This window comes from Fontibacillus panacisegetis, from assembly GCF_900102215.1.
GTDB lineage: Bacteria > Bacillota > Bacilli > Paenibacillales > Paenibacillaceae > Fontibacillus > Fontibacillus panacisegetis.
The window spans coordinates 57672-115342 of sequence record NZ_FNBG01000010.1; the positions used below are offsets into that span (position 1 = coordinate 57672).

50 protein-coding genes and 1 pseudogene (2 of these 51 cut by a window edge) are annotated in these 57671 nt (G+C 43.7%); 14 read left to right on the plus strand and 37 right to left on the minus strand.

The window, feature by feature from the left end:
- Nucleotides 1-242 carry the end of a GerAB/ArcD/ProY family transporter gene (locus BLS49_RS10440; RefSeq protein ID WP_091229440.1) on the plus strand. It extends 871 nt beyond the left edge of the window, so only the last 242 of its 1113 coding nucleotides appear in the window; its start codon lies beyond the left edge, outside the window; its stop codon occupies nucleotides 240-242.
- Between the two features lie 55 nt (nucleotides 243-297).
- Here the strand turns inward: BLS49_RS10440 and BLS49_RS10445 are convergent, their stop codons facing one another.
- Together BLS49_RS10445 and BLS49_RS10450 are read right to left on the minus strand one after the other, a co-directional pair.
- Nucleotides 298-1140, minus strand: coding sequence for a prohibitin family protein (locus BLS49_RS10445; RefSeq protein ID WP_091229443.1), 843 nt, complete (start codon nucleotides 1138-1140; stop codon nucleotides 298-300).
- A 98-nt stretch (nucleotides 1141-1238) separates the two neighbouring features.
- Nucleotides 1239-2018, minus strand: a complete 780-nt coding sequence (locus BLS49_RS10450; RefSeq protein WP_091229445.1) for an ABC transporter ATP-binding protein — start codon at nucleotides 2016-2018, stop codon at nucleotides 1239-1241.
- Between the two features lie 150 nt (nucleotides 2019-2168).
- Here BLS49_RS10450 and BLS49_RS10455 point away from each other — a divergent pair, with 150 nt between their 5' ends.
- Complete coding sequence (locus BLS49_RS10455) at nucleotides 2169-3014, plus strand: GNAT family N-acetyltransferase (protein ID WP_091229447.1); 846 nt, start codon at nucleotides 2169-2171, stop codon at nucleotides 3012-3014.
- Nucleotides 3015-3018: 4 nt separating this feature from the next.
- Here BLS49_RS10455 and BLS49_RS10460 read toward each other — a convergent pair whose 3' ends face one another.
- The gene (locus BLS49_RS10460) at nucleotides 3019-4737 is read right to left on the minus strand and encodes an ABC transporter ATP-binding protein (protein ID WP_091229452.1); all 1719 of its coding nucleotides are present in this window, start codon (nucleotides 4735-4737) and stop codon (nucleotides 3019-3021) included.
- A 159-nt stretch (nucleotides 4738-4896) separates the two neighbouring features.
- Here BLS49_RS10460 and BLS49_RS10465 point away from each other — a divergent pair, with 159 nt between their 5' ends.
- Nucleotides 4897-5763 (plus strand): class I SAM-dependent methyltransferase, encoded by an 867-nt coding sequence (locus BLS49_RS10465; protein ID WP_091229455.1) that lies wholly within the window; start codon nucleotides 4897-4899, stop codon nucleotides 5761-5763.
- A 3-nt stretch (nucleotides 5764-5766) separates the two neighbouring features.
- The gene (locus BLS49_RS10470) at nucleotides 5767-6525 is read left to right on the plus strand and encodes an RluA family pseudouridine synthase (protein WP_091229460.1); all 759 of its coding nucleotides are present in this window, start codon (nucleotides 5767-5769) and stop codon (nucleotides 6523-6525) included.
- Nucleotides 6526-6606: 81 nt separating this feature from the next.
- On the opposite strand, the gene BLS49_RS10475 is transcribed toward BLS49_RS10470, so the two are convergent.
- The gene (locus BLS49_RS10475; protein ID WP_091229463.1) at nucleotides 6607-7035 is read right to left on the minus strand and encodes a MarR family winged helix-turn-helix transcriptional regulator; all 429 of its coding nucleotides are present in this window, start codon (nucleotides 7033-7035) and stop codon (nucleotides 6607-6609) included.
- A 282-nt stretch (nucleotides 7036-7317) separates the two neighbouring features.
- Between BLS49_RS10475 and BLS49_RS10480 the strand changes: the two genes are divergently transcribed.
- On the plus strand, nucleotides 7318-9486 hold the full coding sequence (locus BLS49_RS10480; RefSeq protein ID WP_245742334.1) for a basic secretory protein-like protein: 2169 nt from the start codon (nucleotides 7318-7320) through the stop codon (nucleotides 9484-9486).
- Nucleotides 9487-9600: 114 nt separating this feature from the next.
- Here BLS49_RS10480 and BLS49_RS10485 read toward each other — a convergent pair whose 3' ends face one another.
- On the minus strand, nucleotides 9601-10674 hold the full coding sequence (locus BLS49_RS10485; RefSeq protein ID WP_091229467.1) for a branched-chain amino acid aminotransferase: 1074 nt from the start codon (nucleotides 10672-10674) through the stop codon (nucleotides 9601-9603).
- A 1088-nt stretch (nucleotides 10675-11762) separates the two neighbouring features.
- Between BLS49_RS10485 and BLS49_RS10490 the strand changes: the two genes are divergently transcribed.
- Nucleotides 11763-12629 (plus strand): LysR family transcriptional regulator, encoded by an 867-nt coding sequence (locus tag BLS49_RS10490; RefSeq protein ID WP_091229471.1) that lies wholly within the window; start codon nucleotides 11763-11765, stop codon nucleotides 12627-12629.
- Nucleotides 12630-12693: 64 nt separating this feature from the next.
- Here BLS49_RS10490 and gyrA read toward each other — a convergent pair whose 3' ends face one another.
- The 14 genes from gyrA to BLS49_RS10560 form a co-directional block, all read right to left on the minus strand.
- Nucleotides 12694-15129, minus strand: a complete 2436-nt coding sequence (gene gyrA / locus BLS49_RS10495) for a DNA gyrase subunit A (RefSeq protein ID WP_091229474.1) — start codon at nucleotides 15127-15129, stop codon at nucleotides 12694-12696.
- A gap of 13 nt (nucleotides 15130-15142) precedes the next feature.
- Nucleotides 15143-17128 carry a DNA topoisomerase IV subunit B gene (gene parE / locus BLS49_RS10500; RefSeq protein WP_091229478.1) on the minus strand — a complete coding sequence of 662 codons (1986 nt, stop codon included), beginning with the start codon at nucleotides 17126-17128 and terminating at the stop codon, nucleotides 15143-15145.
- Between the two features lie 79 nt (nucleotides 17129-17207).
- Nucleotides 17208-18188 carry an ABC transporter permease gene (locus BLS49_RS10505; RefSeq protein WP_425432141.1) on the minus strand — a complete coding sequence of 327 codons (981 nt, stop codon included), beginning with the start codon at nucleotides 18186-18188 and terminating at the stop codon, nucleotides 17208-17210.
- A gap of 1 nt (nucleotide 18189) precedes the next feature.
- Complete coding sequence (locus BLS49_RS10510; RefSeq protein WP_091229483.1) at nucleotides 18190-19173, minus strand: ABC transporter ATP-binding protein; 984 nt, start codon at nucleotides 19171-19173, stop codon at nucleotides 18190-18192.
- Nucleotides 19174-19195: 22 nt separating this feature from the next.
- Complete coding sequence (locus BLS49_RS10515; protein WP_091229485.1) at nucleotides 19196-20008, minus strand: GDSL-type esterase/lipase family protein; 813 nt, start codon at nucleotides 20006-20008, stop codon at nucleotides 19196-19198.
- Nucleotides 20009-20131: 123 nt separating this feature from the next.
- Entirely contained in the window at nucleotides 20132-20893 is a 762-nt protein-coding gene (locus tag BLS49_RS10520) for a DUF4247 domain-containing protein (protein WP_091229487.1), read from the minus strand.
- Nucleotides 20894-20904: 11 nt separating this feature from the next.
- Nucleotides 20905-21414: a DUF4178 domain-containing protein gene (locus BLS49_RS10525; protein WP_091229489.1), complete on the minus strand. Its 510-nt coding sequence runs from the start codon at nucleotides 21412-21414 to the stop codon at nucleotides 20905-20907.
- A 49-nt stretch (nucleotides 21415-21463) separates the two neighbouring features.
- Nucleotides 21464-21868 carry a DUF350 domain-containing protein gene (locus BLS49_RS10530; protein ID WP_091229491.1) on the minus strand — a complete coding sequence of 135 codons (405 nt, stop codon included), beginning with the start codon at nucleotides 21866-21868 and terminating at the stop codon, nucleotides 21464-21466.
- Nucleotides 21869-21966: 98 nt separating this feature from the next.
- Nucleotides 21967-22638 carry a PspA/IM30 family protein gene (locus tag BLS49_RS10535; RefSeq protein ID WP_091229492.1) on the minus strand — a complete coding sequence of 224 codons (672 nt, stop codon included), beginning with the start codon at nucleotides 22636-22638 and terminating at the stop codon, nucleotides 21967-21969.
- A gap of 161 nt (nucleotides 22639-22799) precedes the next feature.
- Nucleotides 22800-23312, minus strand: coding sequence for a CAP domain-containing protein (locus BLS49_RS10540; protein ID WP_091229494.1), 513 nt, complete (start codon nucleotides 23310-23312; stop codon nucleotides 22800-22802).
- 116 nt (nucleotides 23313-23428) lie between these two features.
- Nucleotides 23429-24463, minus strand: coding sequence for a galactose ABC transporter substrate-binding protein (locus tag BLS49_RS10545; protein ID WP_091229495.1), 1035 nt, complete (start codon nucleotides 24461-24463; stop codon nucleotides 23429-23431).
- 136 nt (nucleotides 24464-24599) lie between these two features.
- Nucleotides 24600-25586, minus strand: coding sequence for a substrate-binding domain-containing protein (locus BLS49_RS10550; RefSeq protein WP_091229497.1), 987 nt, complete (start codon nucleotides 25584-25586; stop codon nucleotides 24600-24602).
- A gap of 3 nt (nucleotides 25587-25589) precedes the next feature.
- Nucleotides 25590-27371, minus strand: a complete 1782-nt coding sequence (locus BLS49_RS10555) for a sensor histidine kinase (protein WP_091229499.1) — start codon at nucleotides 27369-27371, stop codon at nucleotides 25590-25592.
- Nucleotides 27368-29035, minus strand: coding sequence for a response regulator (locus BLS49_RS10560; RefSeq protein WP_091229501.1), 1668 nt, complete (start codon nucleotides 29033-29035; stop codon nucleotides 27368-27370). Before BLS49_RS10560 ends, BLS49_RS10555 begins: the two co-directional genes overlap by 4 nt.
- A gap of 245 nt (nucleotides 29036-29280) precedes the next feature.
- On the opposite strand from BLS49_RS10560, the gene BLS49_RS10565 reads away from it, so the two are divergent.
- Complete coding sequence (locus BLS49_RS10565) at nucleotides 29281-29871, plus strand: C40 family peptidase (RefSeq protein WP_091229503.1); 591 nt, start codon at nucleotides 29281-29283, stop codon at nucleotides 29869-29871.
- A gap of 161 nt (nucleotides 29872-30032) precedes the next feature.
- On the opposite strand, the gene BLS49_RS10570 is transcribed toward BLS49_RS10565, so the two are convergent.
- The 14 genes from BLS49_RS10570 to lepB all read right to left on the minus strand — a co-directional run bounded on the left by BLS49_RS10570 (nucleotide 30033) and on the right by lepB (nucleotide 47969).
- Nucleotides 30033-30491: a GNAT family N-acetyltransferase gene (locus BLS49_RS10570; RefSeq protein WP_091229505.1), complete on the minus strand. Its 459-nt coding sequence runs from the start codon at nucleotides 30489-30491 to the stop codon at nucleotides 30033-30035.
- Nucleotides 30488-31669 carry a formate-dependent phosphoribosylglycinamide formyltransferase gene (gene purT, locus BLS49_RS10575; RefSeq protein ID WP_091229508.1) on the minus strand — a complete coding sequence of 394 codons (1182 nt, stop codon included), beginning with the start codon at nucleotides 31667-31669 and terminating at the stop codon, nucleotides 30488-30490. The genes BLS49_RS10570 and purT overlap by 4 nt, the downstream gene beginning before the upstream one ends.
- Before the next feature lie 504 nt (nucleotides 31670-32173).
- Nucleotides 32174-35860, minus strand: a complete 3687-nt coding sequence (locus BLS49_RS10580) for a dynamin family protein (RefSeq protein WP_175471375.1) — start codon at nucleotides 35858-35860, stop codon at nucleotides 32174-32176.
- 339 nt (nucleotides 35861-36199) lie between these two features.
- Nucleotides 36200-36496: an NAD/NADP transhydrogenase alpha subunit gene (locus BLS49_RS10585; protein WP_091229517.1), complete on the minus strand. Its 297-nt coding sequence runs from the start codon at nucleotides 36494-36496 to the stop codon at nucleotides 36200-36202.
- A gap of 47 nt (nucleotides 36497-36543) precedes the next feature.
- A complete protein-coding gene (nth, locus tag BLS49_RS10590; protein WP_091229521.1) occupies nucleotides 36544-37209 on the minus strand; it encodes an endonuclease III in 666 nt (221 codons plus the stop codon).
- Nucleotides 37210-37403: 194 nt separating this feature from the next.
- Entirely contained in the window at nucleotides 37404-40133 is a 2730-nt protein-coding gene (locus BLS49_RS10595; RefSeq protein WP_091229525.1) for an S-layer homology domain-containing protein, read from the minus strand.
- A gap of 74 nt (nucleotides 40134-40207) precedes the next feature.
- Complete coding sequence (locus BLS49_RS10600; RefSeq protein WP_091229528.1) at nucleotides 40208-40828, minus strand: GerMN domain-containing protein; 621 nt, start codon at nucleotides 40826-40828, stop codon at nucleotides 40208-40210.
- 53 nt (nucleotides 40829-40881) lie between these two features.
- Nucleotides 40882-42300 (minus strand): N-acetylmuramoyl-L-alanine amidase family protein, encoded by a 1419-nt coding sequence (locus BLS49_RS10605; RefSeq protein ID WP_091229531.1) that lies wholly within the window; start codon nucleotides 42298-42300, stop codon nucleotides 40882-40884.
- Nucleotides 42301-42515: 215 nt separating this feature from the next.
- Nucleotides 42516-43115, minus strand: a complete 600-nt coding sequence (locus BLS49_RS10610; protein WP_091229534.1) for a GerMN domain-containing protein — start codon at nucleotides 43113-43115, stop codon at nucleotides 42516-42518.
- 40 nt (nucleotides 43116-43155) lie between these two features.
- Entirely contained in the window at nucleotides 43156-44634 is a 1479-nt protein-coding gene (locus BLS49_RS10615) for an N-acetylmuramoyl-L-alanine amidase family protein (RefSeq protein ID WP_245742335.1), read from the minus strand.
- 251 nt (nucleotides 44635-44885) lie between these two features.
- The gene (gene leuD, locus BLS49_RS10620) at nucleotides 44886-45476 is read right to left on the minus strand and encodes a 3-isopropylmalate dehydratase small subunit (protein ID WP_091229538.1); all 591 of its coding nucleotides are present in this window, start codon (nucleotides 45474-45476) and stop codon (nucleotides 44886-44888) included.
- 25 nt (nucleotides 45477-45501) lie between these two features.
- A complete protein-coding gene (leuC, locus tag BLS49_RS10625) occupies nucleotides 45502-46914 on the minus strand; it encodes a 3-isopropylmalate dehydratase large subunit (protein WP_091229540.1) in 1413 nt (470 codons plus the stop codon).
- 214 nt (nucleotides 46915-47128) lie between these two features.
- Complete coding sequence (locus tag BLS49_RS10630; protein WP_091229543.1) at nucleotides 47129-47365, minus strand: hypothetical protein; 237 nt, start codon at nucleotides 47363-47365, stop codon at nucleotides 47129-47131.
- A gap of 43 nt (nucleotides 47366-47408) precedes the next feature.
- Nucleotides 47409-47969, minus strand: coding sequence for a signal peptidase I (gene lepB, locus BLS49_RS10635; protein ID WP_091229546.1), 561 nt, complete (start codon nucleotides 47967-47969; stop codon nucleotides 47409-47411).
- A 118-nt stretch (nucleotides 47970-48087) separates the two neighbouring features.
- On the opposite strand from lepB, the gene BLS49_RS10640 reads away from it, so the two are divergent.
- Complete coding sequence (locus BLS49_RS10640) at nucleotides 48088-48996, plus strand: LysR family transcriptional regulator (RefSeq protein ID WP_091229549.1); 909 nt, start codon at nucleotides 48088-48090, stop codon at nucleotides 48994-48996.
- Nucleotides 48997-48998: 2 nt separating this feature from the next.
- On the opposite strand, the gene BLS49_RS10645 is transcribed toward BLS49_RS10640, so the two are convergent.
- Complete coding sequence (locus tag BLS49_RS10645) at nucleotides 48999-49808, minus strand: carbon-nitrogen family hydrolase (RefSeq protein WP_091229701.1); 810 nt, start codon at nucleotides 49806-49808, stop codon at nucleotides 48999-49001.
- Nucleotides 49809-50118: 310 nt separating this feature from the next.
- On the opposite strand from BLS49_RS10645, the pseudogene BLS49_RS10650 reads away from it, so the two are divergent.
- The 6 genes and pseudogenes from BLS49_RS10650 to mtnB all read left to right on the plus strand — a co-directional run.
- Nucleotides 50119-50556: pseudogene (locus BLS49_RS10650) on the plus strand (aminotransferase class I/II-fold pyridoxal phosphate-dependent enzyme); the annotation flags it as partial.
- A 373-nt stretch (nucleotides 50557-50929) separates the two neighbouring features.
- Nucleotides 50930-52036: a glutamate 5-kinase gene (proB, locus tag BLS49_RS10655; protein WP_091229556.1), complete on the plus strand. Its 1107-nt coding sequence runs from the start codon at nucleotides 50930-50932 to the stop codon at nucleotides 52034-52036.
- A 33-nt stretch (nucleotides 52037-52069) separates the two neighbouring features.
- Nucleotides 52070-53317, plus strand: a complete 1248-nt coding sequence (locus BLS49_RS10660) for a glutamate-5-semialdehyde dehydrogenase (protein ID WP_091229559.1) — start codon at nucleotides 52070-52072, stop codon at nucleotides 53315-53317.
- Nucleotides 53318-53336: 19 nt separating this feature from the next.
- Entirely contained in the window at nucleotides 53337-54194 is an 858-nt protein-coding gene (gene proC, locus BLS49_RS10665) for a pyrroline-5-carboxylate reductase (protein ID WP_091229562.1), read from the plus strand.
- On the plus strand, nucleotides 54194-54316 hold the full coding sequence (locus tag BLS49_RS25775; RefSeq protein WP_425432138.1) for a hypothetical protein: 123 nt from the start codon (nucleotides 54194-54196) through the stop codon (nucleotides 54314-54316). The genes proC and BLS49_RS25775 overlap by 1 nt, the downstream gene beginning before the upstream one ends.
- A 67-nt stretch (nucleotides 54317-54383) precedes the next feature.
- Nucleotides 54384-55028 (plus strand): methylthioribulose 1-phosphate dehydratase, encoded by a 645-nt coding sequence (mtnB, locus tag BLS49_RS10675; RefSeq protein WP_091229565.1) that lies wholly within the window; start codon nucleotides 54384-54386, stop codon nucleotides 55026-55028.
- A gap of 493 nt (nucleotides 55029-55521) precedes the next feature.
- On the opposite strand, the gene BLS49_RS10680 is transcribed toward mtnB, so the two are convergent.
- The 3 genes in view from BLS49_RS10680 to BLS49_RS10690 are tightly spaced (at most 59 nt apart) and all read right to left on the minus strand, a layout consistent with a single transcriptional unit that may run on beyond the window.
- A complete protein-coding gene (locus tag BLS49_RS10680) occupies nucleotides 55522-56367 on the minus strand; it encodes an undecaprenyl-diphosphate phosphatase (protein ID WP_091229568.1) in 846 nt (281 codons plus the stop codon).
- Nucleotides 56368-56394: 27 nt separating this feature from the next.
- Complete coding sequence (locus BLS49_RS10685) at nucleotides 56395-57009, minus strand: DedA family protein (protein WP_091229571.1); 615 nt, start codon at nucleotides 57007-57009, stop codon at nucleotides 56395-56397.
- A 59-nt stretch (nucleotides 57010-57068) separates the two neighbouring features.
- Nucleotides 57069-57671 carry the 3' portion of a hypothetical protein gene (locus tag BLS49_RS10690; RefSeq protein WP_091229574.1) on the minus strand. The gene runs 498 nt beyond the window's last position, so only the last 603 of its 1101 coding nucleotides appear in the window; its start codon lies beyond the right edge, outside the window — the gene reads right to left on this strand; it ends in the stop codon at nucleotides 57069-57071.

The following is a 57671-nucleotide window of genomic DNA, read 5'->3' on the forward strand; positions in this document are numbered from 1 at the left end:
CCTGCCTGTCTCAGCTTACCAAAACGAAGGACCATAAGCCTTTTACACTGTCCGTCACGGCTTTTGCAGCCGTTTTATCGTTGACCATAGCACGATCTCAGCCCGAATTAAATGAATATATAATGGTTGGAGCCTTGCCTATTTTATTAATAACTGAGTTCATTATCCCCTGGATATACTGGATCGTTGGTGCATTCAGATCTCCTAAAAGGGCAAGCAATAACCAACCAAATAAAACCTAGAATGACACAGGATCAACAATGGAATCCAATGCCTATTCTAGGTTCTATAAACACATTATTGATTCGTTAAAGATTGAATATCGATAAACGGTGTAGCCCCTCCTGTAACAGTAGGCAGCTTGCCGTCCCATTTCTCAAGAGCCTTTTCCTGGACCTCGATTTGCTTCAACTGAACCAGTTCAGGAGTTACTTCCTGCTTTTTCAGCTTCAATGCTTCAGCTTCTGCTTGTGCCTGGGCTACTTTTTGCTTTGCTTCGATCTCAATTCGTTTTAAGTCGTTGCTTGCCTTCAGAGCCTGCTGTTGGGCGACTTGCTTCGCTTCAATTGATTGGTTGAACGCATCGGAAAATTTAAAGTTTACGATGTTAATCTCATTTACGATCAGATCATATTTTGCAAGACGTTGGGTCAGATGCTCACTGATTTCCCCAGCTACCACATCCCGTCTGGCGATTAGATCCTCAGCTTGATATCTGGCGGTGACTTCTTTGACAATTTCCTGCACCGCAGGATTGATAATAATTGAATCAAACGATCCACCGATATTGTTCATAAGGTTGTACGCGGACTCTTTGTTAACCGAGTAGTTCACTGCTACATGAGTAGATACCGGCTGAAGGTCTTTGGACGAAGCTGAAGTATCTGTCTCCGCTTTTGTTACCTGTGTATTTACTTGGATTACATTTTGAATGAACGGTATTTTGAAATGAATTCCCGGTGATAAAACGTTGCTGTTCAGTTTACCAAATGTTTTATACAACCCTACATGGCCATATTCAACTTGTGCATAACTGTTCATACCAACAATAACCACTAAGACGGCAACTACGATTGTCGTTGTTAATCCACGCATTTTTACGCTATTTTTTTTCTTTCCCGGATTTGTTTCTGTCTCCATTTAAATCCCTCCGCATAATCTATTTATGCCGATTTCCACCCGGCTTTAATAGGTATTACGCGGCTTCAACGAAAAAGTAACAACATTCCATAAAGTATTTACTTACGCGACAGCCATGCGCGCTCACGATTCCAGTCAAGGTTTACCGGCATTTCAAAAAAGTCTGTCAGATCCTTACTGTTCAGAACCTCTTGTGTTAGTCCCTGCATAAATACTTCTCCACGACGTATAAGCAGACTGTGAGAGAATATAGGAAGAATTTCTTCCGTATGATGCGTTACGTACAACATATTCGGTGCGTCAGGCAATCCAGCCAGCTCATAGATACTGTCCAAGAGCCCTTCCTTCGAGATAAAATCAAGTCCATTCGTAGCTTCATCCAAAATAAGCAGCTTTGGTGACGCCATTAGCGCTCTTGCGATAAGCAGCTTCTGCTTTTCACCTTGCGAGCAAGTCTGATAAGTGCGATCCTTCAGATGCCCACAGCGTAATTGCTCCATGAAAGCACCTGCCCGATCATAGTCCTCATCCATTGGCTTTTCATACAAACCAATCGAAGCAAATTTGCCGCTGACTACAAGATTTTGGGCCTTCTCATTCCCATGAATTCGCTCTTGAAAAGAAGAACTAACCCAACCTATCGATTTTCGCATTTCTCGCAGGTCTACTTCTCCATATTTATGACCCAATACTCGGATACTTCCCGTCGTAGGCCAAATATATCCGTTTAGTAAATTCAATAGAGTTGTCTTACCTGAACCGTTAAGTCCCAGAATCGCCCAATGCTGTCCTTCCTCAACCTGCCAACGGATATCCTTCAATACCGCTTTTCCTTCTCGATACCAGCTGACATCGTTTATCTCTATACAATTTTTCATCAAGGAAATCCTCCCATATGATTACAGTAACTACAAGCTACTCTCCTGTAATTCATTTGTCAAGAATACGATGATCATGATTAGTCATTCCATTTAATATAAGATAGAATACTTCCATAAGCTTATTATTGAATGGAGAGTGCTACATAGATGATAAAAAACATGACTTGGGATGATGTTCTGCAGTTACAGCAATGCTGCGAGAAAACTGACGGTATATCTCTAAAATTGAATTGGGATATGCTGGAAGAACATGCTATTGATGATGGAACTCACTTGTTTGAGATTCGTGATGGAAAATTGGCAGCTTTTTTGGGGAGATATTTTTTCGGAGGCAAGCTTGAGATATGCGGTATGGTTCATCCGAATTATCGCAGAGCGGGGATTTTCACTAAATTGCTGCTTAACGGACTGGATGATGCTACTTTGGCTACAACTTCAGAAATATTGCTAAACGCACCCGCCAACTCTCTTTCTGCGAAGCCATTCCTGGACACCGTCTCTTGCAAATATGAAATGTCTGAATATCAGATGAAGTATGATTCAGAATCAGACAAATTAACTACAATCAATACAGATGTAAGTCTTCGTCAGGCTACCGAGCATGACACAGAACTTCTCATTCAATTAGACAGCGATGGATTTGAAGAGTCGTACGAGGAGTCAAAGGCTATTTATGATGAAATGAGCCCCACTCAGATTTGCGAAAATGAATTGATCCTCCTTCGCGGTGTGGCGGTTGGGAAAATACGTGTTACAAGAATTCACGGTGAGAGCTGGATCTATGGATTTGTTGTATCCAGGTCATACCGCGGACAGCGAATTGGCAGCTCCGTGCTCAGAAAAGTCATTGACCGTGAAGTCGCAGCAGGATTTGAGCATTTAGGACTTGAGGTGGCATTAACAAACCCGGATGCCATGAAGTTATACACGACAGCCGGGTTTCAAGTTACTTCCTCTCAAGACTACTATAAATACATTGGGCATTCTTCGTAATCCGCTATTGCACACCGAATTGAGCTTGATGAAGCCTGCTATAATGTCCGCCAGCAGTGACTAACTCCTGATGGCGGCCTTCTTCTGAAATACCATCCTCTGTTACGACGACAATCCGATCCGCATTTTTAATCGTTGCAAGTCGATGCGCTATAACCAGAGTCGTACGCCCCGCCGACAGCTCGGAGAGGGATTGCTGGATGGCCAATTCAGTCTCCGTGTCGAGTGCAGATGTCGCCTCATCGAGAATGAGGATAGGTGGATTTTTGAGGAACATTCTGGCAATAGCCAGTCGCTGCTTTTGACCACCAGACAGCTTCACACCACGTTCACCGATAATCGTATCCATACCAGTCGCTTGAGCAAGAATGAACTCTTCAAGCTGAGCCCTTCTAGCCGCCTCCCATACCTCCGTATCAGAAGCACCAAGCTTGCCGTACAAAATATTTTCGCGAATCGTACCTGAGAACAAATATACGTCCTGCTGCACAATACCGATGTTGCGACGAAGTGAAGACAATGTCATGTCACGAATATCAATGCCGTCTATCGTAATTTGACCCCGGTCTACTTCATAAAATCTTGGCAGCAAGCTGCATAAAGTCGTTTTCCCCGCCCCTGAAGGGCCCACAAAAGCAATTGTCTCTCCCGCACGGACGTTCAGATTAATATCCTTAAGAACCTGGGCACTCCCTTCATATCCGAAAGTAACTCTGTCAAATTGAATATCCCCACGTAATACACCAGCATCTTCAGCATGCTCAGTATTCGCCACATCGGGTTCTGTATCTATAATCTCCACGTATCTTTTAAAACCGGCAATGCCTTTCGGATAACTCTCTATAATCGCATTAATCTTCTCAATTGGACGAATAAATACGTTAGACAGCAAAAGAAATCCAATAAATTCTCCATAGGATAATTCTCCACGAATCACGAACCAAGTACCGCAAATCATGACAAACAAGGAGACAAGGCGCATTAGCATGTAATTGATCGACAAACTTCCTGCCATTATTTTATACGCCATCATTTTTGTTGCACGATACCGCCCATTATTCTCGGCGAACAGCTTCTTCTCATGCTCCTCATTAGCAAATGCTTGGACTACACGAATACCCCCAATATTCTCCTCTACACGTGCATTGAAGTCCGCAAGCTCAGAGAAAAGACCACGATATGTAGAAGTCATTTTTCGATTAAAATAAAGTGCTGTCCATACTAGTACGGGTACGATCAGAAACGTAAGTACCGCAAGCTGCCAATTAATCGTAAGCATAAGTATAAAAGATCCAATCAGTGTCATGCCCGCGATGAAAACATCCTCAGGTCCATGATGAGCCACCTCTCCAATGTCATCCAAATCACGCGAAATTCGTGACATGAGATGGCCTGTCTTATTGTTGTCATAGAATCGGAAGGACAGCTTCTGCAGGTGCTCGAACATTTTTTTTCGCATATCGGTCTCGATGTTAACGCCTAGCATATGGCCCCAATACGTTACAATATAATTCAAAACCGTGTTCAATACATAGATTCCAAGCAAAAGTGCACTAGCCCATATGATCATAGACCAATCTTTTCCCGGCAACAGCTTATCCACAAATTGATTTACTGCTATAGGAAAACCAAGCTCAAGCAGCCCGGCGACAACGGCACAGGTAAAATCAAGAATAAACAAATTACGGTAAGGCTTATAATATGAAAAAAACCGACGCAGCATGATATCCCTCTCTTTATGTAAAAATTAAAACGTTGCTGATTAGACTACCATAAAAACGGCTCCAATCATAGTGTTATAATTGTTTTTTCCATAAAGAATAAGGTACAATAACAACCGTATGCGAAAGTGACCGTTTTACGCGGAAGGAAGGAATAACAAATGTACATAGCTAATGATTGGCAGGATTACGAAGTCATTGATACCGGAGACGGTGAAAAGCTGGAGCGTTGGAACGATGTAATACTCCGTCGTCCCGATCCGCAAATTATTTGGCCGATAAAAGACGAGAATCGTCAGTGGAGAGAAGTTCACGGCCATTATCATCGCAGTTCTTCAGGTGGTGGTCAATGGGATATGAAGAAGCAATTGCCTGATCGCTGGACAGTATCCTATGATCAGCTCAAGTTTTATATTCGTCCGACAAACTTTAAACATACAGGTCTGTTCCCTGAGCAAGCAGCTAACTGGAGATGGATGATGGACAAAATCTCGGCAGCTAATCGCCCGATTTCGGTCCTCAATTTGTTCGCCTACACCGGAGGTGCTACTGTTGCAGCCGCCTCGGCGGGAGCATCAGTTGTACATGTGGATGCTGCGAAAGGCATGGTATCCTGGGCAAAAGAAAATCTCGCATTATCAGGACTTGAAGATCGTCCGGTTCGATTCATTACCGATGATGTGTTCAAGTTCGTTCAAAGAGAGCAACGTCGCGGTAACCGTTACGATGCCATTATTATGGACCCTCCATCATATGGACGCGGACCAAGCGGAGAAATGTGGAAACTGGAGCACAGTTTGTATCCATTTGTAGAGTCCTGTCTGGAGATTCTTTCGGACAAGCCTCTCTTCTTCCTCATCAATTCCTATACAACAGGCATTTCACCTACGGTTCTCAACAACATTTTGTCTATGACAGTCAAGAAACGTTATGGGGGTAAAATTTCTGCCGGTGAATTGGGTCTTCCTATTACCAGATCCGGTCTAAATCTTCCTTGCGGCATTTTAGGCCGTTGGGAGGAGGAATAACGGATGGGTTCCGAACGATTACGGACATCGGGACACCCTAGTATGTCGATATTATTCGAGGACAACCATCTGCTTGGCGTGGAAAAGCCGGTGAACGTACCCACTCAAGAGGATGCAAGCGGTGACCCTGATATGCTGACTATTCTTAAAGATGACATTAAAGAACGCTATTCCAAGCCAGGTAATGTCTTTCTTGGACTAGTGCATCGGCTTGACCGTCCCGTTGGCGGAGCCATGATCTTTGCCAAGACGTCGAAAGCAGCATCCCGTCTATCTGAAGCTGTTCGAAGCCGAAGCTTTGACAAGTCGTATGTTGCCATCGTACGCGGTATTCCCAAAGGACAAAGCGGTAGACTTACAGACACACTACTTAAGGACGAACGTACCAACATCGTCTCTATAGTCTCGAAAGGTACTCCTGGCAGCAAGGATGCGATTCTTGATTATCAAGTGATTGGAACTTCAATTGAGGATAACCTTTCCTTGGTGCAAATCAAATTGCACACTGGAAGACCTCATCAAATACGAGTACAAATGAGTCATATCGGGTGTCCGCTATACGGGGATCAGAAATATGGGTCGGCCTATAGCAAACCCGGAGAGCAAATTGGACTCTGGTCGTTATATGTTGGGTTCCCTCATCCAGTGAGTAAAGAGCCTGTAGATCTCATCTCAATCCCACCTCACCAATATCCGTGGAATCTATGGGATCAGCGAGTCTACGACCAACTAGCTGAAAATATACAATCAGGATGGAACTAAGTCCTGAGATATAGCATTAAAAAAACGGTATTATAGAGCGATTAATCGCTCTATAATACCGTTTTTTCTTTTTTTACGTCCTTACTTAGCTTCAACCTTAGCCGGAACGCCAGATATTTTACCTAGCAAATAAACTAACAGCTGCTGATTATGTGTAGATATACGATCCAAAATGCCGCTTAAATAGCTGTTGCGAACCTCTACTCCACGCACTACTTCATGCTTGCCCTTCTCCGTTATTGACACCCAGACAATTCGACGATCTCCCTCATCCCGAACTCGTCTTATCAATTCCCCGCGTTCCATACGATCTAACAGCATGGTAACCGCTGCTGGTGTCGTGGATAGATATGGAATCAGATCAGAAGGCTTTAGCTGATCCTGCTGCTCCAATAGCTCCAATACAGTCAACTGAGATGTAGTCAACGTCGGCGAGAGTTCCTGCTCCATATGCCCTTGATACTCTTTTACGATGACTTCTAGCAGCTTGGCAAATTCATGAGTATGCACTTCTCTTCCTCCCTATTTGTATTCTATTTATGTGCATTCCATATGTAATAGTTATTTACGTCATTAATTATTTCGACAATCCGTTGTAATCTCCTCCTTTTTTCACAAATAAAATCCATATACATCCAATTTCATCCTCTCAAACTCCTTTGCGATTCTACTTATAGTTAGTTGGATGTAATAATTATATTACATTTCCTAATTTTAGGGTTTTACCGATATAATAGTAAAGGAAAATATTACAAAACATAGTTTTCTATTCAAAGGAGAGATGATCGTAACATGATGAAGAAGTTTTTGTCAGCTATGACAGTCCTGTCCGTACTGCTTAGTATTTTTGTGGTACCGGACAAATCTCAGGCAGCAAGCAATTACCTGATCAATCGAGCGACCGACGGAACGGTAACGGCTGGCGAGAATCAAAGTTCGGACCCACCGGAGAACAAGGAGAATGTTTTTGATGGCAACGCCTTTTCGAAATGGTTTGTTAATCAGCCATCAGTCTGGATTCAGTACCAATTTTCAGGAAATCAAGCTTATGCTATCAACCACTACACAATCCGGGCAGCTAACGATTATCCGGAACGTGATCCGCGAAGCTGGACATTGAAGGGCTCCAACGACGGTGTGAACTGGACGCCGCTGGATACACGTGACTCTCAAGATTTTACGTATCGTTACCAAATCCGTGATTATACCTTTTCCAATTCGACGCCTTACAACTACTATCGATTCGACATTGAAAATCATAGCGGCCAATCTCTCCAGTTAGCAGAAATTGAGCTGTTCGACGGAACGCAAGGAGAATACACAGATCTGCAGCCAACCATCACCGCCAGCGGTGAAAACGCCCCTCATGAAGGCATTGCGCAGGTTTACGACAGGACAAGCACAACAAAGTGGCTTACGTTCGAGAACAGCGGCTTTCTCCAATTCGATTTTGGACAGGCCATCACACTGGACGGATACGCGATCACGTCCGCTAACGATGCGAGTGAGCGCGATCCAAAGAGCTGGACACTTCTAGCCTCCAACGATGGAAACTCCTGGACGACACTGGACAGCAAAACCGATGAATATTTCGATAGACGACATCAAAGAAACTACTATTTGCTGACTAGCAATCAAACTTCTTACCGTTATTATAAATTTAATCTGCAAAATCATAGCGGGAACATCCTGCAAATCGGAGAGATTGAATTTTCCTACAAAGAAGACAAGTGGCACGCCATCGCACCCGCCATTGTTTTCAATAATTACGACCCTACGAGCAAGGGAGCCTTATTCGAACAAGCACTTCCTAATGTGCAAGAAGAAGCGGCAGCTATCGTGCGAAAGCTGTGCTCCATCTTGTACGAAAACCCTAATGACATCCGATTGGGACCTAAGGTGATCCGGATCAGTATAAGAGACATGAACGGCGTCGCTCATGCCGCAGGCAACTCTACCGAAAAGGAAGTCTCAATCAGTTCACGTTATCTTGAAGCTGTCAATAATTCATCCACCCCGCTGCGCCGGGAGATTATCGGAATACTGTATCATGAGCTTACTCATGTATACCAATATGACGACAATGCGTATGGCCAGATCGGCTACCTGATTGAAGGAATGGCGGATACTGTTCGCTTTGAGGTGGGTTATCATGACAGATACGCACAAACAGCCGGCGGAACATGGCAGGACGGTTATGGTAGAACAGGCGACTTCATCCGCTGGATCGACGAGCATAAGCATCATGGGTTTATAAGAGAAATGAATGCCAGTCTTGATCCTTTTGACGGTACGAGTTGGAATGAAAGTATTTTCCAGCAATTGACGGGGGAAAACGTCCTTTTATTATGGAACCAGTACCAGGCTTCTCTGGACCATTCATCGCCGACTATACCTCAAGAACTAACTGCCTCCAATGTAACCCAATCCAGCGTCAATTTGTCCTGGTCGGCATCCACAGATAATGCTGGTGTCGCCGGTTACGATGTCTTTGTCAATGGTGTTAAAGTGGGGTCCTCTTCAAGCACAGACTACACAGTTGACGGTTTAACAGCAGGAACGACCTATACGTTTTCAGTGGCAGCCTTCGATGCGTCAGGTAACGTTTCCGCATTGAGTAATACAATCACTGCGACGACGCTGGCGCTAAACGATGCGGTCATTCTTAATGTATCGGTTCCGTCCAACACCCCTTCCAATGCAGCTGTGTATCTCGCAGCGAACATTAATAATTGGAATGCGGGTGATGATAATTATCGTTTAAGCAAAAACTCTGATGGAACATATCGTATTGAATTGAATGTACCTGCTGGAACGACGGTCGAATTCAAACTGACACGAGGAACTTGGGGAAGCGTGGAAACGAACAGCAACGGTACGGATATTGCAAACCGTACGCTATTAATAACGGGCGAACCCCAGAACGTGAATCTGACTGTGCAAAAATGGATCGATTTATAACCATCAGAAGATCGACAGAATGAAATAGAGGAACCCTCCCTCAAGGTCGCAAAATAACCTTAAGGAAGGGTCCTCTATTTTTCACTTTTTACTATATTGCAGACTAGCGTATTTTTATTTAACGACTTGGCGCCAGCCAAATGGATCATCCAGTGTACCGCGCTGAATTCCAGTTATGGAATCATACAGCTTATGAGCGCATTCACCAATCTCGCCGCCAGCAATTTCAATTTGCTGCTCTTCCCATTTCATCGATCCAATTGGAGAAATGACGGCAGCTGTACCTGTTCCGAAGGCTTCTTCCAATTGCCCCTTCTGATGAGCCTCAAACAATTCCTCTACCGAAATTTTGCGTTCTGTTACAGGAACTCCCCATGAACGAAGCATCGCGATCACGGAATCACGCGTAATTCCTGCCAAAATACTTCCCGACAGCTCTGGAGTAATTACTTCACCATTTACTTTGAAGAATACATTCATACTGCCCACTTCTTCAATGTACTTGTTCTCAACACCATCTAGCCACAGTACTTGAGAGTAACCCAGATCCTTAGCAACCTCCTGCGCCTTAATACCTGCTGCATAGTTGCCTGAGGTTTTTGCTGCACCCGTACCTCCGCGTACCGCACGAACATAATGATCTTCTACGTAGATCGAAACTGGATGAATACCTTCTTTATAATAAGATCCTACCGGGGACATGATGACAAGCAGTTGATACTGCTTAGCCGCACGAACACCGAGGCAAGGCTCTGTAGCAATAATAAATGGACGAATATAGAGTGATGTCCCGTCTCCTTCAGGAATCCACTCCTGATCGATCTCGATCAGCTGCTTAATGGCACTAAGTACATAATCAGGATCTACTTGAGGAATTGAAAGACGAGTACTAGATTCATTCATCCGCTTCACGTTCATATCCGGTCTAAACAGAACGATGCCTTCCTTTTCTGTCTTATAGGCTTTCATACCTTCGAAAACTTCCTGACCATAGTGAAACACCATTGCTGATGGATCAAGCGAAATAGGGCCGTAAGGGACAATTCTGCCATCATACCAACCTTGCTCAGTCGAATAATCCATAACAAACATATGATCAGTGAAATATTTGCCAAAACCTAGCTCACTAGCCTTCGGTTTAACTTTAAGTTGTTCTCGTTGTATGAATTTCAAATTGGAATGACTCACTTCATTCGCTTCCTCTCTTACGCGTCGCGTTACTTTTCCACTACTATACTCGTATTTTTAGCATTGATCAATACTATTATATCAATAATAATCATAGTCTACATCTATAAGTTTGGATATGGGGATGGGTAATCAATTGCTCTGTGTGGGCTTTATAACTCCTGATTTAAATTCGAAATTGCAGCATGAAGACAGAAATATATTAAACCTCTCTTCGAAGAACGGAGAGTTTAAGGCTTGCGTTGTAAAGTTACCTCGTTAGCGAGCCCCTCTTATTGTAATGTAACGAGCAGCCTTGCTGAAGCAAAGTTGCACGTTTATTAAGTAATTAATGATGAGTTCCACTTGGCAAAAATAAAATCATTACTTTACTTTTGAACATTTGGAGGATTTTTGAGTTTACGCCTAAACAGAAGTAGGTTTAATAGCTTCATGGGACGGTTCGCCTGAGAAAAAGACGTGTCAAAACTAGAAATAGCGGTGCAAGGAAGGCGATCCCTGCACCGCTTGATCCCGCCACATTCTATGACCGTATCTCATGTGTAATAGTGTCATGATGCGGAATTCCTGAAATTCCTGCAAATGTGCAGGCTTTCTCTAAGGATTCTCTTCAAACTAGTCTATTCTGAGCAATATTCCTGCATTTTTGCAAGCTTTTGTTCATCCTTTCATGGCTACTTTTATAAAACTGCATTTTTGCATTTTTTCCTGATATCTTGCCTCTCCACTGCTAAAAAAGCGTCCCTCAAAGTTATCCTAGATAACTGTTAGGATAGCCTCTTTAAATCAATTGCTAACGATTTAAATCCATTTATGCCTTTTAAATACTTCAACGGGTATTCTGACAGAGCTCAATTGAACGAATCTTTTATATGTTTTTCAAATTATTGTAATCATTCTTACTGTATGATTTATCATAGAAATTAGCTATGATAAATACTGAAAGTTACATACCCATACCTGAATGCTAAAATACTTAATGGAAAATAGCATAAGTTGCATAAGTTGGATAAATCCCACTATTTAGGCTAGTACTATCAAGTCTGTTCGAACAAATATTACTATTATTAGCAAAGGAGTGCCCCAATATGGAGAATCGTCTTCTCGATTATTTTATCGCGGTTGCTGAAGAGCTTCATTTTACGAAAGCCGCTGATAAGTTAGGCATATCGCAGCCTACTCTCAGTCATCAAATTCGTCTTCTTGAGCATGAGCTTGGAACCTCATTATTTCATCGTTCCGGCAAAAAGAATCACCTCACACAGGCCGGTATGATTCTGCTGGAGCATGCCAGACGCGTCTCCTATGAACTGGATCAAGCTAAGCTGGAAATCGGTGAGCTCGTGGGTATGCAGCGTGGTCGTCTGCGAATTGGGTGCTCAGGCAACCACCTTTTAACAGATGCACTGATTTCTTTTCACAGGCAGCACCCTGGTATTGAGCTCATTGTTATTGAACTTGCAACAGATGAGACACGCGATGGACTACTGGAGAACCGCCTGGACCTTGGTGTCGTGTTCCTGCCGCTTCAGGATGAACAGCTTGTCTGCCTGCCCTTATTTGAAGAGGAATTAGTGCTTGCTGTATCCTCTGATCATGAGCTTGCTGCTCAAAAAAACATACAGCTGGGACAATTAGCACAGCTTCCGCTTGTTTTATTCCCACATAAATTTCTTGTAAGACAGATGATTGAGTCCGCTTGTCAAAACATTGGTGTCGTGCTGAAACCAGTCATGGAGCTGTCTACCATGGAATCACAGCTGCAAATGACCGCACAGCAAGTTGGAGCCACTGTTCTTCCCAAATCATATGCCGACGCAACACAACTGGGTGATCACATCACATTCATTCCTTTTACTGAACCATCACCCAGAAAAAACGTAGGAATTGTCTATCGCAGGGACATTTATATGGATTCCACCATTCAGAGCTTTATACAGCATCTGACTAAATAACAACAAGCTTCGCGAACGGTACTCATATACCGACTGCGAAGCTTGTTAATTTTGAGCTTTTTATTTACGGTCTAATTACCAGATCCACAATCGCATCCTGTTTATCCAGTGACACTACATGTTTTCCAATTGATTTTCGATCCGAAAGCGGAGCATTCTCAGAGCTAAAGTCAAAGACTGCGCCTTCTTTCGTCATCGCATGGAATGTGATCGGTTCCTTACAATGGAATCCATCAATAATGATGTTGCCATTAGGTTTAACTCGTTTACCCTCTTTGAATTCGAAGGTTTGAACACCTTTACCGCCGCGGCTTTGCAACGGATAATCCAGCAATAAGCTGCGCTTGGCATAGCCAAGATCGGATACGACGAGAATTTCCCCCTCTTCACCTTCTACCCATAACCCGGCAACCACTTCGTCATCATCCTTAAGGCCAATTCCGCGAACACCTGCTGAGACGCGACCCATCGCATTTACCTCTTGTTCAGCAAAGCGAATAGCCATCCCTTTTGCTGTAATCAGCAAAATTTCCTGATTGTTCTGACTAACCGTTACCAAGATTACTTCATCTCCATCAGCCACTTTGCAGGCAGCAACAGCATTTGAACGCTTCGTCTCATATTCCTTAAGCTCTGTTCGCTTAACCTGTCCTCTCTTAGTGATGAAGACAAGACTCTGATTCGTTTCCTCGAAGCTCTTCATCGGAATCACGCTAACGATTCGATCCTCTTTTGCCATCGGAATCACGTTCACAATTGCTGTTCCGTTATCCTTCCACTTAAATTCAGGAATTTGATGGACAGGAAGCAAGAAATATTGCCCCCGCTGCGTGAAGATCAGAATATTTTCCAGCGTATCAACATCCAGCACATGCTTGATGTAGTCGCCTTCCTTCACACCAGAACCTTCACGCTCGCCACCGGAACGGGTGAACGACAGCATACTCGTACGTTTGATATACCCTTCATTCGACAGAGTAACAAGTACGTCCTCCTGAGCAACTAGTACTTCCAGATTTACCTTAAGTTCTTCTACCTCACCCTGAATTTCAGAGCGACGATCAATACCATATTTATCACGAATTTCGAGCAATTCTTTTTTAATAACAGCAACTAACTTCTTATCACTGTCGAGAATACCACGTAATACCGTAATCTTCTTCAGAATATCGTCAAGCTCTTTCTGAAGTGAAGTAATCTCCAAATTTGTAAGACGGTATAATTGCAAGGTCAGAATAGAATCCGCCTGGCGCTCAGTAAAGCCGAACATCCATTGCAGGTTGTTTTGGGCATCCTGGCGGTTCTTGGATGCTTTGATCGCAGCGATCACTTCATCCAGAATGTTCAAGGCTTTAACCAAGCCTTCGAGAACATGAGCACGATCCTCCATTTTCTCCAGCTCAAACTGGGTCCGATGAGTAACAACCTCACGCTGATGGGCGATATAGGCATCCAGCATTGCTTTCAAGCCTAGCTGTCGAGGTGCTTTGTTCACTATAGCCACCATATTGAAGTTGTAAGTAACCTGAAGATCTGTCTTCTTCAAAAGGTAAGCCAGAATCCCGGTGGCATCCGCATCTTTTTTCAGTTCTACGACGATTCGGAGACCGTTACGTCCGCTCTCATCGCGTACTTCTGCAATCCCGTCAACCTTTTTCTCAAGTCGAATATTCTCCATCGCAGTAACGAGACGTGATTTCACGACCTGATAAGGAATTTCCGTAACTGTGATCTGCTGTTTACCACCACGGAGCGTCTCAATTTCTGTCTTGGAGCGCAAATAAATACGACCTTTGCCGGATTCGTAAGCATCACGGATACCTTCTTCACCCATGATGATCCCGCCGGTTGGAAAATCCGGTCCTTTGACATATTTACGAATGTCCTCCAGGCCTAGTTCAGGGTTCTCCATCACAGCGATACAAGCGTCGATCACTTCCCGTAAATTATGGGGAGGAATCTCTGTAGCAAAACCTGCGGAAATACCACTTACCCCATTGACTAGTAGATTAGGAAAACGCGAAGGAAGTACTACTGGCTCCATTGCCGTATTATCAAAATTGTCCTTAAACGGAACCGTACGCTTCTCAATATCACGCAGCAGTTCCATAGCAATCGGAGACAATCTGGCTTCCGTATACCGCATTGCAGCTGCCGGGTCATCGTCCTGAGAACCCCAGTTACCATGACCGTCTACAAGCACATGTCCCATTTTCCATGGCTGCGCCATCCGTACCATACCTTCGTAAATCGAGGAGTCGCCGTGAGGATGATAATTACCCATTACGTCCCCTACAGTTTTCGCTGATTTTCGATATGGCTTATCCGGTGTATTGCCCGAATCGTACATCGAATAAAGAATCCGGCGCTGTACTGGCTTCAAACCGTCGCGAACATCTGGAATAGCGCGGTCCTGAATAATGTATTTGGAATACCGTCCAAAGCGGTCTCCCACGACTTCTTCCAGAAAGGCCGGCAAAAAGTTTTCCATTAAACTCAAATCAAGTCACCTTCTATTCCTCATACTCCGTAAAATCAACATTTTCAACAATCCAGCGTTTTCGAGGATCTACTTTATCTCCCATAAGTGTAGATACTCGGCGCTCTGCCTTGGCCGCATCCTCAATTTGAACCTGCAGCATTGTACGCGACTCAGGATTCATCGTCGTTTCCCATAATTGCTCAGGGTTCATTTCACCGAGACCTTTGTAACGCTGCAGCTCAAAATTTTTGCCAAATTCCTTCAAATAATTTTGCAACTGCTCGTCACTCCACGCATAACGCACCGTTTCCAGCTTGCCGGAACGACGAGTAATTTTGTATAGCGGTGGCTGAGCGATATATACTTTGCCTGCATCAATGAGCGGCTTCATGTAACGATAAAAGAACGTAAGCAACAATACCTGAATATGCGCCCCGTCCGTATCGGCGTCAGTCATGATGATAATCTTCGAATAATTGCTGTCCTCTACGGCGAATTCTGTTCCAATACCTGCGCCAATAGCCGAAATAATCGCACGATACTCATCGTTCTTCAAGATGTCAGCAAGCTTCGCTTTTTCCGGGTTCATCGGCTTACCCTTTAACGGCAAAATAGCCTGAATTTTAGAGTCGCGTCCTTGTTTTGCTGAACCGCCTGCAGAATCACCTTCGACGATGAACAGCTCATTTCGAGTGAAATCCTTCGACTGTGCAGGAGTAAGCTTGCCGCCCAGATTCGTGCTTTCACTCCTCTTCTTGCCAGTGCGCATCTCGTCTCGAGCCTTGCGGGCAGCTTCACGTGCACGCGAAGCCTGGATTGCTTTCTTAATAAGCGTCTGAGCCACTTGTGGATTTTCTTCGAGGAAGAGCGCCATTTTTTCAGAGACTACAGTATCAACAGCACTTCTCGCGGAAGCACTACCGAGTTGATCCTTTGTTTGGCCGACAAACTCGACTTCAGACATTTTGACGCTGATGACTGCCATCATGCCTTCCCGCAGATCGTTGCCTTCCAGATTTTTATCCTTTTCTTTCAGAATGCCGTTCTTACGCGCATAATCATTCATAACACGGGTGTAAGCCGTTTTAAACCCCGTCTCATGCGTACCACCGCCGCGCGTAGGAATCGAGTTCACAAACGAAGCCAAGGTTTCCGTATAACCAGCGTTATACTGTAAAGCTACCTCTACCTCGATTTCATCCCGCTCAGCATAAAAATGGACTACATCATGCAGAACATCCTTCCCGTCATTCAGGAATTCAACAAACTGACTGGCTCCTCCTTCATAGAAGAATTCATCAGCACGATCTGAACGTTCATCCTTAAGTGTTACTTTAAGACCCGAGTTCAGAAAAGCGATCTCCTGCAGACGCTCAGAAAGTGTGTCATAATTGAGTCCTATTCCGTTAACAAATACTCGAATGTCTGGTTTAAAGGTTACTTTTGTTCCGGTCCGATTCGTATTTCCCAGCACCTCAAGCCCAGTAACAGGTTCCCCGACATGCTCTACACCCTTCTTATCAACCCAGTACTCGAAGCGCATGCGATGGATTTTACCTTCACGATAAATATCGACCTCAAGCCACTCGGACAGCGCATTCGTTACTGAAGCGCCAACGCCGTGCAACCCCCCGGATTTCTTATAGCCCGATCCGCCAAATTTACCTCCGGCATGCAGTATCGTATACACCACCTGCGGTGTTGGTATTCCTGTCTTATGCATTCCTGTCGGAATGCCGCGTCCATTATCAAAAACGGTCACAGAACCGTCCTTGTTCAAGGTAATGTCGATTTTGGAACAATACTTCGCCAAATGCTCGTCGACAGCATTATCAACAATCTCCCATACCAGATGATGAAGTCCCGACGAGCTCGTACTACCGATATACATACCTGGTCGTTTGCGTACCGCAACAAGCCCCTCGAGCACTTGAATGTCGTCCGCGTCGTATCCCGAAGCCGCAGGGCTATTCGTGGCCTTGGAGGCGTCTTCGAACAAATCGATTTGTTCCGCCATTCATGCTCCCCCTTTATACTTCTTTATGTAGTTTCCTACACTCATAATGCAAACAGATGTTTTGTTATACTTGTCCATTTTAATTCAATATATCCTGTTTCGTAAAGACAAGGAATGAAACAACCAAAGAACAAGCTCCCCAAATCGAAAGAACTGCCAAGGAAAAACCGAGTGTCATTCCTTCAATCGGTGCCGGAGTTCCAGCCAAATAATTCGTCAATCCAAGATTAACCATAAATAAATATTTAGCGCTGGTCCATGCAGAAGCCATATTGGACAAAATGCTGCCCGCTATCAATGCCGCCATCATAATAACGATGCTTGCCGCTGTACTCCTTACGAGAACAGACACCATAAATGCAAGTATCGCCACAACAATCCCAACAAACCAGATCAAGCCGGTCTGCATCAACAAATATTTCCACTGCGGTACACCATGTACAGTTGACATATCCACTTCTGAGCCATTCAATTGAAATCCAGTAAACACGGGCATATTGAACCCGCCATAACCGAAAAACAAACCGGAAATCAAATAGCAGATAATCACGGTACACACAACAGTAAGCGAAACGAACATGAGCAGTGTTATTAATTTGCTAAGCAGCACCTTCCACCTTCGAATCGGCCTTGTCAGTAGCATTTTTACCGTTCCCATGGTTCGCTCCGATGACACAATATCAGAGCCTATCCCCATGATCAGTAGAGGAATAAACAGCGAAGCTGCATTGTTTAAAAATTCCCTTGTAAAAGATACTCCCCCCGGCTGCGCGGGATTGACATCATGCTCTAAATAATATTTCAGCTGTTGAATGTATATTTTGCGGTATTTTTTCCATTCCTCAGGAACCCTGTCGCTTCCAAGCGAGTTCTGATTATCTGTAATCGCCTGCTGTACCTCTCTTCTCCAGTCTGTACCGAACTTTTCCCGTTTGCTCTCCGACTCCCTTAGTTGGGCATAGGCAAATAGCGGTACAAGCACAAGCAGCACAAGCAGTACGACGTAAAAGCGCTTTTTACGAATCATTTTGATTGTTTCATTTTTAATTAAGAGCAACATACTACTCAATACTCTCACCATCCGTCATTTCGAGGAACAATTGCTCCAATGTTGGAGAAATTTTCTGTATAGCCTTGACTGAAATATTACGACCTACTAGCTGTGGAACGATATCCGTGACATCATCGGGAGACATTTGGGTAACAACTGCGTTACCGCTGATAGCTGCAATAGTCGCATGGTCGAGTACCCTCTCGGCGTTCTCAACGATAGATGCCCCGGCTTGACGAAGCAGCTTTTCTCCTTCTGAACGCGGCTCCAGCTCCCAAATAACATAGCTTGAGCTGCCTTCAATCAGTTCTTCTACAGTACCAACGGCAAGAACCTTCCCGTGACTAATAATCGCCACACGATCACACAAGAGCTGAATTTCGCTGAGTAAATGGCTTGAAACAAATACTGCCATCCCCTCATCAGCCAATTTACGAATAAAACCTCTAAGCTCATGTATCCCTTTGGGATCAAGACCATTTGTGGGCTCATCGAGAATTAGCAGCTTGGGCCTGCCTAGCAATGCCAGTGCTATACCCAGACGCTGGCGCATACCAAGTGAATACGTTTTGACTTTATCATGTATCCGCCCATCAAGGTCCACCAGCTTCGTCACTTCTGAAATACGTGATTCATCCACATTCGGCATCATCCTGGCGAATTGCTCAAGGTTCTCCCATCCAGTCAAATAGCTATATACTTCAGGATTTTCCACAATCGAGCCAACATATGCAAGTGCACGCTCCGGCTCTTTATGTACCTCATAACCACATATCGTAACTCGTCCTTCTGTAGGAGTAATCAGATCGACGAGCATTCGGATCGTCGTAGTCTTGCCCGCACCGTTTGGTCCTAAAAATCCAAATACTTCGCCTTCCTTAACATCAAAGGATACGTCTTTGACTATCCAGCGCTTTCCGATCCTCTTCTTCAAGGATTGTACCGATAACACATTCTTTCGCTCAGTTACGACTACCTGATCATCAGTAGACATAAGCTTCACTCCTTATGCACATTCATTTATGAGGAATCGCCAACCCTTGTATGATTCGATCAGCAATCAACTGATAGCTGTCACCATTAGGATGAAAATGATCGCTCGACAAATAACGAGCACTGTTGTTCATATATAAATCGTATGTCGGAACGATAAGAGAGCCTTCGTATAGATCCATGACCTCCATCGCTATCAAATTCCAGGAGCTTACCGCCTTGTTCCCAATATCCCTCATACCTTCAATTTCAGTAAAAGGATTATACAGACTGACATACACGAGTCTGGCATGCGGGTTGATTTGATGCAGCTTCTCTACAACCTTACTTAAATTTTCTCCTGCTTTCTTTACAGCAGCTTCGAGATCCAGTTCCGTTGGAAGATCTCCTCCGTTTACCACTGAATTCCCGTCAAAAAGATCATTTCCGCCTATCGACAATATAATGATCCCAGCTTGTCTTAAAGAATATTGGACGCCTTCTTCATCCAGGAGCGGAATGAGTTTAGCTGTGGTCAGCCCATTAATTCCTAAATTATTTATCAATTTGGATTCGTTACTATTGTTATTGATCAACTCAACTGTCCTTTTTGCAAAACCAGCACCGGTATCATCGCCAGTCCCCTTAGCTAATGAATCACCAATCGCTGCCACATCATAATTGTTACCCTGCGGTGGGTAATTAGAAGTGAATTCTTGAGACAAATGGGCCTGTTCCTCTCCTTGTGCAGGCTGAACAATATCCTTCACAGCATATAGGAATCCCAGAACCAGGATCACAGTAGATACAGCCGACAACAGGCCGGTAATCCGCCAAATTCGGGATGTTGTATTCATTGTGTTCCTCCTTTGTTGGCATATGACAATAACATAATCCTTCTTCGAGCAAGATGCAAATGACCTGCCTCAATTAAAAAGAACCTGCCCTTTTGGGCCAGGTTCATAAATTCATAACATGCCTTATCGTCGGCCCCGCCTTTTGATTTTTCCGAATCCAGATTTCTTTTTAGGTGTAGTAATCGATTTTTTCGGTGAATCAAACCAGCTGGAGCTGCTGTCTTTGGATTTTGAAATACTACCTCGGGATTTATCTTTACTGCTACTATCACCAGATTGTCTGGAGAAAATACTACCGCCAGAGCCTACTGAATCCGAGCTGTCTGTTCCCCTTCTAATCAGGCTACCTTTCTTATTCACGGTTAATGGTGCTGTAATTTTTTTATCTACATCTGTAGCCTGTTTATATGTTCCCTGCTTGGGTTGATAGACATCTTTACTAGAATATCCGCGGTATTTGCCCCCGCCGTCAAGTGAATCGAACAAGCTTCCAATAATACTCGCCGTGATGTATCCTTGCAAAAAGCTGTTATCATAGTTGTTGCGCACATATTCCTCGGAATCTACCTCAATGAGCGTATCCTCCGGTTTATCCGGATCACGCTGCAAATGGTACCATTCATTACTGTATACGAGAAACATCCGCTCCGGATCTTCCGCAGAAATTTGCTTCGGTGATCGCTGATCTTCCAGCGCTTTGGCAACCTCAGGCACAGTCTGACCAGCAGCACGATACACATAGGATGTAGCGTTGCCGTCCTTGTTCACTGACTCCAGCGGGTATGATTCACTTATTGTTGACGACATCCCGCAGCCACTAAGCAGTGATATTATTAAACTAATTGAGAGTAACCACTTTATTGACAAAGCCGAGCGTGCTTTCATATGAACCACTCCTAGTTCGCTCTAATCACTTTTACGTCTGCAGAGATTATTTTTTCGCCATCATATAGCATAAATCTCCCATTCATCCATTCAATTCTTAATAGAGCATTGCGATCTGATTGATACTGCCAGACATGCTGTTCTCCACCTTGCATAAAAGGAGTTCGGCCGCTGACATCTACATGACCAATAAACTCTTCTTCCATAAAATATAAAGTATCATCAAGCTCCAGTTCCGTAGGAACCTCAGCAGGATTATCCAGACGCCCATCTATCGGATGATAGAGTTGATATTGAAGCGTTTCGCGTTCCTCAATATGCAAATAACTGAGATCCTTGCCGTCCATCAACGTGAGCATCACCGCATTGCGACTGCGGTTATGAACTCTGCCAACTACCTCGTAAGTAACGAGAGAAACCTCGCATATATCTCCAGGTGTTAAGCCTAGCATGCTTTTCTCAGCCTTGGGCGGCTCCTGCTTCGCAAATATATTTTTAACCCTTTTCCATACGCTTCCCATTTACAAAGCTCCTCTTCTATTTTACGTAGACTATCGGCTAGCAATCTTCTTACAGACAAGAGGAAATAATCAGTGCCCCAACGATATGTAAAGCTCCAGAGAATAGGCCATATCCCAATTTCCCCTGCTGTGTTCCAGCTTCAAGATCAAACTTGGCTACAATTCTGAGTAGATAATGAACGAGATGCTCAATCACTAACAAGATAATAAATGACACAACGGACACGACGATCGCTTCAAGCAGATCATTTGAAGTCGAAATGGAGGAGGACAATATATACCCCTGCGCAAACAGCTTCATGATCATTCTCGATGTCACTGCCATGTTTCCGTTTTTTACTTCCTCAAAATCCCGATATTTAGTAAATAAGGAGTCAACAAACATTAGTACAAAAAGAAGCACAGCCCCCACCAAGGTCCATACCGTTATACCCACCAAAATATTAAAATCCATATCTTCTCCTCCGTGATCTCGGTATATTATTCAAACAAAAACGAAGGAGACTAGTACGAGTTCCCCTTCGCTTCTGGATGAATCACATGCAGGCTCGATTATTTGTTATCTTCGTATTGCTTCATCAGTGCTGCGAGCTCATCTTCAACTGCTTTATCTTTACCAAGCTTCTCAAATTCGTCGTCCAGACTAGCAGAATTTGCATTCAGTTCATTGCTCGCTTCTGCCTGCGCTTCCATTTGCAGCATCTTATCTTCCATTCTTTTGAGGCCGCTGGCAGCGGAATCCGAACTGAAGCCTGTCATTGCTTTGTTAATTTCAGTTTGAGCCTTGGCTGCATTATAGCGGGCAACGAGCGTTTCACGTTTATTTTTCATTTCCGTCAATTGCTTGCGCATTTCCTCGAGCTTGCCACGAAGCTGATCTGCAGATGATTTGTTGGAATCATAGTTGACTTTGTATTCATTCATTTTCGTCTCTGCAGCCTTCTTCTCTTCCAATGCACGGCGAGCTAAGTCAACGTTCTGAGCTTGTGCAGCTGTATGAGCTTGTTCTGTACGTTTTTTTACGAGAGCTTCTTGCTCTTCGTACAACAGTTTGAACTTTTTCTCAATCGCAATTTGAGCCGCTACCGCTTTCTCTGCATCCTCCAGATCTTCCTGCATATCGCGGATGTACTGATCTGTCAATTTGATTGGATCTTCCGCTTTATCAATGAGAGCATTAATGTTTGACATCGTTAAATCACGCAATCTTTTAAATATGGACATGTAACCGTTCCTCCTAAAAAAGTCAGATTATGAATTGTTTTATGATTAATGTTTACGTAACAGCTTTAGCAAGGTTTCATTCCTCGTAAAAAAACTGCTGAATAAATTTAAAACCGCCCAAGCTTATAGCTAAAAGCGGTTATCTTGTCATTATTTAGTTTTTATTTTCCGATAAACTCCTGAACCCAATATCCATTATAATAGCCAACGCCTATCAAATTATAATTGGCATTCATAATATTAGCTTTGTGACCCGGGCTGTTCATCCAATCCTCAACAACTTCTTCAGCACTTTTCTGCCCCTTGGCGATGTTCTCACCAGCATAACGGTAAGTAATGTTATAAGCGTCCATCATATCAAACGGGGAACCATACAAGGGAGATGTGTGGCTAAAATACTTGTTTTTGAACATGTCAATTGCTTTATCCTTAGCCATTTTCGATAAATTGGTATGAACGGTTAGCGCTTTAAGTCCCACCGCAGCTCGTTCCTTGTTCACCAGTGCAACTACTTTTGCCGCGCGTTCGTTCTGAATTTGGGCATAGACAGCTGCCATAGATTTTGAAGTTGCTGCGCTTGCATTTCCACTCCCGGATGGTACAAAACTCAGTGACGCCGAAAAGAGAGAGAGTACCAAGCCTGCTGAAGCCCATCTCATGGTTCTCTTCTTCATGTTACTTCTCCTCCTTATGCTTGTTTAGCTCATATGAGAAGGCCTTGTCACATCATAACATGAGTGCATGTCACCCTGCATAAGAAATTTGTGGAAATTTAATTTTTTTTGCTTCATTATTTCTTGTAGCTAGTCGCATTTTCCTTTGTCAGTTTTTGATAAGGTATCCAAATATATTGACTGTCTGTAATTTCGAAACCTAAACTTTCTTTTGTAATTTCACTTCCTTTTGCTAATAAAGAAGCAAGCAATACAGCAGCTTTTCCTTGATTGTCAGAATCATTCAAAACTGTACCCAGCATAGTTCCTTGCTTAAGGGCTTGCAGAGCAGGCGCTGTAGCATCTACACCTACAACAGGCATATACTTGTCACCTGTAAAATATCCAGCTTCCTTCAAAGCATCAATTGCTCCAAGCGCCATGTCATCATTGTTCGCAAAAACTGCTTCAATCTTGTCTCCTTTATCTTCCAGGAATGAAGCCATTTTTTCCTTTGCTTTTTCACGGACCCACATCGCTGTATCCTCTTCCAATTTCTCTACTCTAATACCCGCATCTTCTACTGCCTGAATCGAATATTGCGTACGAAGCTCCGCGTCCTGATGGCCAGGCTCACCTTTTAACATGACATACTGGAGCACATTATCTCCGTTCTTATCTGCCTCTGGATGACGATTCCAATAGTCCACAATAATCTGGCCGGACATCGTACCGGACTCTTCTGCCTTCGCACCGACGTAGTATACCTTATCCCATTTCTTCATATCTTCAGGCAGCGGCTCCCGATTCAAAAATACGACCGGGGTATCCTTTGCCTTCGCCTTGTCGATAATGACTCCTGCTGCCGTGCGGTCAACCGGATTAACGATCAGTGCATTCATCTTCTTCGATAAAAACGCATCGATTTTACTATTCTGTGTTGGCTGTGAATTTTGGCTGTCTGTGATATCCAGCTTTGCAATCCCACTTGCATTCTTTTCAATCGATTTACGGACAGCAATCATAAAAGTATCCTCAAATTTGTAAATTGCTACGCCGATTTTATTTGTTGATCCCCCACCGAGTCCTTCATCATTACCTTCATTTGAGCACCCTCCCAGAACAAAAGCAAGCGCTGCGGTAGCCAACATAACAGAAGCAATTTTTTTCATATGTTTGACCTCCTGGAGTAATTCTCGGTTTCTAAATTTTCTCTAAGGATACGTTTCATTATGTCTACATTTTATAATTCTGCAAATCCAAAATTCTGAGATGTTCTATTAAAATTCTAACTTACTGAAATCCGACCTATTTTACAAAAGGAAAAAGCAATTTCTGATTTTCCGGCCACAGCATGTTGTCAAGATCGATCAGCTTTGTATCTGTTGGAATTTTATCCTCCAGCTTTTCTCCATTTGCGGCCTCTACAGCAGCCCGAACAGCCAAATATCCATTGTTAAAAGGATTCTGCACAACCATTGCCTGAACGGTCTGCTCCTGTAATAGCTCCAGCATCTCGGGCGGGTTATCGAAGGTGATCATTTTTATTTTGCCACCGAAGCCCATTTCCTTGACAGCTCTTCCCGCTCCGATCGATGACTCGGCATTTAACGCCACGATACCATCAAGTCGTGGATAATTGCTCAACATTTCTTTTGTTTGGGTATACGCAACCCATTCATCTGAACCACAGTATTTGATATCGACCACTTTTATTTCCGGGAATCTGGCAATATAGTCAAGAAAACCTTCCTCCCTCTGATCAGCATTCCGAGCACCCAGTACATAATTAATAATCCCGATGTCCCCTTGTTCATTAGTAAGCTGCACTAGCCTTTCAGCTGCCTTCTGTCCTGCTTCATAATTGTTCGTCCCGACATACGTCTTCACTTTGGCAGAAGCTACTTCAGAATCCATAGAAATAACCGGAATATTATAATACGAGGTTCTGTCTGTTACTTGTCCTAATGCTTCATAATTTGAGGCCGACAAAATGATCACATCCGGTCGTCTCTCTATTGATTGCTCCATCAGTGCTATCTGACCCTTAAAATCCATTTCATTCTCAGGAGCGATAAAATTCAGTTTTACGTTGTATTCCTTAGCCGCCACCTCGGCACCCATTTTGATCGTATTCCAATAATCTCCCCAGTCACGTTTAACAATCATATCAACCACCAACACCTTGCCCTCACCCTGCAGATTAGAGCCAGATGAGCAGGATGCCAGCACAAATATGGACAACAGAAGCAGCATCAAGGTGAAAATACGACAATTTTCATTTTTTCTTCTCATTGATTACTCTGCCTCCCCTGATTGCTCAGCTCTTTCGATGGGGATTACAATTGTTACAATCGTACCCTCTTCAGGCTCACTCTCATAATGCAGTCCATAAGACGGTCCATAATAAAGGGATATCCGCTCCTGTACGTTACTTATACCAACACCAGATCCTCTCTCACTTCGGGTATCACCTGACAGTAGCCCTTTTAATGTCTTTTCATTCATACCAATCCCGTTATCACTAATTTGGAACTCCACATGATCGTCAACAATAGATGCCGAAATCTCAATGTATCCAGGTTCTGCCGATTTCTCAATACCATGATGGATCGCATTTTCAACTAACGGCTGAAGGATCAGCTTCAAAGTTAGATGTTGCAGCACTTCTTCATCCGCCTTTATCTCGTAACGGAATTTATTTTTAAATCGAATCGTCTGTATAATCAAATAATGCCGGATATGCTCTAGCTCGTCACCTATCGAAATAATATTGTTACCTTTACTAAGACTAATTCGGAAAAATCGGGAAAGCGATGTTATCGTCGTCACAACCTCTTCATTTCGGCCCATTTCTGCCATACGAGTAACCGAATTAAGCGTGTTGTACAGAAAATGAGGATTGATTTGTGATTGCAGCACATTCAGCTCGCTCTTGCGCTTGGCCTCCTGCTCTTGAATAATCTGATCCATCAGCTCACGAATACGCCGAAGCATCAAATTAAAACGTTTGGATAATTGCTCGACCTCATAAGCTCCCTTAACATAGACATTCGTTCCAAAATCGCCCTTCTCCACCATTTTCACAGATTTCTCCAGTCTTGCGATCGGCTGCGATATTTTCGCGGAAATATACAGATTGATAATTAAAATTATAGCTAATGCGACTAAAAGAAACCTATACAGAAAATCTCCAAGCTCTTGTTTTGTTGTCAAAAATTCATCTGCATAAGCGACACCGACAATTTTCCACCCGGCCGGCTTCACCTGCTGAATCGTAATGATTCGTTGCTCACCATCCATATCATCCTGATAACTGCCATAAGTATAATTAAGAACAGGCTCCAAATTTTCGTATTTTAAGCCTGCATAGATTAACTGCTGCTGCGGATGATAGACTATATTTCCTACTGCATCGATGATATATACATATCCCTTTTTCCCTAGACTGACTCTTTGGCTAAACTCATCAATCGTCCGGAAATTGATATCTATAACAAGAACGCCTTGCTTAATTAATGAATTATCACGATAAGTTATCGTCTTGCTCATGGATACGACCCAGCGATAATCCGATTTAAACAAGTTTTGAATGTGTGGAGGCGTAAATTGTAAGGCTCCAGGGTTCTGCTCCGCCGATTCGAACCAGACCTGCTCTGTTAATTTTGTGTTTTTTCGCATAGGCAGAGAAGGCGTATTATTCACGAGCTTGCCATCCTTAGTAAAAAGGGCGATAGATACGAGATCAGCCCTCGTATTTAAAATCGTCTCCAGTTGATCCCCAAGCTCCTGATCATTTCGAATATCAGATACCTGACTTACCTTAGCCTCAACTACTTCAAAAATATCCTCCATGCCCGTTACGTACAATTCGAGGTTGGAGGTTACCTGCTGAATAATCTGGCTGATTGTCAAATAAGTGTTCTCCTCAGCCGCTTTCGAGAATCGATCAAACAGTAAAGCGCTTACCAAAATAACGACCAACAGAGTAATCGTAATAGAGGAAACGGAGATCAATACCTGAATTTTACGAACATGAAACCTTTTGATAAATCCTGAAATTGCTCTCCACCATTTCATATCGTTTTCGCTCCGCCTCTATACTCTTTCGGAGATATACCAAACTTTTTGCGAAAGCAGAAGCTGAAGTAATTCGGGTCTGCAAAACCTACTTGATCAGCGATCTCAAAAGCTTTAAGATCACTCAAGCGCAGCATATTTTGCGCCGCTTCCATCCGAACGTTCATCAAATAATTGACAAAGGTCATCTTCGTCTCTTTCTTAAAAATGCTGCTGAAATATCCCGTACTTATGTGCAGGTGCTTACATACTTTTGTAATCGAGAGATCCTGTTCTCCATAATGTTTATTAATATATGCCTTTGCTTCCTCTACCAATAGGTTATAGCTGCTCTGCCGATGATAAGCTATGGAATTCTTCAGCTTCATTGACATGTTAATGAACCATGCTTTCGCCTCTTCAGCGTTAGTAAATTTCGATAGCTGAGAAAGGAAGACAACACCACCATCGAACAGCTGATCCAAATCCACGTGCACGTCCTGAGCAGCCTTTATAACCGCGGTTAGCATCATCAGTAAGTATACATGAAAATCCTGATAGCTTATCCCACTATCTATCAAGCCTGCGAACAACTCTTCGATCAGATCTGTAAGCTCTCTATCGCTCCCAACCTTCAGGCAACGGATGAGTTCTTTTTCCCTGGTCTCATCAAAAGTTATCGCAGGAAAAGGTTGAGATTCTACGTCACCTATCCAAATCACTTTATTGCTGCCCAGAATCATTCGATAATCGAGTGCTCGCTCGGCCTCTTGAAAAGAATTATACACACCCGCTATATCAGATATGGTAGAACCGACTCCAATCGTTACCGTAAGCTTCAAATAACGTTCTATACTGTATCTGATCTCTTCCAGAAGATTCAATGTAGGTGTTAAAGCATTACCCATTTCATCACTGGTAACGTTCCCATAAACGCTCAAAAGCACCACTTCATCATGGTGAATAAAAACTTTGTCTTTTGGGTTGCGATGCATAATTTCGTCAACAATATTCAGTATCGCAAACAGCTTCAGCTGTATATCCTTCGTATCTCGCAGTGAAATAGTCGCCACTTTAGTTTCTGATCCTGAATAAATATGGCCAGCACTTCCGTACGAATCGATTCGAATTACCGAAACCACATAAGCCCCGCCATGCAGATCCAGATCATAATGCTGGCACTTCTCCCGTATTTCTTGCTGCGGCAATTTTCTCGTGACGAGTGATGAGAGGAACAAGCTTTGAAGTATAGGTAGATTTTTACGATAATGCTCCGTCAGAAGCTGCACATTTTCTTTTGCAGACATTTCCTCATCCAGCTGTTTTTTGACTTTATCCAGAATGCTCGCTAGTTCACGTGCTGAAAATGGCTTCAATACGTATTCATCTATACCTAAACGAATGGCCTTTTGGGCGTATTCGAATTCTTCATAGCCGGTAAGAATAATGATTTTCGTAGCAGGATTATGTTCCCTGATCCATTCCGACAATTCCAGACCATTCATAAACGGCATTTGAATGTCTGTCACAACAACATCCGGAATGTGCTTCTCCACTAATTCAAGGGCTTCTCTTCCATTTTCAGCTGTATCCATAATCTGATATCCGAGACTCTTCCAATCAATGAGATCAAGTAATCCTTCTCTAACATCCTGCTCATCATCTACCAGAATTAACTTATACATGGAGACTACCATCCTTTTCATCGGGCTAGTTCGCAAGTCGGAATGACTATTCACCGCAATTTCACCCCGATTTTATCCTATAGACTGTCAAAAGTAAATTACTAGTATTCTTTTTCACTACCTTACCTCGACCTAAGTCCAGTTGAATTTCCGTCTTGAGACTATTCCAATATTTCACTAAAAGCGTTACCATAGTATTATCTAATGGAAATTATAACGAAAAAAGTAAATGGCGGGTTGAAAAGATGAAAAAAGACCATCAAATCTTTATATTACTAAGTAACCCTACAACGATTATTGCAAAGATGATTGGCCTATATACAAAAGCCCCGTACAACCACGCTTCCATCGCATTTGATCCTGAACTTCGGGAGTTATATAGCTTTGGCAGAAAGCATCCTATAATTCCCGTAATTGGCGGATTTATTAAGGAAGATATTCATTCCGGTTTTTTTGAGAGGGCAACTTGTGCTGTATATAGCTGTTCAGTCAGCAAAGACACTTATGATAAAATGAGGTCCTACGTCAAGCAGGTTGAAGAGAATAACGATATGTACGGTTACAATTTCCTTGGCATTTTAGGAATTGTGCTAAATTTAGAGCTTGGTGGAGAAAGATCGTTTTTCTGCTCCCAGTTCGTATGCAGCGTATTTCAAACGGCTGGTGTTCAGCTGCTAGACAAATCCGCAGGTCTGACTACTCCAGAGGATTTGTCAAACAGTTCCTATTTAAAACTGGATTTTCGCGGCAATATGGAAACGTACCGAAGAATTTATTGTTATCGCACTAATGTGGCTAGCCCAATTGACAATCATTCGTTATACATTGCAAATTAGTTGTTTATTCGTTCAGGGATTTTTAGGGATCAGCACACACCCTTACATACATCCGAACCGGAGATTATAAGACGAGTAGCTACGGAACAGCAAAGAGGGGCAGTCTTGACGGTAGTTCGTATACGTCAGGACTGCCCCTATTAATATAATTCAAACAAATTCTACAAAAGAGCTTTGCTCAATCGATAACCAAAACATGTAAAGCCATGATTCTCGTAAAATGATTTGGCGTACTTTCTACCTTCTTCTTTAGCAATAGAAACAAAGAGCTCAGAGCTTCCTCTCTCTTTACCCCAAGCTTCCGCCTTATCAATTAAACGTTCACCAATACCGGATCTGCGATGGTTTTCGTCTACTATTAGCGCGGTAATGCGCGCTACAGGATCTGTCATATCATGTGTCTGATGCATTCCAAGGAAGATTGTACCGACAACGACCCCATCCAGTTCAGCAACCAAGCTGCACTGTGTTGGATGACTCTCCAGCATCGTGAGGCGCTCTTTAAGCACACTCTGTGTAGTTGGGTAGCGAAGCTGTCTCATCAGAGATAGCATAGAAAGCACATCTTCACTGCAACTTTTACGGATTACTAACGCTGGGGCACACACCTGACTACTCAATTAGACCAATCCACCTTTAATAGATTTGCCGCTTGCTTCGCGCGGCTGCGGGCTGTTTCAACATCATCGGCTGCACTAAGTGCAACGGCCATCCGTCGACCCGGTTTACTGAGCGGTTTGCCAAATACCCGGATTTGTGTTCTTGGCAGGCTTAGTGCCTCGTTCATACCGGAAATTTGAAAATCCTCTCCTTCACGATCAGCTTTTAGAGTAGCTGATGCACCGGGAGTCAACAACTGCACAGACGGAATTGGAAAACCTAAAATAGCACGAACATGAAGTGCAAATTCCGACATATCCTGCGTCACCATCGTGACCATACCTGTGTCATGCGGTCTAGGGGATACTTCGCTAAAAACGATACCGCCTGTGGTCACAAACAACTCCACCCCAAACAGCCCATACCCTCCCAGTGCATCGGTAATTTTCTTCGCGATAGATTCTGCCTCGCTCAATTGCTCTGGACTCAGAAAATGAGGCTGCCATGATTCTACATAGTCACCATCCTTCTGAATATGACCAATCGGTGGGCAGAAAATAGTTCCGGACGCAGAACGAACCGTTAACAATGTAATCTCACTGACAAACGGCACAAAAGATTCTACGATTACTCGCATCTTCTTCGCTCTTGCCCCTTCCAGAGCAGTATTCCAGCAAGAAGCAACATCCTCCTGCCTTCTACATACACTTTGACCTTTGCCAGACGAACTCATCAACGGTTTAATTACACAGGGAACTCCAATTTCCGCTACAGCGGCCTCAAGCTCCTCTAAACTATTCGCAAAAAGATACTTGGCGGTTGGTAATCCAAGTTCTTCGCTTGCGAGCCTACGAATGCCTTCACGGTCCATCGTCAGCAATGCTGCCGTTGCCGTAGGAATGACTTTAAAACCATCCTTCTCCAACTCGACTAGAACTGAAGTTGCTATGGCTTCAATTTCAGGGACGATCAGGTCCGGTGAAATTTGTAGGATGAGTGATTTCAGTGCCTCACCATCTAACATATCAAGCATAAATGATTCATGCGCAACACCCATTGCAGGCGCATTCTCATAGCGATCAACGACAATTGTCCGCACACCTAAACGCTGTGCCTCGATGACCACCTCTTTACCAAGTTCTCCGCCGCCAAGCAGCATAATGCTCTTGGCGTATTTCGATACAGGAGCACCCCACATGAGTATTGAAATCCCCCTTGTTATTGAGTTGATCTTTTTCTATTTTCAGGTTTTATGACGAATAAAGCAAGTACCTGTCGACGAATTTATCTAAAATTGCAGAAAAAGTTACAAAAAAACGAAACTGTGCGGTTATAGTACCCTGGTAGTCTTCCTTATATTGCATCTATTGTTCAAACGATCCAATCTTATTAATTGCTCCGTGCTCTAAAACAATAATTTCTTATACATCACAAAAGGTAAGAGCAATATTTAATGACGCTGTGTCAAAAGGTCAGACGGCAGCTGTTAGTACAGAGTAGCGGAAAAAACTTCCCTTGTTTGTTGAAAATGTAATATTTATAGGAAAATAAAGGAAGTACTTTCCCTTATTCCTACCGTAACTGCTCCAAAATGCAGAAAAACAGTAGATTAGCAACAAAATAGCGGAAATAACTTCCCTTACTTTATGAGAATGGATTATATATAAGGCAATAAAGGAAGTATTATCCCTTAATCCTAGCGTTACTGTTCCAACAGCCCTTTGTACAATTCCATCAATCGATCAGTAATACTGCTCCACATTTCTTCGTCCTCATTATTATCCGTAAGGGCTGACATCCCTGCTTCCCATTCATCCCACTCTGCTTCAAAAAGAGATGCTATGCTAGCAAATCTGCGAGCCATCTCCATACGATAGTAACTATAGAGCTTGGCTCCAGATTGCTCTACCGCCTGTTTGACCTCAGCTTCAAGATGATTGCCTAATACATCTCGAAGACGTTGTTTTCCTCCACCTTCGAAGAAGGCTTTAGGATTTTTGAAGTATGTGACATAATCGCTGCTTATTAAGCTATGGTCTAGCATCCCTTCCGCTATTTCTGGAGTAGCCCACGCCTCAGATAATTCAATAGATAGCGGCGGGTACAGGCTGAGCTCTTTGCTTAAGCTGACGATCCATTCCTTGGTTTCATCACTGAGCATACTCTGACATTTCGTCTCCATTCTCAGCGATGTAGCCTGAATTTCACGGGATAGCTCAATGGACAGCTGAGCTAAGTAGCCATGGAACGTTGCTGCAAATTTCCGTTTCATATCACCGCCGGTTTCCTGCAGCAAGGAAGGATGGAAATATTCATGGTACCGGTCATTAGCCAGATACAGCAGGCGTTGACGAACATGAAATAATAGCTCGTCGATTTCCTGATCAATCTCAGGAGTTTTGTTACACTGTGATAATAAGACCAGCTTTTCGCCATATTTCTGTCGATTATCGTAAAGGGTTTGACGCTGACGTATCGTATCTTCTTGACCTTGTGCCAGCAGAGAGCGCCGCTGCTCAGCACGGTCTATCCATTTCCTCAGATCGTTTGCGGCAGACTTAATGGTGAGTCCAGCTAATTCCTTATCGATAAAATTCAAGAAGCTGTCTTCAAATCTGGTAAAACCGGAATCTTCAAGACGTTCTGAATCATTGCTCCTTTTAGCCTCAAGCGCGGTATGGCTGGAAACCCCGTATATTTGTGGCGATTCAATACCTGCTCCTCGCAAACCATCCTCGACGTGATTTATGACTGACTCCAATTCCTGAGGTGTAGAGGCAAGATCAGACGCGTTAACGATAAAAAACATCTTATCAAGTGCAAAGCTTCCCTTAACACGACCGAGATGAGCGAGAAACTGCCGGTCTGCTCTAGAGAAGGCATGATTGTAATATGTTACGTACAGCAAAGCATCACAGTTTTTCATATATTGGAACGTAACTCCAGTATGGCGGGCATGAATGGAATCCGCTCCGGGTGTATCCACGATGACGATCCCTTGTTCGGTTAACGGACAGGAATAATACAAATCCACGCTATCCACAAAACAGGCCATACTCTCTTCTGCTACGTATGGTGCAAAATGCTCCAGCTTGACTGTCTCCTTCTCGCCTAAACGAGCAGCATTCATTTCCCAACCCGCAGCCGCAGCCTTCAGGAAGCTGTAATGCGCCCTGCCCGCTGATGGGATATCGCTCGCTTTTAGCCTGCCTACATCCTTCTGCCAGCTTCGGGAATTCCAAGCCCCAAGCTGAAGCGAGTCAAAAGAATACGCAAGATCATTCTCCAGCGCATCCTGTGATTTGAACGTAATCACAGCATGACCATGCGGGATGCCATCCACAGGGGCAAGGATGCGATTGATCGCCGCAGTCGTTGGATGCGGCGATACAGGCAATACCTGAGCCCCAAGCAGGGCGTTGGCGAAGGAGGATTTGCCTGCGCTGAACGCACCGAACAGCGCAATAGTGAATCGACCGGCGCGCAGACGAGTCGCGCGGTCGGTAAGCTCACGTACACCCGACCCCAAGGACGGGTACGGAGCCAGCTCTGCGGCTGCGGCTTCCAGCACAGCGGCCGCAGCCTTTAGCCGCCCCCGGCCAGGAGCCGGGGCGGCTTCGCCGCGCCGCTGCGCGCTGCCCAAGCCTTCGGCTGGGGCAGGCGCCTGCGGCGCCGCTGCCGCCGGGCCCGGCTGGGGCCGCGGCGGCAGTGCCGGCACGTCCCTCACCTCCGGCAATATGCCGGGAGGGAGGGACGGCGGCGCGCCGAGCAGCGCGTGCAGCTGCGCCGCGCGCTCGCGGGCTGCGGTGCGGAGCGCATGCGCGCGCTCCGCTGCCGCGGCCCTCGCCAGCAGCTCTTGCTGCTGCATGGCGAGGGCTCCCTGCGCCTCAGCAAGGCGAGGCGCAAGCACCTCCAGCAGCCCGTCGGCTAGCGACAGGGCTGCGCGGCGATAGCGGCCGGATATTTCGGCCGCAACATCGGCGGAGTAGCGGAGCGTATACTCGCCGGACACAACCGCCCCTGCCCGCGCCGGGCCGGTAATCCACGACTCTTCGCACCGCGGAAGCTCCGCATCCATCCGGTGCTCCCAATCCGGGCCCCAGACTCCATGTGTTTTGCCGAATTTACGTAGTAAATCCCTGACATGCCAATCTAATTGAGCCGATGTCTGTTCCTTAAGCCTTTCAAGAAATTCGACCTTACGTTTGTCTTGTTCGCGCCCAGTTTTCCCTTTTTGAAACAACAAACCTGTCTTAAACCCCGGCTGTCTGCTCTCTAGAAAAAGTTGGGCCGCTTCACGCAGTCCAGGAGTCATCAACTGCACACTACCAAGTAGCGAATCCAAATCATCTGCCAATTTCTTGCGCAAAAAGTCTCGTTGACTCCCGTTCTCACCTAATTGAAGCTGCAGTTCTCTTAGCTCTTTATGTATAGATTCTAGATTGTCCTCTCCTCCAGCATTTTGCATACAGTTTTCATATTCCATCGTCTCATCAGCCTGTATTCTCTCTAAAAATTGCTCAACCCCATGCTGAAGAGAACGGGCGATACTATACTCTAACAAACCCCTTTGTTGCTTCAAAAGAAAAGTTACGGTATCCCTCAAGCTGTCCAACATATTCAAAGGATGCTCTGACTCTTTTAGAGAAATATAAAAAATCCCGGCCGAACCTATACCCCATAGCTCAAACGCCGACTCTACCGAGCTCCGATAAGTATCGAAGGATAACTCCTCTTCCCTATGCTTATCGATTTGATTAACAACCAAATATAAAGGCTTGCCCCAATCAGCCAGCACTTTAGCAAACGTAAGATTGCTCTCTGACAGGACATGATTATAATCCATTACATAAAACACTACATCAGCCAAATGTAATGCTGAATTTGTAGCCAGGGCATGTGCAGCATCTCCGGAATCTACTCCCGGCGTATCCAGTAGCACTCCGTTTTTCTCTAATAACGGAATGTCATCCCATATTTCAATCATCGAATACATCGTTCCATCTCGACAGTATTGGTCCATTTGCTCGCTTGAGACAGCGATTTTCCCATCGTTGGAAATCAATCCACCATCCTCTGATGCCTCATGCATATTGCCTGGGGTTAACAGCACTTGACGCTTTCCGTTGCGCAACGCTGCTACATTGGCTGTCGTAGGCATTGGTCCAGAAAGGAGGACGCCCCTTCCACACAAATTATTAATTAGACTTGATTTCCCCGCGGAAAAATGACCGCAGAATGAGAGTGTCAATTCATCTTTAGACAGCTTATCCAACAAATCATGAATTTCCAGACTGGCAATGTCATCATCATAAGAAGCATACCAACGCCCCATCTCTGCAAGCTGCTCTTGCAAATGACTTCGACCACTTGTAGACACCCTGTTCATTCTGTTACACTCCTTCTCTCCGAACTTCATCGACGTTTGCTAACAACCCGGAAAGCCCTATCTTGAATTAAATTAATTTCGATAAATTATTTAAAATTTTGACTTTTCCCTATGAAATATATCCATTTTACCCTACCTGATACTGACTTGAAAGTAGTCATCTGCAATTCCTTTAAGTTGTGCATACCTTATTGACTATAAAGCAAGGTCATAATATAGAGTTTTTCGGACATAGGAGGTCTTATGTAACCTGATCGGTTCTCATCTAAATTAGCTTAATAAAAAAAATCGGCTATTGGATGATCACTACATCCAATAGCCGATTCTAGTACTTACATATTACAATGAAGCAGGAGCTGCTTCGGAAAAGTCAAGGTCACCCTCTGAAGGAATCAAAATTTCAAATACTTTACCGTGCTGCAAAATCATAACGCCTTTATCACGGTCCTTCATTACAACAACCTCTGGTTTAACAGACATACGTTCCAAATAATGAGCAGGGACCTCACCAGAGTCACTAACCAGAATACCTTCCAGCTCTTGCTCATCATTTTCCTTCAAATCAATTTCCATCACCTTTTCAAATACATCTGAAAACATTTCAAAATTGTCCGTATACACAGAAATACATTTCATGAAGTCTTCTCATCCTCTACTATCGGTTTCTTTTTCTTTTTGTGTCACTAACTTCTATCTTTACTGACTTGTGACCTTTTCATACGTTTCTTGCCTTCACGGCAAACATCAAGAAGCGGGCATACCTCACAATTCGGGTTCTGGGCCTTGCAGTGATATCTGCCGAAAAAGATCAATCGATGATGCGTTTGTGTCCACTCTTCTTGTGGGATACGCTTCATCAATTTCTTCTCGACCTCCAGAACGGAATCAATCCAGCCAGCCAGACCGAGCCGCTTGCTGACACGCTCCACGTGCGTATCTACAGCAATGGCAGGCACACCAAAAGCATTTGATACGACAACATTTGCGGTTTTTCTCCCTACCCCTGGAAGCTTGACGAGCTCACTATGCTCATTTGGCACTTCACCGTCATACTGATGTATCAAAATTTGACACAGGTTGTGGATATGCTTGGCCTTACTTCGGAACAGTCCTATCCTGCGAATGTCCTGCTCCAGCTCTTCCAAAGGGACGGAGATATAGTCTTCAGGAGTTTTATATTTCTTGAATAAATCGACCGTCACCTTGTTCACCGTAGCGTCCGTGCATTGCGCAGATAGCAAGACCGCAATTGTAAGCTCGAAAGCATTGCTATGGTTCAACTCGCAATGAGCATCAGGGAACATTGCAGCAATCGTATCCAGAATATGACGAACCGCAGCTGCATTCATACTCCTATACCCCACTTTCTTTGAAGCACTGCTTCACCATTAAGATCGTCTCAACAGCAGGCTTATTCAGCAATACATCATCGCTCAAAACAGAGCACGCGCGTTTCCTTGAACCCTGATTCTGTATCCTCTTCAAAAAAACCGTCTCGACCGGGAATGATCCCGTATCAAGACGGTTATTCGCACGAAAACGATTATTGCTTCTCTACCTCAACTAGCTTGTCGCCAATGAAATACAGAACAATTTTATCATTTTCTTTGAGTGATTGCACGGATAATGTAGTGTCACCTTGGTGAATATATGTTTCTGGTGTCACAACAAATCTGTAATTGCTGTCTGTCAGGTCGGAACGAAGCACTATAATTTCTTTCGTAGTACCATCATAACGAGAAAATTTCCGTTCCAAAGGTGCAAGAACTTTAATGATTAAAGTACCATCTGTACCTTTACGAATCTCAACATGATCTGAAGTAGTCAGGTTGGTTACACCTGTGCTGACAGAGCTGCCGCGTACTACTTTGACCCCATTAGCCAGCGAAAAGGATTCCTGCGAGCCAGTAAATGGTTTCACTGTTACTGTTGAACCGTCCACATTTGTTACCTTACCCACTGTGAGCTTCACCACTTGTACAGAAGCAGCAGTGTTACCGTAAAAAGCTACATTGATAGTTTGTCCTGTCTGAATATCAGACACTTTAATTGCATTGCCATTTTCAGATAGTAAAGCAGCTTTATCTACATAAAAATCACGGGTGATTCCTTCAGACACTGCTCTAATACGGCTCTTTGAGGTATCAACAGATACTACTTCAAATTGAATAGCGGATTTAACAGCTAGTGTCAGAATTGCATCCTGATTAGTGCTAAGTATTGCAGTGACAGGATCTCCGACTTTCAGATCTGCAATAGTTGCTGTGCCTTTACCATACAATTCAATAGGTGGCGTATTCCCCTGATATGGCAGGGTTACATTTTCACCGTTACTAAGCTTGATAACCATTTTTTTGTTGTTCGTATCCGTTGATACATAAGTTCCCTCATACTTATAAATAACTTGCAGCGACAAAACTCGTTCGCCGATATGCGTCATACTAATACGTCTTCCCTCTGTCAGCAAAGATTCTGCACCAGATAGAGTTGGGGTTGCCGAGTTATATTCAACTTTGGTTTTTTCATCCACCGTAAAGGTTTGAACCTTTTTGGATGAATCCACAACAATTAAAGCCTTGTATTTGGGCTCATATTTTACAACCGTCAAGTCGGATGATTGCTCGGATTGCCGTCCGGTTACAACAATTTTTGTAATTTGATCACTTGTGTTAATAGTAAGCTCAACTTTGTCGCCGCCCTTAACATCAGCGATCAAATCCTCCAGCTTTGGCTCAGCAATACCGCTAATTACGATACTTGGCTTATCAGCCAGCTCCTTAATTTCTGCTTTCCCGGATGAATTAACATAACTGAGCAGCTTGCTGCCTTCAACACTAAGTAAAGTACCTGTTACAGTACGCTCCATGGCTTGCGTGATTTCGAGTCTAGTAATGACATTATTCTCAACCGAGTATTTTACCGTTGAACCACTCTGAATTTCCCCGGCATTATCGAGCAATTGGTTCTGGTAGAGAAGAATTGAAGCATCGTCATATTTGAATGACTCTACATTACCTGAAGCATCCTTAATACTAATATTTTTTGTACTCAAGTTAATAGAGTCAACAGTACCATTACCTGATTTGTTCACAATCGCTGATTTAACTTGAATAATGATCGGCTTCTTCTCAGCAGTATAGGTCTCCCGCTTAACAATCAGTGTACTGTCCTTAGTCAAACTATCAACGCTGATAGGATTACCGTTCTGATCAATGAAGCTTGTGTTCGCATCATAGGTGTATGTCACTGAATCATTATTGACCAGTAGCAGCAATCGGTTGCCAGTTAATTTAGTAAGAAGTGTTCCCTCAGTACTTTCAAGCTGTGGTTTCGCATCTCTTATCTCTACATAGGCTGCAGCACCTACCTTATCTACAACCAGAGCTTTAGTATACAATTGCAATGCGCTCTTCGAAATCTTGGCCTCGGAGTCTTTGGTAAAGTACACCGAACGAGAGTCCAGGTTGTAGCTCTTCGTCGTGCCATCAGCAAACAAGGTTATTTTGTTATCGGTCAATTCTGTAACGATACCTTCAACTACATTGTTATAACCCGGAGTAACATATTCACCACCACGGCTAAAAAATGTAGCAAGTTGAGCGCGCGTTACTTTGCCAAGAGGATCAAAGCGATTTCCTTCAATACCTTTTGTTAATTCCAGTTGTACTGCTACGTTTACATAACCGCGAGCAGATGCGGTAATTGTGTTTTGATCGGAGAAGCCTGTAGAAGCTCCAGCGGCAGCCTTAGCTTCAGTCTCCTTGCCTAGCGAGCGAACCAACAGTTTAGCAATCCATTCACGGCTAGCTTTCTTCTCACCCCATGACTCTTTAGCGCCAGTTGCTGCAATTTCCTCAGTTTTGTTTATCAAATTTTTCTTGACAGCAAGCTCCAAATAAGGTTTAAAGTAATTGCCCACTTTAAGCTCTGTTGGAGTATCTGTGCCACTGCCTAGCTCCGAATTCAGATTCATGAACCGAATGGCCATAGTGATGGCTTCCTGCTGAGTAACACTATCTCCAGGACGGAATTTCCCGGCATCACCGAGTAAAATACCTTCGGCTGCAAGCTTGTATATATGCTTTTCAGCCCAAAAACCATCCTTAACATCACTAAAAATTAACGCCGTAGATCCTGTTTGATTAGCAGTAACTGCCGGTTGGCTCTGATCAGCAAAAACCGCTGCTCCACCACTCATACACATCGCCGTCACTAACATGGTAGAGACTGCCTTTTTTGCGCTGCGTCTATAACTACGTTTATAAGATGACATTATAATTCTCCCTTTCTGAAAAAAGATCTCCTACCTATGTTCGACAGACAGTATGATAGTTCCTCCATTTCAGATTAATTTCGTGTCATAGGATGTTCCAGCTCTTCATGCCCCATCAAGGTATCCATCTGCTGTCCATCTACGAGAAGCTCAATCGATTGAACCTCGGAAAATTGGAACATTGTTTTCTTCAGAGCGTCCAGAGCTAATACCTCGCCCCCTGCGCCAAGCCGTGCTTCATCGGGAAGCGTAATATCAATCGTTAAAGCCCCATCTTTAAGAACGGCTGAATGGAAGTTGACCTTCCCCCACAACGGGAACAAATCAGGGTTACTACTGCTTTGAAGTGATTGCAATGCAGTAATATATTTATCTTTCTTTTCTTTATATGTGATCTCTTTAGCTTCCTTCACAAGCTCCATCATTTGATCATCTGTAAAATAAACCTCGATTGATTGAGTAATCTTATCTTCAGATTTATCACTATTGTTACTACTATTACTTCCGGTATTGGAACCATTGTTAGAACTATTCTGTTCAGGAGTAATTGGCGATGAATTATTGCCATTACCATTTACATTTGTCTCACTTTGTTGTTCTGGTGTAGGAGCAGCACTTTGAGGCTTTTGTCCACAGCCAGCGCTTATTGCAAGCAGGAGAACCAGCATCCCTGAAATCCAGATCTTTCTGTTCATGACCCATTCCCCTTTACTCTTTATTGTACACTCTGGTTGATTTCATTTAAGAGCTACATTCCAAGATACTCTTTGATCCCTTTCGCAATTCCTTCAGCAACACTGTTCTGAAAGTCTTCGGTAAACAGCACAGCATCATCTTTACTATTACTTAAATATCCGCATTCAAGAAGGACAGCAGGCATTGTAGTTTCGCGGGTGACATGGAGACTTTTGGTACGAACCTTGCGATCGCTAAGACCAGAGGATTGTACAAGATATTTATGCATCACATTTGCAAGAGCGAGGCTATCACTTTTCGTATAATAAGTCTCTACCCCACTAGCAGTAGCTGAACCGGCGTTCGCATGAATGGAAATAAAAATATCCGCATTTATACTATTTGCAAGCTTTGCTCGTTCCTGCAGCGTTGGATAAGTATCACTATCACGAGTCATCACAATCTCAATATTTGGTTCATTTTCAAGCAACTTTTCGACTTTTAATGCAACAGCCAGATTAAAATCCTTTTCCTTCTTCTTGGTAACACTGCTTGCACCTGGATCACTTCCACCATGCCCAGCATCAATAACTACCAATTTGTTGCCGTTACCAGAATTGTCATTCGAATCGGCATTCAAATCTACTATAATCAATCCGTCATTGTTATTAATTAAAGTGTAGTTTTTAGCATTGTTCATATCAATGACAACCCTGATAGTAGAAGGATTGTTATTAAAAAGCGCATAGCGAACTTTAGATACGTCAGGATAATCCGTCACATCAAAAAAGCCATTCATCGTGCTGTCCAGTGACTGGTTGCTCGAAAAAGCACTCGCGAACTGAGTATAAGGCAAATCAACTACGAGCCGATTTGGCTCTGACATTTTGAAAATATTAGGCTTCACGTTCTTGTCAACAGCGATCATTAATTGATTGTTATTGAAAGAAATCCCGGAAACATTGGCTAAATTCGCCGTATCATTTACATTCGAATCAGAACCAGAACCATCAGAACCACCATTGTTATTTCCGGAACCATTGTCTGAACCAGAATCTGGCGAGGTCAAATATACCGTTTTCGACGTATTTTCCCAACCAACACTCAGACCCATTTGTTCGCTGACAAAACGAATTGGAACAATTACCGTATCCGTCATTAATTTTGGGGCTACAGGCAAACTAACCTTATTCCCGTTTACTGTTGCCGTGCTCTGATTCACGACCAATTTCAATTCTGTATCGGACTGCTGTATGGTTACCGTGCGCGTCTTTGTATCCCAATCGACGTTAAAACCCAGCTCCTCTACGACGACACGAATAGGAATCATTACATTTCCACTCATGTTCTGAACCTGTGCATTTTTAGACAATTCTAACGCTTTACCATCCAAATAAATGCCAGTGCCACCTCCGGCGGCATGTCCAATTTGAGGGAATAAGAACATGACCATGACTAAAAACATAAAACCCATCCAACTACTTTTTTTCATCCGTCACCCCTACCATCCTAGTATTTTGAATCATGATATCCCGAAAAAAAAATAAGCCTATGGGCCATCATCAGACGACATATTAGACGTACAAATGCCTTAAAAGTTGCGATATTATGCCATTTTTCTTCTCATAAATTTCTACTTCATGAAAATTTACGACAAAAAAAAGACCCTCGATTATTATTCGAGGATCATTTACTTAGATCAACTAATTATTTCTTAATAGGATGTTCCAGCTCGACATGTCCCATTAAAGTATCCACTTGTTGTCCATCTACAGTCAACTCGAGCTGCTTTACTTCGTCAAATTGGAACATCGTTTGTTTGAGGGCATCAATCGCCAGTGACTCACCACCGGCACCTAGTCTGGCTTCGTCCGGTAACGTTATATCCACAGTAACTTGACCATTTGAAAACGCAGCCGATTTTAAAACAACTTTTTGCCATAATGATATTTTACCCTGCTCTGGTGTCTGAAGCGCCCCAAAAGCTTTTTCATATTTTTGGGATTCATCAACAAAAGTAATTTGGCGTTCTGCCGATTGCAGCTCCATTAAGTCATTATCTGTAAAATAAACTTTTATAGATTGTTTAATCTCATCAGGAACAGCATTATCTTTGTTAGTATCATCGGTAGCATCTACCGTTTGATTACTGTCCGTTCCTGTATCAGGTGCTGCTGTCACTGGATTTTGAACTACCTGGTCTGGAGACTCATTTGAGCCATTTGGAGCGGCTTGCGGCTTCTGACCGCACCCGGCAATAATGACAACAAGCAGCAATAACAATCCTGCAATCCATTTTCTATTCATTGAACTTCCCCCTATAGCAGCTAGGTTATGATGCTGACTTTTATAGACCTAGATACTCCTTAATTCCTGCGACAATTCCTTCAGCTACACGCTGCTGGAATTCTTCCGTATACATTAGAGTTTCATCACCAGTGTTGCTGAGATATCCAGCTTCCAAGAGTACCGCCGGCATCACCGTTTCTCTCGTAACATGCAAGCTGCTGTAGCGAACTTTGCGGTCATTTAATCCGGTTGCTGCAACTAAATGCTTATGCATCACATTCGCGAACGGAATGCTCTCGTCTCTTGAATAGTATGTCTCGGACCCGGTAGGGTTATTGCCTGTTTTTATAGTATCCAGACTGTTTCCATGAATGGAGACAAATAGATCTGCTGCCAGATCATTCGCTACTTTGACACGATCCTGCAATGACATTGTAACATCCGTCGTTCGTGTAAGTACAAAATCAATCGATGGATCCTGTTTCAGTATGGTCTCAACTTTGAGAGCTACACCTAGTGTAAAATCCTTCTCTTGTTTCTTAGTTACCCCGATCGCGCCCGGTTGACTCCCGCCATGACCCGCATCAATGACGACAAGCTTTCTGCCTGTGTCTCTTTTCTCCTCCAAGTCGATAAATACCTGACCTTCACCGGAATTCGTAACCGAATAGAGGCTATCTTGATTCAGAACCATTACAACACGAATAGTTGAAGGTGAATTACTAAAAAGAGAATAGCGAATCCCTGAGATTTTGGTATCGTCAGTTATAGAAAATTCACCTTTGGATTGATCATCTAATGAGAGTGTATTCCTGAAGTTATCAGAAAAAGCAGCCTGAGGAATATCAACTACGATTCTAGAAGGTGCTGTCAAAGTAAATACCTGCGGTTCAATGTTGCCAGTAGCCGAGATAACTAGTCTGTTGTCGCTATAGCTCATTCCTTCTATTTGAGCCAAATTAACATTAGTCCCATTAGGAGCATTGTTTGTATTTGGTGTTATTGACTCACTCTGCTCCGGTTGATTGACTACTGTAATTACCTCCGTTGTAGATCCCGGGCTGGAGCTGGTGCCACCGTTAATTATCTCACCGTCTGTTCCTCCATCAGGGCTATACAAATATGCCGATTTATCAGCATTATCCCAGCTTACCTTCAGCCCCATCTGCTCCCCAACAAACCGCAGAGGAACCATCGTCGTATTGTTTTGTAGAAAAGGTGCAGTTGAAAGAGTAACTTTGCTGGAATCTACTACTGCCTGATCACTATTTACAACCAGCTTGAGTGATGTTTTATTTTGCGAAATAGTGACAGATCCCGTCTTTTGCTCCCATTTCACATCATACCCAAGCCCTTCGGCAATGACCCGTAGCGGAACCATGACATTACCTTTCACATTGTCGGCCGCTGCATTGTCAGGCTGCTGCAATTCCACACTATCCAAATAAATATGTGTCGTCGATGGCGCAGCACTGCCCATCACAGGAAATGCAAGGAGAAAAAACATAAACAACATGAATGATCCAATTTTTTTCACTTGTATCCCTACCTCTACCATAGGTTGCTAATTACTTCCATAGTATCAGATTATAGCCCTTTCTGATAGACATATATTTTCATAGAGAGACAAGTTCAGACAAAAAAGCGGATTAATAAAGAAAATCTCTTATTTAAAAGCCAGATTTTTGAACTCGAAGAGCTCCATCATATCCAGGCTCCCTCTAAAAAATGCAAAAAAAGCCCTGGTAAACTTATTCAGTCTATCAGGGCTTACTTCTAAAATAGGTATTAGGCAAATTTCTTTTTCTCGTAAGCGGCGATGAGATCTTCATGTTGAAGAGTAAGACCGATGTCGTCCAAACCTTGGAGCAAGAACTGACGGCGGTGCTCATCGAGATCAAATGCAATGTTCAGGCCATAATTGTCAGTGACCGTCTTATTCTCAAGATCAACCGTCAACTGGTATCCATCATTGTGAGCAGTACGTTGGAATAGATCCTCAACTTGCTCTTCAGACAGTTTGATTGGCAGAATACCGTTCTTGAAGCAGTTATTATAGAAAATATCTGCAAAAGACGGAGCGATTACACAGCGGAACCCATAGTCAAGGATCGCCCAAGGCGCATGTTCACGAGATGAACCACAACCGAAGTTAACGCGTGAGATCAATACAGATGCATCTTCATAGCGTGGCTTGTTAAGTTCAAACTCCGGATTTACATTTCCTTCTGTATCAAAACGCCATTCATAGAACAGAAATTGTCCAAATCCTGTACGTTCAATGCGTTTCAAAAATTGTTTTGGAATAATTGCGTCAGTATCGACATTTACACGATCGACTGGACCAACAACACCCGTTAGTTTTTTAAATGCTTCCATGGATCATTTCTCCTCTCAGGCTTGATTAGCTTACGATATCCCATTCACGAACATCGACGAAACGGCCTTTAATCGCTGCCGCTGCCGCCATAGCTGGAGATACTAGATGAGTTCTACCGCCGCGGCCTTGACGACCTTCGAAGTTACGGTTTGAAGTAGATGCGCAACGTTGACCTGGTTCGAGAACGTCAGGGTTCATCGCAAGGCACATACTGCAGCCTGCTTCGCGCCATTCAAAACCTGCTTCAACAAAGATTTTGTCGAGGCCTTCTTCTTCAGCCTGGATTTTAACACGGCCTGAGCCAGGTACTACTATAGCAGTAACCTTATCTGAAACCTTGTAGCCTTTAGCAATTTCTGCCGCTGCTCTCAAGTCTTCAATACGTCCATTAGTACAGGAACCGATAAACACATAATCGATTGCGATGTCAGTCATCGGAGTACCAGGGGCCAGACCCATATATTCAAGTGCTTTTTCAGCTGCTTTACGTTCGTTATCAGATTCAAAATCCGCAGGATTAGGAACGTTCGCATTAATGTTAGTACCCATTCCCGGGCTTGTTCCCCAAGTTACTTGTGGGATCAACGCATCAACGTCGAAGTCTACTACACGATCAAATTCAGCGCCCTCGTCAGTTGTGAGATTCTTCCATTCAGCAACAGCTTGCTCGAATGCTTCACCTTGAGGTGCATGCTGACGACCCTTCAAATAATTAAAAGTAGTTTCGTCAGGAGCGATCAGACCAGCTCTTGCACCAGCTTCGATGGACATGTTGCAGACCGTCATACGTTCTTCCATTGTAAGCTCGCGAATGGCTTCGCCAGTGTACTCAATAACATAACCTGTAGCAAAGTCAGTGCCGTATTGAGCAATTACGCCCAAAATCAAGTCTTTTGCAGTAACGCCTGGTTTGCGTTTACCAACGAAACGAACTTCCAAAGTTTTAGCTTTAGCTTGCTGCAAGCATTGAGTTGCCATTACATGCTCTACTTCACTAGTACCGATACCGAATGCAAGCGCACCAAATGCCCCATGAGTAGACGTATGGCTGTCACCACAAACGATCGTTTTACCCGGATGAGTAAGACCCAGCTCAGGACCCATAACGTGTACTACGCCTTGATCAATCGTATCGAGGTCATAAAGAGTAACACCAAAATCGCGGCAGTTTTGAGACAAGGTGTCAATTTGCTGCTTGGAAATAGGATCTTTAATGTTGAAGCGATCCTTTGTCGGTACGTTGTGATCCATTGTCGCAAAAGTAAGCTCAGGGCGGCGTACTTTACGTCCGCTGAGTCTCAAGCCTTCAAATGCTTGCGGTGAAGTTACCTCGTGTACAAGATGCAAATCGATATACAGAATACTTGGCTTGCCCTCTTCTTGATAAATAACGTGATTGTCCCAGATTTTTTCATACATTGTCTTTTTAGTAGTCATCAGAATTCCCCCCAAACAAGGATTCAACTTTAACGAATTGTGATCTGGTAGTGGAGCATGCTAGATTTACTATCACCTGTCACTTAACCAGTACGCTAACTACAACTCGTATGCTGAAACTAATATATCATTTTCGACTTCATTGTTCCAAGATATAATATCTATAAAAGCGATAGGTTGAAACTATAAGTCAAAAGAAAAAGCCATAATAATATTATGGCTGCCACTTATGATTGCAGTTTCTACATTTATTTACCGGCTTCTTCATAAAGCTAAAAACAGAAATAATGATTGGTACAAAGGCTGCAATGAATAGCGGCCAGTATATAAGCAGACCAACCCATAACAGACATGCTGCAATCGCCAACCATAACAAGAAATAGTATAGCTTGTTTCTGGAAACAACTTCATTCGAGCTGCATTTCGGACAAGACTCCCATTTATCACTCATACTACTTTCCCCTTTGTATTTTATGTAAGAGCTCTGTATTTCTTTAAAACGAGTCGATTCCCATTACATGATCTTGCGGTACTGGCCCAATACTACGACTGTCATTACTGTGGTTACGATTATCACCCATCACAAAGACATGACCCTCAGGAATTTCCCATACCTGATCCGTACCTGTCACCATAGGCTCTTTGATATAAGGTTCGTTAAGCTGCTCTCCATTACGATAAACATTACCGTTCTTCACTTCAATTGTATCTCCGGGCAGGCCAATTACTCTTTTTACATAAAAAATTTCTTCGTCACCCTTACCTGAAAACAGATTAATGATCGGATGCTCCATAAAATCATCCATTAAGCTGCGGTCTCGTTCAACCCGGCTGTCAATAATAACAATATCTCCGTAATCAGGGAGTTTGTCCAATGTATGATTTATCTTCCATGCATATATCCGTTGCGTGTCATTTAAAGTAGGCTCCATCGAATACCCGTCAACCTTATATGGCTGAATTATAAAGATACCGATTACCATACTAAGTACAAAACCGATGATGATAGCGACGCTCCAGCTTTGAATCTCTTTTAAAATCTTTTTCAAGTCCATACCTCCACTTTATATCATTTGGTTCTATTATACATAGAATCTTTCTCACTTCTCAAATATAGGAATAGTATAATACTATTGTGTTATTCGCATAATAAAAACTGATAGAGGTGATACCATGGAACTTAGACAGCTTCAATATACACTTCAAATTGCTGAAGAGCGTAATTTCTCACGCGCTGCTGATAAACTGCATATCGCCCAACCTTCTCTAAGCCAACAATTATCCAAGCTGGAGCAGGAACTTGGTGTCAAGCTGTTTCAACGCAACACAAGCACAGTCGAATTAACCTATGCTGGAGCCAGCTTTATTGAACACGCGCAAAAAATAATGGATGCCGTTGAGCAGCTTCGTCAAGAGATGGATGACATCTCACAGCTCCGAGCTGGACGTGTCGTAGTTGGCAGTATGCCGATCACAGGTTCACATTTGCTTCCTTATGTACTTCCGGCCTTTAAGGCAACATATCCCGAAATTCAGGTAAACCTCTTGGAGGATACTTCTCTGAACCTGGAGAAACTAACCGCTGGCGGGGGAACTGATCTCAGCCTCCTCTCCCTTCCTTTACAGGAGCCATCGCTTACCTTTGAGCCAATTGGCGAGGAAGTTATTGATCTTGCCGTACCGCCGGAACATCCTTTAGCCAAGCTGAACCATCACAAAAATGGCGTATCTATAGACATGCTAAAGGACGAACCGTTCATTGTACTTAAAAAAGGACAAGGCTTCCGAACGATGACGATAGATTTGTGCAAAAGCGCTGGTTTCGAGCCAAATGTCGTTTTTGAGAGCAACAATATCGAAACCGTCCAATCGCTCGTAGCCGCCGGTATGGGTATCACATTTGTTCCAAGATTCATTGCCAGAGCCAAACGGAGCGAGTTGATTCCTGTATATGTTCCATTAGCTGATCCGGCACCTAGCCGGACGCTGGTCATCGCTTATCGCAAAGGCCGTTACTTGTCAAAAGCAGCCGAAGCTTTTATTGAGACGTTCAAAGAAGTACTTACTCATCGTATAAACTAATTTTATAGCTTATATAAATGCGGTCTACGATCATCAAATACAGGAATTTTCGATCTAACTTGGTCAACCAGTGACAGATTAATGCTTCCGGTAACAATCTCTTCATCTTCGCCGCCTTCGGCAACAATTTCACCCCAAGGATCGATGATCATGGAGTGACCGAAGAAGGAATCTTTACCGCTAGCCCCCGTTCGATTGCAGGCGACTACATACATTTGATTTTCAATGGCTCTTGCCATAAGTAGTGTCCGCCAGTGATGCAGACGGGGATGCGGCCATTCCGCAGACACAAACAGTACCTTCGCCCCTAGTAATGACAAGCTTCTCGCCAGCTCTGGAAAGCGGATATCATAACATATTGAGGCTCCAGCCAAAACTCCGTCTAATTCAAAGCTGACAATTTGATCCCCGGAAGTTAAATGCTTCTCTTCCTCCATCAAGCGGAAAAGATGGATCTTGGAGTATGAAGCTGCTTCCTCCCCTGAGGCAGAGAAGATTCTCATCGTATTAAAAACTCCAGCATCTCTTTTTTCAGCGATTGACCCTGCAACTACATGAATGCCATGACTTTTCGCAAATTCAGCAATCCATTCCCGACTTTCCTCACCGTTCGGATCAGCAATTTCATGGATGATGTCCAGCGCATAACCTGTGTTCCACATTTCGGGCAGTATGATAACATCAGGTTTAACTTCACTTGATGCTGCGATCTCCATTTGATTCTTTAAATAGTCCCTGTTGCGGGAAGGGTCACCTAATGTGATATCAGTCTGTATAAGTGCAATCTGCCATGTTTTTGCCTGTTCGGTCATGTTCATCATCCTCTCCTTATTATCCGATCTAATCTGAATACATCATAATGGCCTCTTTCAGGCTACGCAAGACAAGGAAACGTTATTTCGAGTCACCCTCAAATACCGTCTATACAGCTCGGATAAATCGTGATAAATTTAATTTAACATATTTTTTTGACTGGAGTGTGAACATAAATCTATGAAATCCAACATCCCAGACCCGGAAAAATCCCCTTTTACTATAGAAGCTGCTGATATTATGCACAAGCTTCCCAAGCAGTTTTTTGCAACACTGGTCCAGAATGTGAACCGTGAAATTACGGCCGGCGCAGGATGGCGTGTCGGATTCGCTCTCGGTAACGAAAAGATCATCTCTCTCATTAATCAGCTTCAAGATCATATATACGTCAGCCTGTTTGGTGCAATACAAGAAGCGGCTAAGATCGCTTTAACAGCATCTCAACAAAATGTAGCTGATCTCGTCTCCCTCTATGAAAATAGAAGGAATACGCTTTTTAACGCACTAAATGAAATTGGCTGGGAAGCTGCAAAACCAAGCGGGTCTTTCTTTGCATGGCTACCTGTCCCAAAGCCATGGGATTCGGCCGCATTCGCTCAAAAGCTGCTTGAAGAAGCCAAAGTTGCGGTTGCTCCTGGCATAGGATTCGGCCAACATGGTGAAGGTTATGTAAGAGTTGGACTGCTTAGTGATCCCGAACGACTCAAGGAAGCCGTTATGCGGATCGGCAAGCTTGGATTATTTTAACTATGTAAACCATTTTCTTTTGCAAACCCAATGCGTGCATGTTATTCTAACAGTAATTCGAAGTGTTGAATCAATGAACGATAAAACGTGAAGACGGGACCATTAAGAGAAGATAGCGGCGTCCAGAGAGCGATTCCTTGGCTGTAAGAATTGCACCCGCCCTCTCCGAAACCTACCCCCGAGCGGCCAGCGCATGCTGGACAGCGCCCCTGTTACCGGGCTATAGAGTCGGATGATTTAATCATCAATGAAGGTGGTACCGCGGAAGCCAAACTTTCGTCCTTTGCATGCAGAGGCGGAAGTTTTTTTTATAGGCTCTCATTGACTCGTTCGTTATTATTACACACCATTACAGCCACAAGGAGTGATCTCCATGCAACGCCGCATCGTTGTTAAAATCGGGAGCAGTTCGCTTACCTCACCTGAGGGAGGATTAAACAAAAGAGCTGTCGCCTATTTTGCTGCAGAGCTCGCGAGGATAAAGGCCGCTGGTCATCAAGTGTTGTTAGTTTCCTCCGGGGCCGTCGCAGCAGGCTTTAGAGAAATTGGATATACAGAGCGCCCGAAGCTGCTTCATGAGAAGCAGGCTGCTGCTGCCGTTGGGCAAGCTTTGCTCATGCAGGTCTACCGGGAAGAGCTTGCGGATCATGGCATCTCGGCTGCCCAGGTTCTGCTTACCCGTACAGATTTTCAAAATCGAAAAAGAATGGGCAACGCCAGCATGGCCCTTGAGGAGCTGCTCGTTCGCAACATTATTCCGATCATAAATGAAAATGACACCGTCTCTATAGACGAGCTTAAATTTGGAGATAACGATACCTTATCCGCCCTGGTTGCGAATTTAATCAAAGCGGATCAGCTTATAATTCTGACTGATACAGATGGCCTCTACACTAAAGATCCTCGCATTGATCCTTCTGCAGAACGAATTGAACGGATTCAGGAAATTACAGATGATATTTACTTGATCGCCGGAGGAGCAGGATCTGAAGTAGGCACAGGCGGCATGCGTTCCAAAGTAGATGCTGCCAAAATCGCAACGCGTGGTGGAGTTCCTGTATTTGTAGGTAAAGTGAATCAACCAGGTGAATTGATCGGAGCTCTTGAAGGAGCAGGAAGAGGTACTTATTTTGAAACTCAAAGCTCCTCCCTGCCTCGTAAAAAGCAATGGCTCGGATTTCTCTCGACCCCCTTTGGATCTTTAACTGTCGACCAAGGTGCAGAAGATGCGCTCATTCATGGTGGAAGAAGCTTGCTGCCTGTAGGTGTGCGCAAAGCAAAAGGACATTTCCATGTTGGAGACGTTGTAGAGGTTGTCAACACAGACGGAGAGATACTGGGGCGCGGTATCATCAACTATGATATTGAACAGCTGCTCGAAATACTGGGATTGCCCAGCTCTGAAGTAGTTAAGAAGATCGATGTTGCCCATCGTCTGGAAGTTATTCATCGTGATGAATGGATATCACTTAAATCATAATTTAATTTTTAATTAGGTCGAGGAGGTATTTGTATGAGTGAAGTACGACAAAAGGCTGAGCTGGCTGGCAGAGTCACTTCTGTTCTAAGCAGCTTGTCAACCGAACAGAAAAATGCAGCACTTCTTGTTGCTGCACAGGCGTTGATTAATGCTAGTGATGACATTATTGAAGCTAACAAGGAGGATTTGCAGCGTGGCCGGGAAAACGGAACATCGGAATCGCTGCTTGATCGGCTTGCTCTTAATAAGGGGCGGATTGAAGGCATTGCGGAAGGATTGAAACAGATCGTAGAGCTGCCAGATCCAATCGGCGAGACGCTTGAGACAATAGATCGTCCTAACGGTCTGCATATAGTCAAACGTCGCGTTCCCCTCGGTGTAATCGGAATCGTCTATGAAGCTCGCCCTAACGTTACAGTTGATGCGATCGGGCTCTGCCTTAAAACCGGCAACGCTGTTGTTCTTCGCGGGGGATCTTCGGCCCTTTCCTCAAACCGAAAAATAGTTGAGATTATCCACGAGGCTCTTAAAGGTACAGCCGTTCCCCGTGATGCTGTCCAGTTGATCGAGGACCCAAACCGTTCCTCTGTAGACGAAATGTTAAAACTGAACGGACTGCTTGATGTTGTAATTCCACGCGGCGGCAGCTCACTGATTCAGAACGTTGTACAAAATGCCACCGTTCCTGTAATCGAGACAGGCGCTGGTATTTGCCACACTTATCTTGACGCTTCCGCTACTCCTGAAATGGCGACAGCTATTTCAATTAACGCCAAGGTTCAGCGTCCTTCTGTCTGCAATGCGATGGAGACGCTGCTTGTCCATGAGGATTATGCAACGGCTCATCTTTCCGACCTTGCCGAAGTATTCAAGGAAGCCGGAGTGGAGCTTAGAGGCGATGACAAAACTCGTTCTATTGTTAATTGGGCTTCTGAAGCAACTGATGAGGATTATGCAACAGAATATAACGACTATATTTTAAATGTAAAAATCGTAAGTAACCTGGATGAAGCTCTATCACACATTCGCCAGTTTAGTACAAAACACTCCGAATGTATCGTTACAGAAGACCGTGAGAACGCGCTGCGCTTTCAGCAGGAAGTGGATGCAGCCGCAGTATATCATAATGTTTCTACCCGATTCACAGACGGCTTTGAATTTGGATTTGGTGCAGAAATCGGAATCAGTACGCAGAAGCTGCATGCAAGAGGACCTATGGGACTCCCCGCTCTGACTTCAAGCAAGTATATCATTGACGGCAACGGGCAAATTCGAGAGTAATACGACAGGAGGTCATACTATGAATTCAACTCATCAAGCAAGTCTAGGTTCAATCTGCTTTTACGGTGCAGGATCAATGGCTGAAGCAATTGTCCGCGGGCTCATCCATAAAAGTGTGGCTGCTCCGAAGCAAATATCGATGCTTAACCGCAGCAATCAAGAACGCCTTACTTACTTATCACAGCAGTACGGCGTGTTTACTGGTAATAGCGAGCAGGACAAGAATAAATATCTTACTGAAGCCTCGATCATTGTACTGGCTATGAAGCCTAAAGATGCCAAAGAAGCCCTCACTGAGCTTGGTCCTAAGCTACAGGAGGGACAATTGATCGTATCTCTGATCGCTGGCATCTCCATTTCCACACTTCAACAATTGCTGGGAACGAACGCTCCGATCGCACGCTCGATGCCTAACACATCGAGCTCTATCGGGCTTGGAGCTACGGGATTATCCTTTTCCGAGGAGACAACTGACGACCATGTTCAGCAGGTTCTGTCCATGTTCCAATCCGTCGGTATCGTCAGTGTCATTCCCGAAGAACAAATGGACATTTTGACGGGAGTTTCCGGAAGCGGTCCAGCATATATCTACTACATGATCGAAGCGATGATTGAAGCTGGTATTGAAGGCGGACTTACACCTGACCAAGCTCGTAATCTGACGGTACAAACCGTGCTGGGTGCGGCTTCTATGATGCTTGAGACTGGAGAAGATCCAGCGAAGCTGCGTAAGGACATCACGTCGCCTAACGGATCTACTCAGGCCGCATTGGAGGTGCTCGCAGACAAAGACTTCACCAATACAGTTAAAGCAGCCGTACACCGCTGTAAAGAACGGTCTTTCGAGATGGGACAAGCTGTGAAGGAGGCGCTTTAATGACCTGCTGCACAGCAAAATATAGACTTTTGATCCAACGGCTGATTTTGAAGGAGCAAAGCTCGCTGATCGCATCTATTCACGTGCTCGGCTTACAGAAATATGCCAGAAGCTTGGCATAAAACATACACCTTTTGAGACTTTTACAGATATTAGATCCGACTTCATTAGGCTGGAGGGAGAATAAAAATGAACTTTGCCGACATTCCTTTGGAAGAGAAACAAGCTGCCCTTCATGATTTACGGGCGGTCAAGGAACAATTAGCCGCTCGCGGGTGGTTCCCCGGAACAAGCGGAAATCTTTCTATACGGGTTGGCGACTTCCAGCCTGATCAGTTCTATTTCGCTATAACATCCAGCGGTAAAGACAAATCGGTTAATACACCGGAGGATTTTCTCTTTGTTGATGCAGCTGGAGAACCTTGTGAGACAACTGAATTGAAGCCAAGTGCAGAGACGCTCATCCATTCTAAAATCTACCGGATGACTGGCTGTGGAGCTATTTTCCATGTTCATACCGTATTCAACAATCTGCTTAGTGAGCGATATGGGAATGACGGATTTGTTCCTGCACAGGGGATTGAGCTCATTAAAGGCCTCGGCATATGGGAAGAGAATGCTGCCATTCGCATTCCTATCGTTCCAAACTATGCCGACATTCCTTCAATCGCCAAGCTGATACCTGGTGCAATTCAGTCAGACATTCCCGGTTTTTTACTCCGTAACCACGGTATCTACGTGTGGGGCCGCAACGCCTTCGAAGCAAAACGTCATTTAGAAGCTTTCGAATTCATACTTGAGGTAGAATATCGCAGACTCGCACTAGGAGTGTAGATAGTTTACATGTAAAGGAACCACTGGACAACAGTTGGTACACATTGCTGGCCGAACATTACTCCAGCGGTTCTTTTAAATATATGCACTCAAGTCAAGGCACAAGAGGCAATTTTGTTCTAATAGCGTCTCTGTAATTCCTGCAAAAGTACATCTTCTTAATCTCATGGTTCCGGCAATCTCATAATTCCTGCAATAATACATCTATTTCGGGCTAAATCTCCAACTACTGAACAAAACTTATGTAATTCCTGCACTTATGCAGGCTTTGAACTTGATTTACTCTAACTACTCGATAATTCCTGCACTTTTGCAGTTTTTCCTTCTACAACGTGCTGGGAAGGGACTAAGCTTACTTTATAATGCAGACGGACATATCAGCCTTATTTACACGAAAATGAAGGTCATTTTCTCCAAATAGTGCACCAGCCCACCAATCCATAACAAAGGCCGCCCCACTAACAAGAGTGGGACAGCCTCTACTCAAACCTTATTAAAAAAAGATTACCCAAATGACGATCGCTAACACAATTCGATAAATAGCAAAAGGCACCAGCTTGATTCGGTCAATCAGCTTCAAGAAGAAACGAATTGAGATAAGTGCGAACACAAATGCACTAATAAATCCTGCAATAAAGAACGGCAAAGCATCAAGGGTAAAATACTGCCAGTTTTTTAGCAGTGATAATGCACTTGCACCAGCCATCACCGGCACAGCCATAATAAAGGTGAAATCTGATGCGGCACGATGGCTTAAGCCGAGGAGTACACCTCCAGAAATCGTCGACCCCGATCGAGAGAAACCTGGCCAAATAGATAGACATTGAAACAAACCGATGGAAAAAGCTTGCTTGTAGGTCATTTGGTCAACACTTTCCACCTTCGCCCGCTTCGGTCTCAGCTTATCAGCAAAGATCATCAATATTGCACCAATCACTAATCCAATCAGCACTGTATATGTCGAGAAGAGATACTCGTCTATAAAATCTTCAAAGAGCAAGCCCAGCACACCCGCAGGAATTAACCCAACGATGACCTGCCCCAGCTTTAGGCGAGAGCCGGCATGTTGTATCTGGCCCTTATTTTTACGAGTGAACCTCGATAACCCAAGCAAATCAATAAACCGATCCTTAAATACGACTAACACGGCCAGAATCGATCCAAGCTGTATAACTACTTTAAATGTATTAGCCACATATTTCGATGATAAAAATTGCTCGGTCTTCAGCCACATATCATCAACTATGATCATATGACCAGTTGAAGAGACTGGAGCAAATTCAGTTAACCCTTCCACCAAACCAAGAATAATAGCTTTTATGATGCTAATCCAATCCATTTATTACGTTCTCTCCTTCTAGTTGTCTCAGAGCTTTCTTTTTTTGAAGTTGCGGATTAAGAAATAACCACAGACCAGCGCAATGACCGCAAGGAATACGTACGCAATATTGGAGTAAATATCCATGAATTCAAGGATTGTATCCCATGAGCCTCCAAGTGCAGCTCCAACAGTAACGAGTATAATATTCCAAGTTAACGTGCCTATAGTGGTAAATAGCAGAAAAAGACCAAACTTCATCTTTGACATCCCCGCGGGAATCGAGATCAGACTACGAATAACAGGAATCAGCCGACAAAATAACACTGTCCAGTAACCGTAACGATCAAACCATTTATCCGCTTTGCGAATATCTTCTTTTTTCAGACGTAAGAAACGACCATATTTCTCTATCCATCTCTCCAACTTGTCAACATTAATGAGATACCCGATGCCGTACAATATTACTGCACCTAAAATTGAGCCTAACGTAGCTGAAATGATAACTCCTGTTCTCGTCAAACTAGTATAAGTCGTCATAAAGCCGCCAAATGTCAATATAACCTCTGATGGTATTGGCGGGAATACATTTTCAAGAGCAATCAGCAATAGAATTCCTATGTACCCGAACTGCTCCATCGTATCTGTAATCCAGTTGTCCACAAGCTGCCTCCTATCCCTTCCTGTCCAGTACCAAACTCTCTATTAAGTTCGTTCGCAAACTACAGTTCTTCGTCATCCCAAAGCAACTGTTTTTTATTTTTGCGTGAGATCAGTTTAATACCACCACCGATAAGAATAACCGAGACGAGCGCCGGACGCAAATATTCTTGAATTCTGTAGTAGATTCGCAAATCAGGATACCATCTATCAAATGTAGGAACGAGCAAATTCATCACGATATAATAAATCCCTAGCAGAACCAAAATAATCCCCAGCCAATGCTCCTGGTTAGCTCTACCTTTTATTAAAGGAATATCCTCCATAGGCAGTATGCCATAGCGACTTGTTTGCTGTAATCCATCAAAAAAGCTGTAGAACCAAATAACTGGAACGATGAATAAAAACACCGACAGTCTCAACACATCGATTATATAGAAGCTGCTCAAAAACAGTACCATTAGCTGCAGACCTCGTTTTTGAAGTCCTAAATACATTTGTCCCGCCCCAGGAAAAGCTGATAATAATGTAGCAAGCACTTTACTGCGTCTGCCTTCAATTCTACCGGATTCCCATTCATTAAAAAGAGTACGATCTTCAAGCAATTCCCCTGCTTGTTTGCGATGAATGAGCTGCACCGCGTCAAACATACAATACAGCCATAT

Excerpts from the sequence above, each read along its gene's own strand:
- BLS49_RS10445 (WP_091229443.1), bottom strand. The coding sequence starts at position 1,140 with ATGGAGACAGAAACAAATCCGGGAAAGAAAAAAAATAGCGTAAAAATG.
- BLS49_RS10450 (WP_091229445.1), bottom strand. The coding sequence starts at position 2,018 with ATGAAAAATTGTATAGAGATAAACGATGTCAGCTGGTATCGAGAAGGA.
- BLS49_RS10455 (WP_091229447.1), top strand. The coding sequence starts at position 2,169 with ATGATAAAAAACATGACTTGGGATGATGTTCTGCAGTTACAGCAATGC.
- BLS49_RS10460 (WP_091229452.1), bottom strand. The coding sequence starts at position 4,737 with ATGCTGCGTCGGTTTTTTTCATATTATAAGCCTTACCGTAATTTGTTT.
- BLS49_RS10465 (WP_091229455.1), top strand. The coding sequence starts at position 4,897 with ATGTACATAGCTAATGATTGGCAGGATTACGAAGTCATTGATACCGGA.
- BLS49_RS10470 (WP_091229460.1), top strand. The coding sequence starts at position 5,767 with ATGGGTTCCGAACGATTACGGACATCGGGACACCCTAGTATGTCGATA.
- BLS49_RS10480 (WP_245742334.1), top strand. The coding sequence starts at position 7,318 with ATGATGAAGAAGTTTTTGTCAGCTATGACAGTCCTGTCCGTACTGCTT.
- BLS49_RS10490 (WP_091229471.1), top strand. The coding sequence starts at position 11,763 with ATGGAGAATCGTCTTCTCGATTATTTTATCGCGGTTGCTGAAGAGCTT.
- parE (WP_091229478.1), bottom strand. The coding sequence starts at position 17,128 with ATGGCGGAACAAATCGATTTGTTCGAAGACGCCTCCAAGGCCACGAAT.
- BLS49_RS10505 (WP_425432141.1), bottom strand. The coding sequence starts at position 18,188 with ATGTTGCTCTTAATTAAAAATGAAACAATCAAAATGATTCGTAAAAAG.
- BLS49_RS10510 (WP_091229483.1), bottom strand. The coding sequence starts at position 19,173 with ATGTCTACTGATGATCAGGTAGTCGTAACTGAGCGAAAGAATGTGTTA.
- BLS49_RS10515 (WP_091229485.1), bottom strand. The coding sequence starts at position 20,008 with ATGAATACAACATCCCGAATTTGGCGGATTACCGGCCTGTTGTCGGCT.
- BLS49_RS10520 (WP_091229487.1), bottom strand. The coding sequence starts at position 20,893 with ATGAAAGCACGCTCGGCTTTGTCAATAAAGTGGTTACTCTCAATTAGT.
- BLS49_RS10525 (WP_091229489.1), bottom strand. The coding sequence starts at position 21,414 with ATGGGAAGCGTATGGAAAAGGGTTAAAAATATATTTGCGAAGCAGGAG.
- BLS49_RS10530 (WP_091229491.1), bottom strand. The coding sequence starts at position 21,868 with ATGGATTTTAATATTTTGGTGGGTATAACGGTATGGACCTTGGTGGGG.
- BLS49_RS10535 (WP_091229492.1), bottom strand. The coding sequence starts at position 22,638 with ATGTCCATATTTAAAAGATTGCGTGATTTAACGATGTCAAACATTAAT.
- BLS49_RS10540 (WP_091229494.1), bottom strand. The coding sequence starts at position 23,312 with ATGAAGAAGAGAACCATGAGATGGGCTTCAGCAGGCTTGGTACTCTCT.
- BLS49_RS10545 (WP_091229495.1), bottom strand. The coding sequence starts at position 24,463 with ATGAAAAAAATTGCTTCTGTTATGTTGGCTACCGCAGCGCTTGCTTTT.
- BLS49_RS10550 (WP_091229497.1), bottom strand. The coding sequence starts at position 25,586 with ATGAGAAGAAAAAATGAAAATTGTCGTATTTTCACCTTGATGCTGCTT.
- BLS49_RS10555 (WP_091229499.1), bottom strand. The coding sequence starts at position 27,371 with ATGAAATGGTGGAGAGCAATTTCAGGATTTATCAAAAGGTTTCATGTT.
- BLS49_RS10560 (WP_091229501.1), bottom strand. The coding sequence starts at position 29,035 with ATGTATAAGTTAATTCTGGTAGATGATGAGCAGGATGTTAGAGAAGGA.
- BLS49_RS10565 (WP_091229503.1), top strand. The coding sequence starts at position 29,281 with ATGAAAAAAGACCATCAAATCTTTATATTACTAAGTAACCCTACAACG.
- purT (WP_091229508.1), bottom strand. The coding sequence starts at position 31,669 with ATGTGGGGTGCTCCTGTATCGAAATACGCCAAGAGCATTATGCTGCTT.
- BLS49_RS10580 (WP_175471375.1), bottom strand. The coding sequence starts at position 35,860 with ATGAACAGGGTGTCTACAAGTGGTCGAAGTCATTTGCAAGAGCAGCTT.
- BLS49_RS10585 (WP_091229517.1), bottom strand. The coding sequence starts at position 36,496 with ATGAAATGTATTTCTGTGTATACGGACAATTTTGAAATGTTTTCAGAT.
- nth (WP_091229521.1), bottom strand. The coding sequence starts at position 37,209 with ATGAATGCAGCTGCGGTTCGTCATATTCTGGATACGATTGCTGCAATG.
- BLS49_RS10595 (WP_091229525.1), bottom strand. The coding sequence starts at position 40,133 with ATGTCATCTTATAAACGTAGTTATAGACGCAGCGCAAAAAAGGCAGTC.
- BLS49_RS10600 (WP_091229528.1), bottom strand. The coding sequence starts at position 40,828 with ATGAACAGAAAGATCTGGATTTCAGGGATGCTGGTTCTCCTGCTTGCA.
- BLS49_RS10605 (WP_091229531.1), bottom strand. The coding sequence starts at position 42,300 with ATGAAAAAAAGTAGTTGGATGGGTTTTATGTTTTTAGTCATGGTCATG.
- BLS49_RS10610 (WP_091229534.1), bottom strand. The coding sequence starts at position 43,115 with ATGAATAGAAAATGGATTGCAGGATTGTTATTGCTGCTTGTTGTCATT.
- leuD (WP_091229538.1), bottom strand. The coding sequence starts at position 45,476 with ATGGAAGCATTTAAAAAACTAACGGGTGTTGTTGGTCCAGTCGATCGT.
- leuC (WP_091229540.1), bottom strand. The coding sequence starts at position 46,914 with ATGACTACTAAAAAGACAATGTATGAAAAAATCTGGGACAATCACGTT.
- BLS49_RS10630 (WP_091229543.1), bottom strand. The coding sequence starts at position 47,365 with ATGAGTGATAAATGGGAGTCTTGTCCGAAATGCAGCTCGAATGAAGTT.
- lepB (WP_091229546.1), bottom strand. The coding sequence starts at position 47,969 with ATGGACTTGAAAAAGATTTTAAAAGAGATTCAAAGCTGGAGCGTCGCT.
- BLS49_RS10640 (WP_091229549.1), top strand. The coding sequence starts at position 48,088 with ATGGAACTTAGACAGCTTCAATATACACTTCAAATTGCTGAAGAGCGT.
- BLS49_RS10645 (WP_091229701.1), bottom strand. The coding sequence starts at position 49,808 with ATGACCGAACAGGCAAAAACATGGCAGATTGCACTTATACAGACTGAT.
- proB (WP_091229556.1), top strand. The coding sequence starts at position 50,930 with ATGCAACGCCGCATCGTTGTTAAAATCGGGAGCAGTTCGCTTACCTCA.
- BLS49_RS10660 (WP_091229559.1), top strand. The coding sequence starts at position 52,070 with ATGAGTGAAGTACGACAAAAGGCTGAGCTGGCTGGCAGAGTCACTTCT.
- proC (WP_091229562.1), top strand. The coding sequence starts at position 53,337 with ATGAATTCAACTCATCAAGCAAGTCTAGGTTCAATCTGCTTTTACGGT.
- BLS49_RS25775 (WP_425432138.1), top strand. The coding sequence starts at position 54,194 with ATGACCTGCTGCACAGCAAAATATAGACTTTTGATCCAACGGCTGATT.
- mtnB (WP_091229565.1), top strand. The coding sequence starts at position 54,384 with ATGAACTTTGCCGACATTCCTTTGGAAGAGAAACAAGCTGCCCTTCAT.
- BLS49_RS10680 (WP_091229568.1), bottom strand. The coding sequence starts at position 56,367 with ATGGATTGGATTAGCATCATAAAAGCTATTATTCTTGGTTTGGTGGAA.